The sequence below is a fragment of the Thalassolituus sp. genome (genome assembly GCF_034111725.1).
GTDB lineage: Bacteria > Pseudomonadota > Gammaproteobacteria > Pseudomonadales > Oceanobacteraceae > Thalassolituus.
In genome coordinates, this window is record NZ_JAWUWR010000038.1 from 1 (window position 1) to 57671 (window position 57671).

Annotated in this window: 48 protein-coding genes and 1 pseudogene (1 of these 49 running past the window's edge); 24 read left to right on the forward strand and 25 right to left on the reverse strand. The window is 46.7% G+C overall.

Annotated features, from left to right (window positions below):
* Positions 1 to 412 precede the first annotated feature (412 nt).
* Complete coding sequence (gene tyrS / locus UXZ23_RS05515; RefSeq protein ID WP_320819630.1) at positions 413 to 1714, reverse strand: tyrosine--tRNA ligase; 1302 nt, start codon at positions 1712 to 1714, stop codon at positions 413 to 415.
* A 149-nt stretch (positions 1715 to 1863) separates the two neighbouring features.
* Here tyrS and UXZ23_RS05520 point away from each other — a divergent pair, with 149 nt between their 5' ends.
* Positions 1864 to 3141 carry an OapA family protein gene (locus UXZ23_RS05520; RefSeq protein WP_320819631.1) on the forward strand — a complete coding sequence of 426 codons (1278 nt, stop codon included), beginning with the start codon at positions 1864 to 1866 and terminating at the stop codon, positions 3139 to 3141.
* A complete protein-coding gene (locus UXZ23_RS05525) occupies positions 3141 to 4217 on the forward strand; it encodes an anhydro-N-acetylmuramic acid kinase (protein WP_320819632.1) in 1077 nt (358 codons plus the stop codon). Before UXZ23_RS05520 ends, UXZ23_RS05525 begins: the two co-directional genes overlap by 1 nt.
* Positions 4218 to 4227: 10 nt before the next feature.
* On the opposite strand, the gene UXZ23_RS05530 is transcribed toward UXZ23_RS05525, so the two are convergent.
* From UXZ23_RS05530 to argC, 5 genes are read right to left on the reverse strand one after another with little or no spacing between them, the layout of a single operon-like run.
* Positions 4228 to 4722: a hypothetical protein gene (locus tag UXZ23_RS05530; protein ID WP_320819633.1), complete on the reverse strand. Its 495-nt coding sequence runs from the start codon at positions 4720 to 4722 to the stop codon at positions 4228 to 4230.
* A gap of 25 nt (positions 4723 to 4747) precedes the next feature.
* Positions 4748 to 5095, reverse strand: a complete 348-nt coding sequence (erpA, locus tag UXZ23_RS05535) for an iron-sulfur cluster insertion protein ErpA (protein WP_320819634.1) — start codon at positions 5093 to 5095, stop codon at positions 4748 to 4750.
* A 50-nt stretch (positions 5096 to 5145) separates the two neighbouring features.
* Positions 5146 to 5574 (reverse strand): polymer-forming cytoskeletal protein, encoded by a 429-nt coding sequence (locus tag UXZ23_RS05540; protein ID WP_320819635.1) that lies wholly within the window; start codon positions 5572 to 5574, stop codon positions 5146 to 5148.
* Complete coding sequence (locus UXZ23_RS05545) at positions 5561 to 6316, reverse strand: DUF6776 family protein (RefSeq protein WP_225666371.1); 756 nt, start codon at positions 6314 to 6316, stop codon at positions 5561 to 5563. Before UXZ23_RS05545 ends, UXZ23_RS05540 begins: the two co-directional genes overlap by 14 nt.
* A 35-nt stretch (positions 6317 to 6351) precedes the next feature.
* On the reverse strand, positions 6352 to 7386 hold the full coding sequence (gene argC, locus UXZ23_RS05550; protein WP_320819636.1) for an N-acetyl-gamma-glutamyl-phosphate reductase: 1035 nt from the start codon (positions 7384 to 7386) through the stop codon (positions 6352 to 6354).
* A 111-nt stretch (positions 7387 to 7497) separates the two neighbouring features.
* Between argC and UXZ23_RS05555 the strand changes: the two genes are divergently transcribed.
* From UXZ23_RS05555 to UXZ23_RS05575, 5 genes are all read left to right on the forward strand, one after another.
* Positions 7498 to 9237, forward strand: a complete 1740-nt coding sequence (locus UXZ23_RS05555; protein WP_320819637.1) for a chloride channel protein — start codon at positions 7498 to 7500, stop codon at positions 9235 to 9237.
* 15 nt (positions 9238 to 9252) lie between these two features.
* On the forward strand, positions 9253 to 9678 hold the full coding sequence (hemJ, locus tag UXZ23_RS05560) for a protoporphyrinogen oxidase HemJ (RefSeq protein ID WP_320819638.1): 426 nt from the start codon (positions 9253 to 9255) through the stop codon (positions 9676 to 9678).
* A 22-nt stretch (positions 9679 to 9700) separates the two neighbouring features.
* Entirely contained in the window at positions 9701 to 11008 is a 1308-nt protein-coding gene (gene hemL, locus UXZ23_RS05565; RefSeq protein ID WP_320819639.1) for a glutamate-1-semialdehyde 2,1-aminomutase, read from the forward strand.
* The gene (locus UXZ23_RS05570) at positions 11008 to 11601 is read left to right on the forward strand and encodes a hypothetical protein (protein WP_320819640.1); all 594 of its coding nucleotides are present in this window, start codon (positions 11008 to 11010) and stop codon (positions 11599 to 11601) included. The genes hemL and UXZ23_RS05570 overlap by 1 nt, the downstream gene beginning before the upstream one ends.
* Positions 11602 to 11709: 108 nt before the next feature.
* Positions 11710 to 13200 carry a methyl-accepting chemotaxis protein gene (locus tag UXZ23_RS05575; protein WP_320819641.1) on the forward strand — a complete coding sequence of 497 codons (1491 nt, stop codon included), beginning with the start codon at positions 11710 to 11712 and terminating at the stop codon, positions 13198 to 13200.
* A gap of 57 nt (positions 13201 to 13257) precedes the next feature.
* Here the strand turns inward: UXZ23_RS05575 and UXZ23_RS05580 are convergent, their stop codons facing one another.
* From UXZ23_RS05580 to UXZ23_RS05590, 3 genes are all read right to left on the reverse strand, one after another.
* Positions 13258 to 13662, reverse strand: a complete 405-nt coding sequence (locus tag UXZ23_RS05580) for a tetratricopeptide repeat protein (RefSeq protein ID WP_320819642.1) — start codon at positions 13660 to 13662, stop codon at positions 13258 to 13260.
* Entirely contained in the window at positions 13641 to 16106 is a 2466-nt protein-coding gene (gene mrcB, locus UXZ23_RS05585; RefSeq protein ID WP_320819643.1) for a penicillin-binding protein 1B, read from the reverse strand. Before mrcB ends, UXZ23_RS05580 begins: the two co-directional genes overlap by 22 nt.
* A 130-nt stretch (positions 16107 to 16236) precedes the next feature.
* The gene (locus UXZ23_RS05590) at positions 16237 to 16407 is read right to left on the reverse strand and encodes a hypothetical protein (protein WP_320819644.1); all 171 of its coding nucleotides are present in this window, start codon (positions 16405 to 16407) and stop codon (positions 16237 to 16239) included.
* Here UXZ23_RS05590 and UXZ23_RS05595 point away from each other — a divergent pair.
* From UXZ23_RS05595 to UXZ23_RS05620, 6 genes are all read left to right on the forward strand, one after another.
* Positions 16406 to 17506 (forward strand): extracellular solute-binding protein, encoded by a 1101-nt coding sequence (locus tag UXZ23_RS05595; protein WP_320819645.1) that lies wholly within the window; start codon positions 16406 to 16408, stop codon positions 17504 to 17506. The genes UXZ23_RS05590 and UXZ23_RS05595 overlap by 2 nt on opposite strands.
* A gap of 182 nt (positions 17507 to 17688) precedes the next feature.
* Entirely contained in the window at positions 17689 to 18822 is a 1134-nt protein-coding gene (locus tag UXZ23_RS05600) for an ABC transporter ATP-binding protein (protein WP_320819646.1), read from the forward strand.
* Positions 18819 to 19730, forward strand: a complete 912-nt coding sequence (locus UXZ23_RS05605) for an ABC transporter permease subunit (RefSeq protein ID WP_320819647.1) — start codon at positions 18819 to 18821, stop codon at positions 19728 to 19730. Before UXZ23_RS05600 ends, UXZ23_RS05605 begins: the two co-directional genes overlap by 4 nt.
* Positions 19730 to 20554, forward strand: coding sequence for an ABC transporter permease subunit (locus UXZ23_RS05610; protein WP_025264569.1), 825 nt, complete (start codon positions 19730 to 19732; stop codon positions 20552 to 20554). The genes UXZ23_RS05605 and UXZ23_RS05610 overlap by 1 nt, the downstream gene beginning before the upstream one ends.
* 130 nt (positions 20555 to 20684) lie before the next feature.
* Positions 20685 to 23597 carry a bifunctional [glutamate--ammonia ligase]-adenylyl-L-tyrosine phosphorylase/[glutamate--ammonia-ligase] adenylyltransferase gene (gene glnE / locus UXZ23_RS05615; RefSeq protein WP_320819648.1) on the forward strand — a complete coding sequence of 971 codons (2913 nt, stop codon included), beginning with the start codon at positions 20685 to 20687 and terminating at the stop codon, positions 23595 to 23597.
* Positions 23598 to 23660: 63 nt separating this feature from the next.
* Positions 23661 to 24578: a branched-chain amino acid transaminase gene (locus UXZ23_RS05620; RefSeq protein WP_320819649.1), complete on the forward strand. Its 918-nt coding sequence runs from the start codon at positions 23661 to 23663 to the stop codon at positions 24576 to 24578.
* A 66-nt stretch (positions 24579 to 24644) separates the two neighbouring features.
* On the opposite strand, the gene UXZ23_RS05625 is transcribed toward UXZ23_RS05620, so the two are convergent.
* Positions 24645 to 25481 (reverse strand): hypothetical protein, encoded by an 837-nt coding sequence (locus UXZ23_RS05625; protein WP_320819650.1) that lies wholly within the window; start codon positions 25479 to 25481, stop codon positions 24645 to 24647.
* Between the two features lie 166 nt (positions 25482 to 25647).
* On the opposite strand from UXZ23_RS05625, the pseudogene UXZ23_RS05630 reads away from it, so the two are divergent.
* Both UXZ23_RS05630 and UXZ23_RS15625 read left to right on the forward strand, forming a co-directional pair.
* A pseudogene (locus UXZ23_RS05630) lies at positions 25648 to 25934 on the forward strand (class II glutamine amidotransferase); the annotation flags it as partial.
* A 16-nt stretch (positions 25935 to 25950) separates the two neighbouring features.
* Entirely contained in the window at positions 25951 to 26070 is a 120-nt protein-coding gene (locus UXZ23_RS15625; protein WP_414491460.1) for a class II glutamine amidotransferase, read from the forward strand.
* 8 nt (positions 26071 to 26078) lie between these two features.
* Here the strand turns inward: UXZ23_RS15625 and UXZ23_RS05635 are convergent, their stop codons facing one another.
* The 5 genes from UXZ23_RS05635 to UXZ23_RS05655 form a co-directional block, all read right to left on the reverse strand.
* Positions 26079 to 28103 (reverse strand): DNA topoisomerase III, encoded by a 2025-nt coding sequence (locus tag UXZ23_RS05635; RefSeq protein ID WP_320819651.1) that lies wholly within the window; start codon positions 28101 to 28103, stop codon positions 26079 to 26081.
* Positions 28104 to 28220: 117 nt separating this feature from the next.
* A complete protein-coding gene (locus UXZ23_RS05640) occupies positions 28221 to 28997 on the reverse strand; it encodes a glutathione S-transferase (RefSeq protein ID WP_320819652.1) in 777 nt (258 codons plus the stop codon).
* A gap of 102 nt (positions 28998 to 29099) precedes the next feature.
* Complete coding sequence (locus tag UXZ23_RS05645; RefSeq protein ID WP_320819653.1) at positions 29100 to 31307, reverse strand: transglutaminaseTgpA domain-containing protein; 2208 nt, start codon at positions 31305 to 31307, stop codon at positions 29100 to 29102.
* Entirely contained in the window at positions 31304 to 32533 is a 1230-nt protein-coding gene (locus tag UXZ23_RS05650; protein WP_320819654.1) for a DUF58 domain-containing protein, read from the reverse strand. Before UXZ23_RS05650 ends, UXZ23_RS05645 begins: the two co-directional genes overlap by 4 nt.
* A gap of 11 nt (positions 32534 to 32544) precedes the next feature.
* Positions 32545 to 33534 carry a MoxR family ATPase gene (locus UXZ23_RS05655; protein WP_320819655.1) on the reverse strand — a complete coding sequence of 330 codons (990 nt, stop codon included), beginning with the start codon at positions 33532 to 33534 and terminating at the stop codon, positions 32545 to 32547.
* Positions 33535 to 33741: 207 nt separating this feature from the next.
* Between UXZ23_RS05655 and UXZ23_RS05660 the strand changes: the two genes are divergently transcribed.
* The 4 genes from UXZ23_RS05660 to UXZ23_RS05675 all read left to right on the forward strand — a co-directional run bounded on the left by UXZ23_RS05660 (position 33742) and on the right by UXZ23_RS05675 (position 38655).
* A complete protein-coding gene (locus UXZ23_RS05660; RefSeq protein WP_320819656.1) occupies positions 33742 to 34746 on the forward strand; it encodes a metalloregulator ArsR/SmtB family transcription factor in 1005 nt (334 codons plus the stop codon).
* Positions 34747 to 34770: 24 nt separating this feature from the next.
* Positions 34771 to 35982 (forward strand): methionine adenosyltransferase, encoded by a 1212-nt coding sequence (metK, locus tag UXZ23_RS05665; RefSeq protein ID WP_320819657.1) that lies wholly within the window; start codon positions 34771 to 34773, stop codon positions 35980 to 35982.
* A 61-nt stretch (positions 35983 to 36043) separates the two neighbouring features.
* Positions 36044 to 37426 carry an adenosylhomocysteinase gene (ahcY, locus tag UXZ23_RS05670; protein WP_320819658.1) on the forward strand — a complete coding sequence of 461 codons (1383 nt, stop codon included), beginning with the start codon at positions 36044 to 36046 and terminating at the stop codon, positions 37424 to 37426.
* Between the two features lie 131 nt (positions 37427 to 37557).
* Positions 37558 to 38655, forward strand: a complete 1098-nt coding sequence (locus UXZ23_RS05675) for a polysialyltransferase family glycosyltransferase (RefSeq protein WP_320819659.1) — start codon at positions 37558 to 37560, stop codon at positions 38653 to 38655.
* On the opposite strand, the gene waaC is transcribed toward UXZ23_RS05675, so the two are convergent.
* Positions 38645 to 39670: a lipopolysaccharide heptosyltransferase I gene (waaC, locus tag UXZ23_RS05680; protein ID WP_320819660.1), complete on the reverse strand. Its 1026-nt coding sequence runs from the start codon at positions 39668 to 39670 to the stop codon at positions 38645 to 38647. The genes UXZ23_RS05675 and waaC overlap by 11 nt on opposite strands.
* A 244-nt stretch (positions 39671 to 39914) precedes the next feature.
* Here waaC and UXZ23_RS05685 point away from each other — a divergent pair, with 244 nt between their 5' ends.
* Positions 39915 to 40589 carry a hypothetical protein gene (locus UXZ23_RS05685; protein ID WP_320819661.1) on the forward strand — a complete coding sequence of 225 codons (675 nt, stop codon included), beginning with the start codon at positions 39915 to 39917 and terminating at the stop codon, positions 40587 to 40589.
* 4 nt (positions 40590 to 40593) lie between these two features.
* Positions 40594 to 41832, forward strand: coding sequence for an O-antigen ligase family protein (locus UXZ23_RS05690; RefSeq protein WP_320819662.1), 1239 nt, complete (start codon positions 40594 to 40596; stop codon positions 41830 to 41832).
* Here the strand turns inward: UXZ23_RS05690 and UXZ23_RS05695 are convergent.
* The 9 genes from UXZ23_RS05695 to pilG all read right to left on the reverse strand — a co-directional run bounded on the left by UXZ23_RS05695 (position 41814) and on the right by pilG (position 55132).
* Complete coding sequence (locus UXZ23_RS05695; protein WP_320819663.1) at positions 41814 to 42827, reverse strand: polysialyltransferase family glycosyltransferase; 1014 nt, start codon at positions 42825 to 42827, stop codon at positions 41814 to 41816. The two genes, UXZ23_RS05690 and UXZ23_RS05695, sit on opposite strands and share 19 nt — an antisense overlap.
* Before the next feature lie 88 nt (positions 42828 to 42915).
* Positions 42916 to 43392 carry a chemotaxis protein CheW gene (locus UXZ23_RS05700; protein WP_320819664.1) on the reverse strand — a complete coding sequence of 159 codons (477 nt, stop codon included), beginning with the start codon at positions 43390 to 43392 and terminating at the stop codon, positions 42916 to 42918.
* Positions 43319 to 44419, reverse strand: a complete 1101-nt coding sequence (locus UXZ23_RS05705) for a chemotaxis protein CheB (protein ID WP_320819665.1) — start codon at positions 44417 to 44419, stop codon at positions 43319 to 43321. Before UXZ23_RS05705 ends, UXZ23_RS05700 begins: the two co-directional genes overlap by 74 nt.
* Positions 44420 to 50764, reverse strand: a complete 6345-nt coding sequence (locus UXZ23_RS05710) for an Hpt domain-containing protein (protein ID WP_320819666.1) — start codon at positions 50762 to 50764, stop codon at positions 44420 to 44422.
* Positions 50761 to 51654: a CheR family methyltransferase gene (locus tag UXZ23_RS05715; protein ID WP_320819667.1), complete on the reverse strand. Its 894-nt coding sequence runs from the start codon at positions 51652 to 51654 to the stop codon at positions 50761 to 50763. The genes UXZ23_RS05710 and UXZ23_RS05715 overlap by 4 nt, the downstream gene beginning before the upstream one ends.
* A 27-nt stretch (positions 51655 to 51681) precedes the next feature.
* The gene (locus UXZ23_RS05720; protein WP_320819668.1) at positions 51682 to 53739 is read right to left on the reverse strand and encodes a methyl-accepting chemotaxis protein; all 2058 of its coding nucleotides are present in this window, start codon (positions 53737 to 53739) and stop codon (positions 51682 to 51684) included.
* Positions 53740 to 53819: 80 nt separating this feature from the next.
* On the reverse strand, positions 53820 to 54347 hold the full coding sequence (locus tag UXZ23_RS05725) for a chemotaxis protein CheW (RefSeq protein WP_320819669.1): 528 nt from the start codon (positions 54345 to 54347) through the stop codon (positions 53820 to 53822).
* Positions 54344 to 54715, reverse strand: coding sequence for a twitching motility response regulator PilH (pilH, locus tag UXZ23_RS05730; protein ID WP_015485461.1), 372 nt, complete (start codon positions 54713 to 54715; stop codon positions 54344 to 54346). Before pilH ends, UXZ23_RS05725 begins: the two co-directional genes overlap by 4 nt.
* A 36-nt stretch (positions 54716 to 54751) precedes the next feature.
* Positions 54752 to 55132, reverse strand: coding sequence for a twitching motility response regulator PilG (gene pilG, locus UXZ23_RS05735; RefSeq protein WP_320819670.1), 381 nt, complete (start codon positions 55130 to 55132; stop codon positions 54752 to 54754).
* A gap of 273 nt (positions 55133 to 55405) precedes the next feature.
* On the opposite strand from pilG, the gene gshB reads away from it, so the two are divergent.
* The 3 genes from gshB to UXZ23_RS05750 form a co-directional block, all read left to right on the forward strand.
* Positions 55406 to 56350 (forward strand): glutathione synthase, encoded by a 945-nt coding sequence (gshB, locus tag UXZ23_RS05740; RefSeq protein WP_320819671.1) that lies wholly within the window; start codon positions 55406 to 55408, stop codon positions 56348 to 56350.
* Between the two features lie 130 nt (positions 56351 to 56480).
* Complete coding sequence (locus UXZ23_RS05745; RefSeq protein ID WP_320819672.1) at positions 56481 to 57359, forward strand: energy transducer TonB; 879 nt, start codon at positions 56481 to 56483, stop codon at positions 57357 to 57359.
* A protein-coding gene (locus tag UXZ23_RS05750; RefSeq protein ID WP_320819673.1) for a YqgE/AlgH family protein crosses the window boundary here: on the forward strand, positions 57359 to 57671 show its 5' portion. 245 nt of this gene lie beyond the right edge of the window; 313 of the gene's 558 nt are visible here — the first part of the coding sequence; its start codon is at positions 57359 to 57361; the stop codon falls past the right edge of the window. Before UXZ23_RS05745 ends, UXZ23_RS05750 begins: the two co-directional genes overlap by 1 nt.

A 57671-nucleotide genomic window follows, 5' to 3' on the forward strand; every position in this document is an offset into this window, starting at 1 on the left:
GTTTAAAGTGTTTCGATTGGAGGAATGTCCAATCTTAAATCTTGCTCAAGAATAAAACTGTCTTTGCTTCATAAATGAATTATCGACGAGTTCTTACTTGATGATCTTCTGTCTCCAGAACATCTCAGTAAGCACCCACACATAATTGTCTAAATACTTTGTTAAAGAACGACACTTCGTTTCTATCGAAGCGGGCTGCGCATTTTAAAGAAGTTCTTTTCAATGTCAACCGTTTTTCTTTCTGACCGTCAGACATTGTCTTCTTGTTCAGATCGGGGCGCATTATATGTTGCTAGAACTCAATGTCAACCCTTTGTTTTTCTTAAGTTTTCAAGGGTTTCAACACCGCTTGTCTGTCTCAAGAGGTGCGCATTATAGAGACTTCAAATGCGCCGTCAACAACTGTTTTTAATTATTTTGAAATTTCAAACAGGTGATACTTTTTCTTACCCAAGCGCACAATAAAGAATCGACCATACAGAGCTTTTTCCGCAGTAAAAATGTCTGCGCATTTCATATTGTCGTCAGCACCTTGTGCCCTACCGTTAACGAGAACGGCATTACGGCCAAGAGCATCTTTTACTTCTCGACCAGCTTTTACCATACCGCAATCAGTTAATAGCGTTGTCATCGGAATTGCATCCAGCCCTTCTAAGACCAGATAACCAGAAGGCAAGCCATCTAGTTTGATTTGCTCGAGTTCAACTTCACTAAGCTTAGTAACATCGCCAGAGAATAAAGCTTCAGTTATACGCTTTGCGGAGTTCAGTGCTTCATCACCATGAACTAAACGAGTGACCTCATCAGCCAATATTGGTTGTGCCGTTTTGCGCCCTTGTATTTCAGCATCCGATGCTTCAATTGCTTCGATGTCGGCAATTGGCAAAAAGGTGAAATAACGTAAAAACTTATAAGCGTCAGCATCTGCGGTATTCAGCCAAAACTGATAGAAAGCATATGGTGATGTTTTTGTCGCATCAAGCCAGATAGTACCGCTTTCCGTTTTGCCAAACTTTGTTCCGTCAGATTTAGTCACTAGAGGTAGTGTGATACCAAACGTTTGCTTGCTATACATGCGGCGAGCTAGATCGACACCACCAACAATATTGCCCCACTGGTCAGAACCACCAATTTGAATAGTACAATCGCGGCGCTCGGCCAGCTCAGCAAAGTCGTAAGATTGCAGCAACATGTAGGTAAACTCGGTAAAGGATATACCGGCACCTTCACGATCAATACGCTGCTTCACTGATTCTTTTTGAATCATATTATTTACAGAGAAGTGCTTACCGACATCACGTAGAAAATCGAGCACTGTCATTTGACCAACCCAATCGAGGTTGTTTACTACATCTGCACCTGATGCACTGTCATTAAAATCGATGAAGCGACTCACTTGTGCTTTTAATTTATCAACCCAGTTAGCAACGATGTCCGGCGTATTTAACTTGCGCTCTTGGGCCTTGAAGCTTGGATCACCAATCAAACCAGTAGCACCACCTACTAGTGCGATCGGCTTGTGGCCAGCTTGCTGAAAACGCTTCAGCGCCAATAAAGGTACTAGACTACCAATGTGTAAGCTGTCAGCCGTAGGATCAAAACCGCAATAGAGTGTGCGACAACCAGAATCAAGATGGCTTATTAGTTCCTCGTCCGCTGTCGCCTGATTCAGGAGACCACGGGCTTTGAGATCGGCAATTAATGTTGCAGTCATGGGGAGATTCTCATCGCTTTCGGTTGTCAGAGGGTGCTGAACATACCTGATCACGATTCAAAATCAAGTTCACCGAGTAAATTGCCGACGGATTGTTTACACTTGCCGGCTATATAGAAGAGAAGCTGAATAAGGACACCTGTTTCATCATGGCGTTGCAAGGCCCACTACAGTATTTTCCAGCCAGACATATTTTCGCTGCGGCGCTGGTTGTGTTTTTAGTAATTGTCGTCGCCGCATGGCCGACTCCCGAATCCAATATCACTCAGCAGAACTACGTTATTGAGCTGCCTGAGCCAAGTGAAGAGCCCATGCCGGATACTCCGCGGTTGGACTGGGAGGAGGACAAAGTTAAATCCGGTGATAGCTTGTCGGTGGTTTTTGGGCGACATAATTTAAGTGCTGTCGATGTTATTGATATTGCAGCTGCAGTCCCGCGTGAGGTCATTACTTTACGTCCAGGACAGATTCTTCATTGGGTCCGTACCGCAGATAACCACATCACTCACCTAGAAATAGATATCAGCCCTCTTGCGAAGCACAGTATTACTCGCGATGCAGAAGGCAAACTGCAGTATGAACTACTACAGCGCGATGCTGACTTCATTCCTCGTTTTGCCCATGCAGTAATAGATAATTCACTCTTTCTCGACGGTGGACGCGCTGGCATTCCTGATCAAGTCTTATATCAACTAGCCAACATCTTCGGCTGGGATATCGACTTTGCTTTAGACATTCGCAAAGGCGATACCATTAGTTTGGTCTATGAAGAGGTACAACTAGACGGCAACAAGATCAACGATGGCGATATTTTAATCGCGCGCTTTATAAATCAAGGCCGTGAACTTACCGCTGTTAGATACAAAGATGAAGAAGGCAATACTAACTACTACACACCCGAAGGGCTGAGCATGCGCAAGGCCTTTTTGCGCAACCCTATTGATTTTGCCCGCATAAGCTCTCGCTTCAATCTTAATCGTAAACACCCAGTGCTAAACACCATTCGTGCCCACAAAGGCACTGACTATGCAGCGCCAACGGGAACACCGATTAAAGCGGCTGGTGATGGTAAAGTTATTCACGCTGGGCGTAAGGGTGGATACGGTAACGTTGTGATCATTCAACACGGTCAGCGTTATAAAACCATTTACGCCCATTTAAGTAAGTTTGGCCGTAACGTGCGAGTTGGTCGCTATGTTAAACAAGGTCAAATTATCGGCTATGTTGGTATGACCGGCTTAGCGACCGGCCCTCACCTGCACTATGAATTTTTAGTCGATGGCGTCCACCGGGACTCGTTACGTATTCAGCTGCCAAAAGCAGATTCAATTGCTAATAACGATAAATCAGCCTTTGTAGAGCGATCAAAAACACTAATGGGCTGGCTGGATAATTTCCAAAGTAGTGATAAGAGCGGACCATTCTAATGGCTTTGTGTATTGGCTTAATGTCAGGAACAAGTGCCGATGGCATGGATGCATGCTTGGTAGACATTAGCGATGATAGCATCAAGCTTGTTGATGCCATATGTCTGAACTATCCCTACGACGTTACGCGTCGTTTGCGCGATATCGCGTTATCAGAGCATCTATTAGTTAACGACATCGCAACGCTTGATCAACAACTAGCTAGCTATGCCGTCAGTGCGGTGCAGGCACTGTTAAAAAAAGCCGATATTAAAGCCGAGGATGTCATGGTTATCGGTAGTCACGGCCACACTTTGCGCCATCAAGCTCAGCCAAATGGATTTAGCTGGCAACTAGGAAATCCTTCATACATTGCTGAGCATTGTCGAATTGATTGTGTTGCCGATTTTCGCCGTCGCGATATCGCAGCAGGCGGGCAAGGCGCTCCTCTCGTTCCAGCCTTTCATCAATTCGCATTAAGGCAGCTGGCTCCATGTGCCGTGGTCAATATCGGTGGTATTGCCAATATCACGGTTGTCGATGATGTTCTCATTGGTTTCGACACCGGCCCAGGAAATGCGCTTATGGATGAATGGTGCCTGCAAAACTGGAATACCGTCTGTGATCAAGGTGGCAATAAAGCAGCCAGCGGCCAGATCATTGAAGGTCTCTTAGAGCAATGGTTGGCGCATCCATACTTCTCAGCTCCCGCCCCAAAGAGTACCGGACGCGAGTTATTTAACTTAATGTCGCTTGGCGAACTCAGCAATTACTGCCCTGAAGATATTGCCGCCACGCTAACCGAGTTCACCGCTCGCTCCATTGCTTTAGCAGTCATTCATTTTGCGCAAAACTGCCGTCACGTAATGATTTGCGGTGGTGGGGTTCACAATGCCAACTTGATGCATCGCCTCTCGCTCGCAATGCCAACACACAAAATAGAAAGCACAAGCGAAATCGATATTGATCCTGATTGGATGGAAGCCATGGCATTTGCATGGCTAGGCTGGCGCACGATAAATGGTCTTTCAGGAAATATTCCGAGCGTTACTGGTGCCGCTGGTGAGCGAATTCTAGGAGGGATTTACAAGGCCTAAATTAGGCTTTTTAAAACAGGGCATAACCCGCTTTTTGTAGTCGTTCAACTTCAAACTCACCCGATACTACGCTATCAATGAAAGGCGGAAGGTCGGTCATTTCGATACCGCGGTCTCCAAGCCAACGAGAACAAACTTTGATATCGATGATATTGAAGGCTTCTAAGCGTGCCGCCATATCAACCAAAGACTTGTTATCTCGATAATTTGCTCGTTTGAACAGCTCAATTTCTTCACCGGTCAAAACTAAAGGAATCGGTTCTTGTGTGTTGTATTCGAGTTGGCCGCTAGCGATTTTTTCTGCGCGCTGCAATAAGTCGAACAGCTCTTCTGCATTATGGCGCTGGATAAACGCCTGATAACGCCCGGTTGCAGAAGTAACAGAAACCGCTGGTTCAATGTAAGGCTGCATTGCTTCTGCTTCAGCAATCACTGTTTGTGCAACACCCTCCGCCATTGAATACGAAGCAAGCAGCAAACCTATGGCCATAAAGGGATAACGCATACTTACTCCGTTCACTTAATTTTACTCAAACCGAAAATGATGACCCGCAACCACAAGTTGAGGTAGCACTTGGATTTTCGACGCTGAAACGCGAACCCTCTAAACCCTCTTTGTAGTCTAAAACTGAGCCGACCAAATACCCATAACTAAGAGAATCGATGACTACACGAACGCCTGACTTTGCAATCAAGGTATCGTCTTCAGCTCGATCATCATCAAAGGTAAAACCGTATTGAAAGCCCGAACAGCCGCCACCCGTAACGAATACTCGTAAACACAATTCCTCATCCGCCTCTTCTGCCAACAGATTACGTATTTTATCTTCGGCTGTTACAGTTAATTCGAATGGAATGGCTTGCTGTACGCTGTTCATGAGTCTCTCAACCGTAGGATGAAGAATGATTATCGGCTTTTCCGACTAAACTAGTCAACTTTAGCATCGTTGTCGGGCGCTGTCTTGTGAGCAGGCTGCGACTTAGCTGACGTAGATGCTTTGTCTTGAGAATGATGCAGTTGCCCATTTACTTGAGCTCCTAAGACCATTTCCATTGCTTGATAATACACATCACCTTTTACCCGAGCTTTTTTCGCCAGCTCGATATACTCCGAGGCATGAACATCACCGATCACCTCGCCATTGATAATAATATTTGGCGCTGTAATCTGGCCTTCAACCCGCCCCTTCTCACTCACTCGCACGGTAGCACCCGAGCCAGCTTCAGCAATTAAGTTACCTTTTACCAAGCCATCGATGTGTAATCCGCCGGTTAATATCACGTCACCATGGATCTCGGTCTTTGCTGAGATCAATGTGTCGTAGCGAACATCGCTCTTGTCTTTACTGCTGAACATGGGTTTCTCCTTGCATGAACCACTGCTGCGTTTCTTCGACGCGTTGAGGCTTATTACCACTGGATTGCAGAACTACTTGCATCTGCTCAGGCACAAAGCCATCGGGGAGCGTGAGTTCACCTTTTACTTCTTGGAAATAACGGAAACGGAACTTAATGCCGAGACCATCAATGGTGCTATCAACATCGCGCAATGGCAGTACTGTAGTTTTGCCATCTATTTGGCCAACAATATTGATTGCTGCCTGACCTTCAATGTGAGCGCTGTTGTCGACTACTTGCGTTAGCATAATGGCATAACGAAAACGCTGTGGTGATTCAGCGGCCTGAATATCAATTTTACTAACGCGCAAACCACGATCAGTAGAACCCGGCGCCATAATACCTTTATAGAAACCAACCTCTTGTTCTAACCGAGCAACATCAGCATTGAGTTCGCGGACCGTTTGGCGAAAACTTTCAGCCGCTTTGCGATCAACTTCACCACCCTTCTCTAGGACGCTAACGCGCTGACTAAGATTAAGAATGGTTTCTTCAGCCTGACTGAGATTGTGTTCTAGAAATTGCTTTTGCACCGATAGTTGTTGAATCTGAGAGCGGCTATCGTAATAGCCGCCCAGATATCCACCAGCACTAACAATTGCAATAAGAATTATTAAATACAGAATGCTGCGCAGTCTGTGTCCACGTCGTCGATGATCTATGACTAGATTATCCTGACGGCTGCCCTTTACTACGGACATACTTCTGCTCCTCGGGGTTCAGATCATCGGGAGGATCAGGGCATTAATGCGACCTGACGTAGGCCTGCATCTTCATCCAACCCGAACATAATATTCATGTTTTGTACGGCTTGACCGGAAGCGCCTTTCACTAAGTTATCGATCACCGACAAAATAATCAGTTGACCGGTGTCTTTGTGATAATGAATCGCTAAACGACAGGTATTGCTTCCCTTCACGCTGCGCGTTGCCGGATGGCTACCAGCAGGCATTACATCGACAAATGGTTCATCGGCATAACGAGCCTCGAACAGCGCTTGTAGATCCACTTCCAAGTTTGGAATCCGCGCATACAGTGTAGAATGAATTCCACGAATCATAGGTGTTAGATGTGGCACAAAGGTCAATTCAATGGCTTTGCCACCTGCTGCTCGCGACAACCCCTGCCGAATTTCTGGCAAGTGGCGGTGTCCAGCAACTGCGTAAGCGTTCATCGACTCACTACTTTCGCACAATAATGTTCCTACACTTGCGCCCCGCCCCGCCCCGCGTACCGCAGACTTACAATCGGCGATCAACATTTGAGGCTCTAACAGGCCTTTTTCCAGTAATGGAATAAAACCTAATTGCACCGATGTTGGATAACATCCCGGTACCGCAATTAAACGCGCCGTTTTAATTTGCTCACGATTCACTTCTGGCAGGCCATAAACCGCTTCTGGTAATAATTCACGCGCACCATGAGGCTGCTTGTACCATTTTTCCCATTCATCAGCATCGGCAATCCGGAAGTCAGCCGATAGGTCGATCACACGCGCACCGGCATTTAATACTTCTTCGGCTAAAGCATGAGCAACACCATGCGGAGTGGCGAAAAATACAACATCGCAATCGCCCAGTGTTTTCGCATCCGGCACGCTAAATTTAAGATCGGTATGACCGCGCAAGTTCGGAAACATTTCATCAACGCGCAAGCCATCTTCGCTACGTGAGGTAATCACCTCTAACGACACATCGGGATGGTTTACGAGAATTCTCAGTAACTCGACTCCGGTGTAACCGGTTCCGCCGACGATTCCGACTTTGATCACAAGATCACCTCACACGTTGATATTGGCTACAAATGCAGCAGTATTTTTGAAAGGTGCTTATAATAGCGGTTCTTACCCTCAGTTCACACCTCCACCAGCATAAGGACTCGCGTGAACCGACTACGGCAATATTGGCTGAACCTCATTTCCCTCTCCGATAACCAGATTGGTTTAGCAGGGCTAGCGCTGCTATCTGGGCTATTGAGCGGCGCCGTTATTACTTTGTTTCGCCTCGCGATCGAACTACCGTTAGTGTCATGGTTACCTATGACATCGCCGGAGGCTTACGAAACTTTACCCGTTAATTGGCGTATAGCTCTGCTACTTGGCGGTGGCGTATTACTGATCGCCCTCTTTTATTGTGTCAAACCGAATAAGCGGGGTGTTGGCGTCACACACGTTTTACAACACATGGAACGCCATCAAGGCTACTTACCCAGAAGCAATTTAATTCTGCAATGGGTGGCTGCGGTCATTGCCATTGTTAGCGGTCACAGCGTTGGCCGTGAAGGCCCCGCCATTCACATGGGCGCAGGTACGGCGAGTTTAATTGGTCAACGAGCGGGATTAGCTCACCACAGATTACGTATTCTAGCGGGCTGCGGTGTCGCGAGTGCCATTTCAGCTTCATTTAACACACCGATGGCTGGCGTAATTTTCGCCATGGAAGTAGTGTTGTTGGAGTACAGCATTCGCGGCTTTATTCCGATTATTTTGGCTTCGGTTACCGGTGCTATCGTTAGTCGCGCTGTTTTCGGCCATGAAACCGCGTTCAATGTTCCTGCACTCAATCTGCATTCTCTATGGGAAATTCCCTACATTCTGTTATTGGGACTGGCAGCTGGATTAGTGTCTACCGGTTTTATTTACGGTGTGAAGATTTTTCAGAAATTAAGCAACCTGCCGCTTTGGTTACGCTGGGGGAGTCTGACTCTGGCGACTGCCGGAATTAGTATTTATTTACCGGAAGTTTTAGGTATCGGTTATGACACAGTAAACGCGACCTTAGCTGGCGAGGTCGTAATCTCCACCGTACTACTTTTATTAGCTGCAAAATTACTTCTAGCCGCATGGGCTGCTGGTGTGGCATTTCCCGCAGGGATTATTGGCCCGACGCTATTTATCGGCGCGGCACTTGGCGGTCTAATGGGGCAATTATCAGCGTGGTGGTTCCCTGAATATCCAATTTCTGTTGGTTTCTATGCCATGCTCGGCATGGGAGCATTAATGGGAGCCGTACTTCGTGCGCCATTAGCGGCTTTGGTTGCCTTGCTCGAGCTTACCGCCAACCCAAATATCATCATGCCCGGTATGCTGGCGATCGTTATTGCTAGTTTAGTCGTTAATGAAGTTTTTCGTTTGCCATCAGTTTTTCATGTACAACTCGGCGGTAATCGTTTGTATCGAGCACCCGATCCTGTACAGCAAATGCTGCGTAACACTTGGGTAGTTGAAGCTATGCAGCAATCTGTGGTTAAGGTTGAACGTAAACTAGGCCGCGAAGCCGCTGGGTTTGTGCTGCAGCGAGACCCTGACTGGTTATTGCTGGCGGAAGAAGAATTATTGGTTCCACCAGCCGCTTTGGTCGAAGCCTTAACTGCGGATCCTGAGGCTGAATCCATTGATCTCGTCACTATTCCCGCAAAACGCCAAGCGGTAGGTCGGATTTCTTTAAAGGCGAATTTACAGGATGCCTTAGACCTAATGCAGTCAAGTCAATTACAATGGCTCGCGGTTTATCGCGATGAACGCTTCGGGCACTGCAGTGGCGTAGTATCGCGCGAAGACATCGACAATTATTACCACTACCGCCCAAAGCCAGCAGACGATGCGGCGAAGGCACCTATATAAGGCAGCAAATCACACATGCTCTGGGTTAAAGCCTTTCATATTATTGCGGTCATTACATGGTTTGCGGCGATTTTCTATTTGCCGCGCTTGTTTGTTTATCATGCAGCCGCTGAAGATACCATCTCGCGCGAGCGTTTCAAAATTATGGAGCGAAAGCTGTATCGCGGCATTATGACGCCGTCGATGATTGTTGTTTTAGCGTTGGGCGCTTGGCTCATCAGCTACAGCCCACGTTACTATTTTATCGAAAGTCATTGGATGCATGCCAAGCTCGCTTTGGTCGCCCTATTAATTGTGTATCATTTTTATTGCGGCCATCTGCTCACCATATTCCGTGATGATAAAAACCAACGCAGCCATGTGTTCTACCGTTGGTTCAACGAAATCCCCGTATTTATGCTGATTGCCATTGTTATTTTGGTCGTCGTTAAGCCGTTCTGAATTTACTGAAAAAGAGAGTGTTATGAGTTATTCCATCACCCAGTCAGAAGCCCTATTCGCCCAAGCACAGAAACATATTCCTGGCGGCGTTAACTCTCCAGTACGTGCCTTTAAAGGCGTAGGTGGCACACCTATCTTCTTCGATCACGCGAAAGGCGCTTATGTATTTGATGCTGACGGTAACCGCTACATTGATTATGTTGGCAGCTGGGGACCGATGATCTTGGGCCATAGCGCTGATGAAATTTTAGATGCCGTACGTGCACGCATGGACAAAGGCCTCAGCTTTGGTGCACCGACGGCTATCGAAATTGAGATGGCAGAAGAAGTCTGCAAATTGCTACCATCGATGGATATGGTACGCATGGTCAACTCAGGTACGGAAGCCACCATGAGTGCGATTCGTTTGGCACGTGGTTTTACTGGGCGCGACAAGTTGGTGAAATTTGAAGGTTGCTACCATGGCCACGCCGACTCACTGCTGGTAAAAGCCGGTTCAGGTATGCTGACGCTAGGCGTTCCCACTTCGCCGGGGGTTCCTGCGGCGGTGGCTGCCAATACCATCACTCTGGATTACAACAATCTCGATAGCGTCAAAGAATGCTTCGCGCAAATGGCGGATGAAATTGCCTGCGTGATTATCGAACCTGTCGCCGGCAACATGAATTGTATTCCACCAAGTAAGTCTTTTTTACAGGGCTTACGTGAGTTGTGCACGGTGCACGGCATCGTGCTGATTTTTGACGAAGTGATGAGTGGCTTCCGCGTTGCCTTAGGTGGCGCCCAATCCTACTACGACATCATTCCCGATATGACTTGCCTCGGCAAAGTGATCGGTGGCGGCTTACCGGTTGGTGCTTTTGGCGGCAAGCGTGAAATTATGGAATACCTAGCGCCACTTGGCCCGGTTTATCAGGCGGGTACGCTGTCCGGTAACCCATTGGCAATGGCAGCAGGTTTGGCCATGTTGCGCGCCATCCAAAAACCGGGCTTCTACGATCAGCTCACTGCGCGCGTGCAACAAATGCTGAATGGTTTTAAAGCGGTTGCCGATAAGCACGGCATTCCTTTTACTCATAACAGTGCGGGTTCTATGTTTGGTTTGTTCTTTACTGAACTCAATGAGGTGAACACCTTTAGAGACGTGGCCGATCACTGCGATGGCGCGCGCTTTAATGCCTTTTTCCATGGCATGTTAAAAGAAGGGGTGTACCTAGCCCCCTCATCATTTGAGGCAGGCTTTATGTCGATTGCTCACACCGAACAAGACATCGACGATACGATTGCCGCTGCGGATCGTGTAATGGCACAGCTTGTCGCTCATTCTTGATGAGCGCTGTTGTACTTCTGATTGCTAGCCTCGCACTTGCTTGGCTAGCTCGACCTCGCACAGGATGGAGCGGCGAACAGGCCGCTTTGTTTTGCTCAGCGCTTGTTGGCTCGTGCGCAAGCACTTGGGAGCTACTCACACTGGCAGTACCCGCGTTTAGCTCGACTGAAGCCACTTATTTATTAGCTTCGCTCTGCCAATACGCCGCATTTCCATTATTACTACTGGTCGCTGCGGTGCAAGGATTACAAAACACAAGCTATGTCGATGCCGAGTTACTGCGCTGGGATAGAGTGATTTGGGGGCGGATTTTACTCGTCATCTGCGTCATCTATGTCTTAATGCAACGTTCGCATAATTTAGTACTACTGGATAATGCCCTTCTTTTATTGGGGTGTTTCGCAGCCATTGCTTGGCTTATTGCAGCGTCGAAAGGCAACGCAAAACGAATCAATGTCGTGCCTGCACTAGTATGGATTGGTTTAATGGCTTTCTATTTCGCCAAAGTAATCCCCATGCAATGGCTTATTCCCCTAGGCTTTGCCAATACCTGCGTTATGATTTATTCAGGTTCCATATCATTACGTAAATAACTAGCACCTCTTTACTATTATCTCTAATGTAAATATCTATGAATGTTCTGCAGAGTAGAAATACGGAGCTAAACTCAAGTAAACGACTCCAACTTTTGTAGGTTCTTCATGAATGATCTTCGCCGCGACTTCTATATTGAGGCGGACGCTTTTTTTACAAAGCTAACCGCAGGCCTCTTACTTGTTTCAGTGCTACTCGCTAACTGGCATAACACTTGGATAGAAGTGTTTGTGGTTGGCTTACCGGCGTTCATCATTCCGTTAATCATTAGCAAGGCCATGCCAGGGCAGCGCATCAGCCGTGTTAGCTACGCCATTTCACTGATGATATTTTCGGCGTTGCAGATACATCAAGGCCATGGGCTAATAGAAATGCATTTCAGTATTTTTGCTTTACTCGCAGCGCTACTTTACTACCGCGATGTCATAGCAATATTAGCAGGCGCACTCACCATTGCGGTCCACCATTTACTGTTTAACTATTTACAAGAGAATGGCTCTCCTGTGTATGTTTTTGAATATCACACAGGGATCAATATCGTCTTGCTACACGCCGCATTCGTGGTAGTCGAGAGTGGTATTCTTATGTACCTTGCTCACAAAAGCTGGCATGAATTCGTACAAAATATGGAACTTGCTGGCTTAGGAGCGCATATATCACGTGATGATGTGGTTGATCTGGCTTACAAAATCGACAATCCTCAAAGCCAATTCGGTAAGGTATTTAACGTCTTCTTCGAAAATCTCCATACATTAGTACAAGAAGCCAATCGACTATCATTGCAAATTAGCGACGTTGGTAAGGATTTCAATGTATCGACTAAAACGATGGAAGAAGGCGCACGCCGCCAAAGTCATGAAACCGATATGATTGCCACAGCAACCACTCAAATGACTGCCTCAATGCGTGATATTAATACCCACTCAGGAGTCGCGGCAGAAGCCGCAGAAGAAGCCAACTCTGTGGCTGAAAAAAGCAGCATCGACATTCGTAAAGCTCGCGGCACGGTTGAACAATTGGCCAGTAATATTCAGAGGGCCAACGAAGTTATTCAAAATCTTGATAGTGAAAGTAACAATATTGGTTCGGTACTATCGGTTATTCAAGGCATTGCCGAGCAAACCAACTTATTGGCGTTGAACGCAGCGATTGAAGCAGCGCGCGCTGGTGAACAAGGTCGAGGCTTCGCTGTGGTAGCCGATGAAGTAAGAACACTGGCATCACGCACGCATGAGAGTACTGAAGAAATTCAACGCATGATTGAGCGCCTACAAAAAGGCTCAAAAGAAGCCGTTAATGCAATGGAAACCAGTCAAACTGGCGTTGAAAGCAGTGTTAGTCAAATCACTCAAATTGATGAACACATTACGGCGATGAAGGTATCGGTGGGCAATATGCACGGTATGAATGAACAAATCGCTCAAGCTATCAATGAACAGCACACTGCGGTTAGCGAAGTAAACTCAAACCTAGTTGTCATCCGCGAAGTCAGCGATGAAGCATTAACCCAAGCAACAGGATGCATGACTAAATCCGGCAAGCTATTGGCTATGTCTAATGATTTACGCGGCTTACTGTCACGCTTCCGCTTAGATTGATTGCGCAGTTGATTGCAAAGTAACACCACATAAAAATGGGCGCTGATGCGCCCATTTTTATTCGACTAACAACGCATCAATACGCTGCAAGAAGTTTGAATCGCCAGCAGCAAACACCTTTGCACGCTGCAATAACTGTTGTGCTCGGCGAGCATCGCCTACCTGTAAACACACCCAGGCTTGACGATAAAGCACGGCAGGATTGCGCGGCTGAATTTGCCGCGCTTGATCTAAATAGGTGAGTGCCGCAGACCACTGACCGAGCTGACGCGCTTGTTCTGCTTTTTGAAACAGCGATTCCACCGCCGGATGATTCTCACCCTCGGCTAATGAACCCAAGCGACCATTATCCCAAGTCGGCAATGAAGATACTGTCATTGGCATCTGCTCAGGCTTAACCATAGCACTACTGCAACCAGCTAATGCTGCCATCATTACCATTAAAATAACCAGTCGAGCCATGAGCGTTTTCCTTTTGATTCTTGCGCAGCAGCTTCACAGGGCTTGGCCGTGCTGTCCAGTCGTTCTGGCAAAAATGGATAAATTGAGCCGCGGCAGTTATCACCTAATAACACCCCGCGCTCATCCACTGCAGCATTCACGAGCCCTGACGCAGGCAATAATGGCTCAACGCCGACACGCTTAAACGTATCGCGCCAAATAGGTAATGCGGCACTACTGCCAGTAAAAGGCATTGGCTTATTATCATCACGGCCAACCCAGATCACACCTAAATGACGATTATCAAAACCCGCAAGCCAAGCATCTCGCTGATCATCACTCGTGCCAGTTTTAGCGGCTAAACGAATACCAAAACTCTCACCTAATGCCTTAGCGGTACCCCGTTCAGCAACTTGCTCTAGGCCATAACGCAACCATTGAATCATGTTCGGGTCATACGCTTGCTCTCCCTGAATTGCATAGGAAGACAGCGTCTCACCACTGGCAGTGGTAACAGCTTCGATAGTACGCAGCGGCATGACAAAACCTTGAGAGGCAATAGTTTGATACATGTGCGCTACCTCTAAAGGCGACATGGATATTGCACCCAACAAAAGCGATGGATACGGCGGCAGCGGTTGCTCTACACCAAGTTTTGCAAATTCTGCTACCACGTTTTGTAAGCCGACCTGCATGCCCAAACGCGCTGTCGCTTGGTTGTATGAGCGCGCCAGTGCATCAATCATAGGCACTTCGCCATGACTTTGATGATCGTAATTTTTCGGCTGCCATAACTGCTCACTAGGACCAGCCACCGTCACAGGACCATCGTCGAGCAAGGATCCCCAGTGATAACGACCCGACTCTAATGCCGCCAAGTACACCGCTGGCTTTGCTAACGAGCCAATGCTTCGTTGCGCAGCGATAGCACGATTGAAACCAAAAAACTCAGCCTTACGTGAACCCAGCAAAGCTCGAATTTCACCACCATCAACACTGGTAATCACGGCAGCAGTCTCTAATTGATCGCGCAGCTCTGGCTGGCGGCGTTCTAGTAGCGATAACTGATTAGCGGCAGCATCTTCTACTGCATGTTGAACCCAAGGATCTAAGGTGGTGAAGATATGCAAACCTTCGCTTTGCAAATCAGCCAACCGGTAATTGCGCTGCAACTGATCTTTCGCTAGTTCCAAAAATGCCGGATATTCCCGCTGACCCGCACGACGTGGCGAGGCAGTCTCTAAAGACTGACCTTGAGCCCGAATTCGTTCGGCGGTCGATATGATGCCATTTTCTTCCATTAGCCCTAGCACGAGATCTCTGCGCTCTTTCGCTCGTTCTGGATTACGACGCGGATTATAAAAAGAAGCCCCCTTTACTAGACCTACCAGCATGGCAATTTCGCTGGTTTGCAATTCATTTAACGGCTTACCAAAATAGAAACGCGACGCTAAACCAAAGCCGTGAATAGCACGACGACCCGCCTGGCCGAGATAAACTTCGTTAAGGTACGCCTGTAAAATTTCTTCTTTGCTGTAATGACGCTCCAATAATAGAGCCATCAGGGCTTCCTGAATTTTACGTTGCAAACTACGCTCGCTGGTTAAGAAAAAATTCTTAACCAATTGCTGCGTTAGGGTAGAGCCGCCCTGCACCATGCCGCCAGCCCGCATATTCGCCATCATCGCCCGCGCAATGCCGCGCGCAGATACGCCCCAATGATCAAAGTAGGCTTTATCTTCCGTAACAACCAAAGCGGCAACTAATTGCGCCGGAGCCTCACTTAACTTTATTAGCTCTCGATCTTCGTTGTGCGCAGGAAAGATGCCACCAATATACTGTGGCTCTAAACGAACCAAGGCAACGTCACCCTGCCCGTCTGTTAATTCTGTGATATGGCCATCATGAATACGAACAGTGAGACGGCGTGTTACTTCAGCGCCATCCCAAAATGGAAATGCTCTGCGGTAAATAAACCAACGTTCGCCACGCTCGTCATAACTACCGACCCGACTAGCACCACTTGAACGGATATAATCAGCCCACTGTAATTCCGCCCGCAATTGCTCCGCAGAAAGTGATTTACCCGGATAGAGCGTCAGCGGACGAGCATAAACCTTGGCCGGCAATGCCCATTTTTTACCATCAAACTCCGCTCGTACTTTGGCATCCAAATACACCAGCCAAATTCCAAACAGCAAAACCGCCGCGAGACTGCCCAAGACAAACAAGCGTCGCCAATGAGTGCTTTTCTTTGTTGGAGGAGGTGGTGGTGGCGTCCCCTGTGACTTTTTAGCCGTTGGCGCTGCAGCTTTTGTCGTCTTAGGCGCACTTTTACGCGTCACCGTGGCGGATTTCTTACCGTTAGAAGCAGACGCAGCTGCAGACTTTTGTGCCGTTGGCGAGCGACGTTTGGGTGCTTTTTTATCACTATCGGCACCACTATTGTTGTTTGGGGAGCTCATAAATTCAGGCGTTCAGCATTCACAAAAAGAGGGCGGAATCATAGCAAGTCCGGCAGGTAGGTTCTAATAACCATTGCGCTCAGCCACCAGCATTGTTTATCGTGACGATTAAATCAATTATCTGTATTTTTTATACGATATTGCGATCATCGCCACTAAAATGAGTAAAGCCGAGGTTAGTGACCTCGATTGCCTTTGGCATAAACACAAATTGCAGCTTGGATAGCTCGTAATCAACTAACAGAACTCGGATGTCCGAACGAAATCGGTCTCGAACCTTCTTTAACTGGAGTATACGCATGCTTAAGAACCTGTTTATCCGTGGACTGCTATCGGCAGCTGTTGTGACCGCGACTTCTGCGGTAAGTGCCGAAGAATCTCTCCATATTTATAACTGGTCTGACTATATTGCCGAAGACACAATCGCCAACTTCCAAGCAGCGACTGGAATTCAGGTGACATACGATGTTTATGACTCCAACGAAGTATTAGAAGCCAAGCTGTTAGCTGGACGCAGCGGCTACGATTTAGTATTTCCAACCGCACGTCCTTTTGCTGATCGTGCGATTCAAGCCAAGTTGTATCAACCAATCGATAAAGCTGCCCTGACTAACTATGGCAATCTCGATTCTGTGATTGTGAAATCATTAAGTGACATTGATGCTGGCAATCAATACCTAGTACCTTACATGTGGGGCACAACCGGTATCGCTTACAACGAGCCAAAAGTGAAAGCGATCCTTGGCGACGACATGCCATTGGATACATGGGCACTGGTGTTTGATCCAGCTATTGTTAGCAAATTATCAAGCTGTGGCGTTGCTCTTATGGACGACGCAACCGAAATCTTTGCAGCCGCCAACGCCTATATGGGGACGCCAACCGACGACTACAGCAAAAAAGCGATCGATGCCGCTGCTGCAACTGTCGCGGCTGTGCGTCCTAGTATCCGTTACTTCCACAGCTCACAAACTATCAACGATCTTGCTAACGGTGATATCTGTGTAGCACATGGTTACTCTGGCGATATGCTGCAAGCGCGTGATCGTGCAGCCGAAGCTGACAACGGTGTTGTCGTGCAATACATCGTACCAAAAGAAGGTGCCGTGGTATGGACGGACGTAATGGCTATTCCTGCGGATGCGCCAAACCCAGCAGCCGCCAACAAGTTCATCAATTACTTGTTAACACCTGAAGTGATTGCTCCGATCACTAACTACGTTGCTTACGCCAATGCGAACAAAGCAGCCACGCCGTTGGTTGATGAAGAAGTGCGTAACAACCCTGGTGTTTACCCTTCAGCAGCGACTCAAGAAAAGCTGCTAGTGCTGAAAACACCAAGTGACAAAGAAGCACGAAACATGACCCGCACTTGGACTCGTGTTAAAACCGGCAAATAAAACAGCCGAACGTGCTAACCGCTAGTGATTGAATCAATCACTAGCGGTTTAAAATTCATTCTGTCTATCCAAAGCCTCTCACTCCGAATGGATTGTGGAGGCTTTATTGCTATATGCGATAGATACAGTACGTTGTATTTTCAGACGTCTGCCACTGACGCGTCATTTAGAGCTTGAATCTCATGAATCAAACACGACCGACTTCATCTCAGCCTTGGGCCGCCCCAGAAGAGGAGCCGATTGTACGCATAGAAAAATTAACGAAAAAATTCGACGACACCTATGCAGTCGATGAGATCAGCTTGGATATTCACCGCGGTGAATTTTTCTCTCTATTGGGCGCATCGGGCTGCGGTAAAACTACCTTGCTGCGCATGCTGGCAGGATTTGAAACGCCGACCAGTGGCCGAATTATTATTGACGGCCAAGATATGACCAATGTGCCGCCCTATAAACGCCCGGTGAATATGATGTTCCAAAGTTATGCGTTATTTCCGCATATGAATATCGCGCAAAATATTGCCTACGGATTAAAACAAGAAGCCATCTCTTCTGCTGAGCGCCGTGAACGCGTCGCTGAAATGATGGCCTTAGTGCAAATTGAAAAACTCGCGACACGTAAACCGCACCAGCTTTCCGGTGGTCAGCGTCAGCGTGTTGCGCTTGCTCGCGCATTAGCCAAGCAGCCGAAGATTTTGTTACTCGACGAACCATTGGGCGCACTCGATAAAAAGCTACGCGAGCGCACTCAGTTTGAATTAGTAAACTTACAAGAACGCCTCGGTATTACTTTTATTATCGTAACCCACGATCAAGAAGAAGCCATGACGATGTCTTCGCGTATCGCGCTTTTGCATGATGGTCGCGTTGAGCAAGTTGATAATCCGCGTCGCATTTACGAATTCCCGGCTACTCGTTATGCCGCCAACTTCATTGGTTCGGTGAATTTATTTAACGGCCATGTGGTTGAACACGAAAATGATATGGTGGTAATTCACAGTGAAGAAGCCGGTGGTGATTTACGCGTTCATCATAGTCAGCCTCTGTCGATTGGTATGGCCGTCACCGTTGCTGTGCGCCCTGAAAAAGTGGCGGTAACTAACGAATACGAAAATGCGCCTAATAATATCCGCGGCATTATTCAAGAAATTGCCTACCTAGGTGACGTATCGATTTACCACGTTGATTTACCCAGTGGTAAACGCATTCAATTTACTCAGCCTAATGTGATGGCACTAGCGGAACAGCCTTTAACTTGGGGACAAGAAGTCTCGCTAAAATGGCATACCCATAGCTGTGGAGTGTTAACGCAATGATGATGTCGCTGCAACGCTGGCTTGGAGCCAATGGCCAGCGCTTAATTGTCGGTATTCCTTGGTTTTGGCTGGCGCTATTTTTTGTGCTGCCCTTTTTGTTTATTTTGAAAATCAGTTTATCCGAACCACAACTAGCGCAGCCACCTTATCAAGATTGGATTCGCGAATTTGAAGATGGCTTGCTGACGATCACTCTGAATTTCGGCAACTACCTACTATTGCTAGAAGACGATCTCTATTTTTCGGCGTTGATGGGGTCACTATCCATTGCCGCCGTATCAACCGTTATTTGTTTATTAATCGGTTACCCGATGGCCTATGCCATTGCGCTTTCTCCAAAACATTGGCGCATGCCACTGTTAATGCTAATTATTCTTCCCTTTTGGACGTCTTTTTTAATTCGGGTTTATGCGTGGATCGGCATCCTCAAAGATAATGGTTTATTAAATCAATTATTAATCGGGATCGGCCTAATTGATGAGCCGTTACACATGCTACACACCCCCATCGCAGTTTATGTTGGCGTGGTATATAGCTATCTACCCTTTTTGGTCTTACCTCTTTACGCCACATTAGTGCGCTTAGACAACACCTTACTAGAAGCTGCTGCCGACCTCGGCGCTCGCCCTTGGCGTCAGTTTTTAACCATTACCTTGCCGCAATCTATACCTGGGGTGATGGCGGGTTCTATGCTGGTATTTATTCCGGTGATGGGAGAGTTCGTCATTCCAGATTTACTCGGCGGCCCAGATACTTTAATGATCGGTAAACTCATGTGGACCGAGTTTTTTAGCAATAAAGACTGGCCGGTTGCCTCCTCGCTAGCGGCCATTCTGCTGTTAGTATTAATCATTCCATTTGTGGTGATGCGTCATTACGAACAAAGAGCGAACGAGGAGCAAGGCTGATGCGCGCATTATTCTCTCGTTACCCGCTGCTCATTATTTTATTGCTGTGCGGCTATGCTTTTTTGTATCTGCCAATTTTCAGCCTGATTATTTATTCGTTTAACGAAAGTCGACTGGTCACCGTATGGGGCGGGTTTAGCACTAAGTGGTATGGGGAGTTAGTTAACAACGCGCCCCTACTTAATGCTGCATGGTTGAGTATTAAAATAGCCGCGCTTAATGCCACCTTAGCCATAGTACTAGGGACATTTGCCGCACTTGCTATTGTGCGTATGCGCGGTACTCGAGGCCATAAGAGTTTAGGCATTATGGTAACGGCACCATTAGTAATGCCTGAAATTATTATCGGCTTATCCTTACTGCTACTGTTTGTCGCCTTGGAAGATCTAACGGGCTGGCCCGAAGGCCGTGGGCAGGTCACCATTTTAATTGCCCACGTCACTTTCTCGATGGCGTATGTCACTGTCATCGTACAAAGTCGACTGGCACATATGGATAGATCCATTGAAGAAGCCGCGATGGATTTAGGCGCACGCCCGTTAAAAGTATTTTTTACCATTACGCTGCCGATGATTGCCCCTGCTCTTGCTGCAGGCTGGCTGTTAGCGTTCACCCTGTCGATGGATGACTTAGTGATCGCCAGCTTTGTTTCTGGCCCTGGCGCAACCACTCTGCCAATGGTGGTGTACTCCAGCGTGCGCTTAGGTGTTAGCCCGCAGATTAATGCGTTAGCGACCATTATGATCGCCGTGGTAAGCCTTGCAGTATTGATTGCTGCCGTCATTATGTATCGACAAGAAGCCGCGGATCAAAAGCGTAAGTAATCCCGCTATCGCGTAGTGGTGGCTATCACATGTTAGCCACCACCTAAATTATTCAAACTTGGTATTCCACATTCCAAGATAGCGCCCCAGCAGCTAAAGTAATGGTCTAATCGTTTAAGGTAAGAAGACTATGCTGCCCGGCCCAATATCCGCCCATTGGCAACACATTCAAGCCACCATTGTCGATACTTACGCCCATCTTGGTTTTGATTGGCTCAATCTTTGGCAAAGCCTTGAACACGAACAACAGCAGCGCCTGCAAAAAGTCTTGTGTTTGAGCGACTATGTTGTCGATGCACTGCCCCATCAAGGTGAATACTTCGCTAACGCATTGCGTACCGATTCCCTGTCACAACCGTTGGGGCGAGGCGATATTCACCAGTGGCTAAATGAATTTTCCCAAGATGCAAAAACCGATGACGACTGGCATGCCGCGCTACGCCATCTGCGTCGCCGCGCTATGGTGCATATTATTTGGCGCGACCTACTGCGCTTAGGAAATACCTTAGATACCACCCGTGTACTATCTGAATTAGCCGATGAATGCGTCTGCCGCAGCCTCGATTTCTTAGCGACCGATTTGATTGCGCGTCATGGCAAGCCTTTGAGTAAAGAAAGCGGTGAAGAGCAACATTTGCTGGTGTTGGGTATGGGTAAGCTTGGTGCTTACGAATTAAATTTAAGCTCTGATATCGACCTTATTTTTACTTACCCCGACAGCGGCGATACCTCTGGCCCTAAGGTTATTAGTAACCAAGAATACTTCGTTAAGCTTGGACAAAAATTAATACAGGCGTTAGATAAACAGACAGTGGATGGCTTCGTCTTCCGCACCGACATGCGCCTACGCCCCTATGGGCAAAGCGGCCCACTTGTGATGAATTTCTCTTCGCTGGAAAATTACTACGAAAGCCAAGGTCGAGACTGGGAACGCTACGCCATGGTCAAAGCGCGCGTAATGAATGGCGAAACCAGCCCTGCGGCGAAAGAATTGCTCGGCATTCTGCGTCCATTTACTTATCGAGTATATGTTGATTACAGCGCGTTTGCGTCTTTGCGTTCGATGAAAGATATGATCAATGCGGAAGTGCGCCGCCGCGGCTTAGAAGATAACGTTAAGCTTGGCTCTGGTGGTATTCGCGAAGTCGAATTCATTGTGCAAGCCTTCCAATTAATTCGTGGAGGCCAAGACCGACTGCTGCAAACACGCGAATTATGCCACGTGCTCGATATCCTTGCCGCAGAAGGTTATCTCCCTATTGAAGCCTGTGAACAATTACGCAGTGCCTATTTATTTTTGCGTGACAGTGAGCACGCCATTCAGGCATTGGCTGACGAACAAACCCAACAGCTGCCACAAAATGAACTTGATCAGGCGCGTATTGCTTGGGGCATGAACTGCGACGATTGGCCAACCTACTTACAACAGCTATCGACACATCGACAAAATGTTAGCCATCACTTTGCGCAAATTGTCGCTAATGATGAGAATAATGGGCAAGACTCGTCGGCGCTCAATCATGCATGGCTAGATTTATGGCACGGTGAATTAACAGGCGCGGCTGCGGACACGTTTTTAGCCGAGCATCCCTGTGACAATGCTAAAGAAGTACAAGATAAGCTTTCGACCTTTCGTGAATCCCGTGCCGTACTCAATATGCAGCAAGTTGGGCGCGAGCGTTTAGAAGAATTAATGCCCCTACTGCTGCAGAAGTTATGGCTTCAAACGGCACCACTAACAACACTAGAGCGGTTAATTCCTTTATTGGAAGCGGTGCTACGTCGTACCGCTTATTTAGTGTTATTAAAAGAAAACCCACAGGCACTGAAGCAACTTGTGCGCTTATGTAATGCATCGAGCTGGGTAGCCGAATACATCACTCAAACCCCGCTGTTGTTAGATGAGTTACTCGACGTTACTAGCTTATATCGCTTGCCATCCGCGGCTGAACTACGCGAAGAACTCCACCTTCGCCTGTTGCGCATCGACCCTGATGATTTAGAACAGCAAATGGAGCAGCTCAGGCAATTTGTGCGCGCCCATAAATTACGTGCCGCCGCCTGCGAGGTAATGGAAGCGCTAACACTAATGCAGGTGAGTGATTATCTGACGTGGCTGGCCGAAGTCACGCTGACCACGGTTATGAATCTAGCGTGGCAACAAATGGTCGATAAATATGGCTACCCGACCGATGCCAATAATGACGCTGTTGCTGAACCTGAATTTCTTATCCTTGGCTACGGCAAGGTAGGTGGTCTCGAGATCAGTTATAGCTCCGATCTGGATTTAGTGTTTATTCACAATGGTATTGCTGGCAAAGCGACTAACGGCGAGCGCAGCTTAGATAACGGCGTATTTTATACCCGTATGGGCCAACGCATGGTGCACATTCTCACCGCGCAAACCCGCTCCGGCGATTTGTATGAAGTTGATCTAAGGCTACGTCCGTCGGGTAACTCCGGCATGATAGTAACGTCGCTTAAAGCCTTCAGCGAATACCAAGAAAAGCACGCATGGACATGGGAGCATCAAGCCTTAGTGCGAGCCCGAGTATTGTGCGGGCAAGCCGCGCTCGCAACAGCAACTAAAGCCGTGCGCGAAGGCATTTTATCAAGACCGCGTAATATCCCTGCCCTGCGCGAAGAAGTGCGAGCCATGCGACAAAAAATGAGGGATAATCTTGGCTCCAAAGATACGAGCGGCCAGCAATTTCACCTCAAACAAGACGCGGGGGGTATTGTTGACATCGAGTTTCTGGTTCAATACGGAGTACTGGCGTGGTCACACCAACACCCAGCGCTGTTGACTGTTACAGACAACATGCGTTTGTTGGATGCCTTCGCGCAAGTTGGCCTGATGAATCCAAAAGATCGTCAGACCCTGCAGGAAACCTACCTGTCCTACCGAGCCGAAACTCACCGGCGTGCATTACAGAAGCAATCCCTGTTACTGGACTATGACACCCAATCCAGACTGGGCTTTGATGTACGACGCAGCGATGTAATCCGACTGTGGAAACTCTGGTTAGAGGCTGATATCTAAAATCTGAGTCAGCTGGCCAACAACATTTTACGAATTTTGAGTGAGGTCCTTATGCTACCTTCCATGTCTGACCGCGATGGTCTGATCTGGCTAGACGGAGAGATGGTTGACTGGCGCGAAGCGAAAGTCCACGTATTAACTCATACCTTGCATTACGGCATGGGCGTTTTTGAAGGTGTGCGGGCATACGAGACGGCACAGGGTGCGGCAATTTTCCGTTTGCAGGAACACACCCAGCGCCTGTTTAACTCGGCCCATATCCTGAATATGAAGCTGCCGTATAGCAAAGAAGAAATTAACGAAGCGCATCGTGCTGCTGTGCGTGAAAACAACCTGAACAGTGCTTATATCCGCCCAATGGCGTTTTATGGTTCTGAAGGTATGGGCTTACGTGCTGAAAATCTAAAAGTACATGTCATGGTTGCGGCTTGGGAATGGCCGGCCTACATGGGTGAAGACGCAAAAACCAAAGGTATTAAAATTCGTACCTCTAGTTACACGCGTCACCATGTCAACATCACTATGTGTAAAGCAAAAGCGAACGGCAACTACATGAACTCCATGTTAGCCCTACGTGAAGCATTAGATAGCGGCTGCGAAGAAGCACTATTACTGGATAACGAAGGCTACGTGGCTGAAGGGTCTGGTGAAAACTTCTTTATGATGAGTAATGGCGTTATGTACACGCCAGAACTGACATCATGTTTAGACGGTATTACCCGTCGTACCATTATGGAAATGGCACGCTCAATGGGTATTGAAGTACGTGAAAAACGCATCACGCGCGATGAAGTGTATATCGCAGATGAAGCATTCTTTACCGGTACTGCCGCAGAAGTATTGCCGATTCAATCATTGGACGGTCGTGTGATCGGCGCTGGTAGCCGTGGCCCAGTTACTGAGAAGTTACAGAATATGTACTTCGATACGGTAACGGGTAAAGCACCGTTTAAAGCGGAATGGCTGACGCTGGTTAAGTAAAATTTATTTACTTAATAAGTAGGCAATAAAAAGCCGCAATTAACTGAGTTAATTGCGGCTTTTTATTTACAGGATGATTAGCCCCGTCATATCAATAGATAAACGACATTCGAGACTATCACCAGCATAAGCGTAGGCTTTCTCACTAAATTCGGTGCCCGAAATCAATCCGGTTTCAGTATCAAGCGTTAACTCTAATTTATAGTTATTGACGGTATTGAGACCGAGAATTGTATCATTGCTATTTTCTTCGATAACAAAGGTGGTGCCACTTACTGAGCTAAAATTCACGCGCTCATTTTCATTAATTATGTAACCGTTTCTCCAGTTAATAACTAAGCTCTCTCTACTTTTAAGGGTGTAATCTAACCCAACGCAGTCAGTGTCATTACTGGTTGTGAATTTTACAAAATATTCATTTTCTGCAAGCCCTAACGTTTCGCGATTAGCCGCTGCAAACCTAACTTGGAAGTTATCAGAGCCACCCTCAGACTTAACTCGAACCCGGTAGGTAAAACCACTGGTTGCAGTAAACACTAAGCTTTCATCCGATGTGTCGCCTTTACTCGAAGCTAACGTATTCAGACCAGTAAAATCTGATACCACTAAATCAAGATTTTCAGCAGCGCTAGAGAGCACAACCGCCACATCCCCAGTGATCGCCGCCGTGTAATAAACGTCGACCCAGCTGTCTTCGACGACATAACCGGTCAATAAGGTATTCAAAGCAACGGCTTGGTAATTTTCAACCGCTGTTGAAGTTAAATCTGGTTCGCTTACGCGACCTTTTAAATCTTCTGAAATAGTTACATTGATCGCAGGAGATGAGCTACCACCAGAATCACCGCCACATGCAACAAACATTGGAGTTAGCGCCGCTAGAAAGAGTGCTCGAAAGCTCATAATGCGTATCCTTCGGTTTTTTTATTATTGATCGCTGGTCTTATCATATGTGAACAGCAATTGAAGTAAAACGACTAAAACCAGCGTATACAGTAAAATAACATAACGAAAAATACAGACGATCCTTAAACTGCGTGTATCCAATCACTTGACGAAAGACAATGCTATGTGTGAACTTCTCGGTATGAGCGCCAACACGCCAACGGACCTTTGCTTTAGTTTTACTGGATTGACCCAGCGCGGTGGTGCTACAGGCCCACACAAAGATGGCTGGGGGTTACCTTTTTTGAAGGTAAAGGCATTCGTTCATTTCACGACCCAGACCCTAGTTCTTCATCCAAGATAGCTGAGCTAGTGCAGCACCATCCGATCAAAAGTAAAACCGCAATTTGCCATATTCGTCAGGACAACATCGGTGATATTTGCTTAGCAAATACGCATCCATTCAGCCGAAACGACACCAACGGATGTGGTCAGCATTATCGCTACCGAACCATTAACACATGATGAAGAGTGGGATATTTATCAACCCGGTGAGTGGCGCTTGTGGCAATTAGGCGAAGTGGTTGCTCAAGGGATTAACAATTAGTAGCTTAATTAAGAAGCTTTAGGTTTGCGCTTTAATTTAATCGAACTCGTTGTTTTAACCGACCTAGTTGATTTATCTGGGCTAGCTGACTTGCGCGGTGCAGTCGACTTTCTTACTGCAGAGCCGCCTCTTCTTGGTTTAAACGCAGGCATGGAAATATCACCAAAACGTCCGATATCTAGCTGCTTGGCTTGGCTAATTAATGCGTCTAATTGAAGAGCAAGAGGTTGCATAAACTGATCGTAGTTTAATAGCTTTTGGGTGATGTCATTTAATTGCTTTTCCCACTGAGCGGTCATATCCGGCAAGGTACAGGCTTCGGGTAGGGCAGCAACCAGTGCTTTACCTAAATCCGTGGCGCGAATACTTTTCCCTTCGCGCTGTAGAAATCGGCGTTTAAATAACAGTTCAATGATTCCGGCGCGAGTTGCCTCGGTGCCTAGACCATCCGTCTCTTTTAATATTTTTTTCAATTCAGAGTCTTTAACAAAACGCGCTATTCCTGTCATGGCTGCAAGTAAGGTGGCATCGGTAAAGTAAGCGGGAGGCTGCGTATTTTTTTCTTGCACATCCGGTTCGCCACTCCACAAGACTTGTCCCTTTTCTAATTTAGGTAAAGATGGACGACTTGGATCTTGATCTGCGTTTTGATCCGAGTGTTTACGAGCCGGAAGTAGTTGTTTCCAACCGAGTTTTATCGTTTCTCGCTCGGTAGCAACAAACACACCACCGGCAATATCTAATTCAATGCGCATGTCGGCATATTCAAACGCAGGGTAAAACTGCATCACATATTGGCGTGCAATCAGTTGGTAAACTTTCTGTTCATACTTTGATAAACGCTGAATATCCAACGATTTTTCGGTAGGAATTATCGCATGATGCGCTTCCACCTTTTTATCGTCCCACGCTTTACTGCGATATTGCGTGTCAGCTTGTGCTACTCCACTAACCAGTTCATGAGCACTATTAGCAATGGCGGATAATACTGCACTGCGACGCGCATAATGTTCTGTCGGTAAATAGCGACAATCAGAACGCGGATAGGTAATCAGCTGATGTTTTTCGTATAACGATTGGCAGGTATCTAATACTTGCTGCGCACTTAAGCCAAAGGCTTTTGCCGCATCAATTTGCAGCGACGATAAATTATACGGCAAGGGCGCTGCTTGTTTTTTTAATTTTCGCTCAACACTGGTCACGCTTGCCGCTTGCTGGCGAATACGTTGAGCTACATTATGTGCAAGCTTAGGATTCAGTACCCGGCCCTCGTCGTCTTGGTGCGCTTGGCAAGATTCGCTGGGTTGCCACTTGGCATAAAAACTCAGCGGCTGTTCGGCATTTAAATGCAGCGCGGCGAACACTTCATAAAATGGCTTGCTAATAAAGTCGGCAATTTCATTATCTCGACGCACAATTAACCCTAGAATTGGTGTCTGCACGCGACCGACTGACAACACCGCTTTCAAACCGCCCTGTTGGCCTTTTAACGTATAAGCTCGGGTTAAATTAATTCCGTATAACCAATCGGCACGAGAGCGCGCCAAAGCCGACACCGACAGCGGAATAAAATCCTTATTAGGACGTAGCTGTTGCAAGGCGCGGATAACGGCTTGAGGATTTAAATCACTCACCAATAAACGCTGCATGGATGAGCGTTTTGTCGCAGGCACTTTTAAAAAAGCAATAACCTCGTCTACTAATAGTTGCCCCTCACGATCTGGGTCTCCCGCGTGCACTATGCTATCCGCTTCTTTAACCAGTTTACGCAATACGCTTAATTGCTTGCGAGTTTGCGCCTTAGCTTCAAGCTGCCATTCATCAGGAACAATCGGTAAGTGATCTAACCGCCACTGTTTATATATGGGGTTATAGGCTTCTGGCTGAGCTTGCTCTAACAGATGGCCTATACACCAGCTCACCACATCGCCGTTGGCAGCGCGCACAAAGCCTTCGCCTTTGCTATGAGGCTGAGGAAGCACCGCTGCAATTGCGCGGCCTAAGCTTGGTTTCTCGGCAATAATCAGGCGCATAAAATGCTACTGTAGATAATATGTATATCCGTACAGTATATAGCGCTAACCTAAGGATTCAATGGGCAAAATTAGCCTTGCCCATAAAGAGTCGACCGTGAGTTGAAATGACAGCATTTATGCTGCGTTGGGCATAACCTGCCAAATTTGACCACGATGGGCAGCATAGATATCGCGAACCCATTGTAATGCTGGGCTGCCGGCCCACAATTTAGCGACACCAGCCATTTTTTCGCGGAATTCACTCGTGCCGTAAATCGGATGTTCTTCTGGGCAGGCCAACGGTGCAAGTAAAGAAGCAGCTGTAATATCAGCAACGGTTAAGCTATTACCCACCAAATAACGACCTTGTTTTATGCGTGCTTCCAACCACTTAATTTCAGCATCAATACGCTGTTCAGCAATTGCGACATGTTTCGTATTAATTTTAAGCTTTAGCTTAAACATAGGCTTAATAATCGGATAACCAGCACGTACAATGCGGCTCTCCCAAGGTGTTGAAAACTGCGTCCAAATATCTAAAATTAGTGCTTTATGAGCAAATCCTGGCAAATATAAATAACGCGCAACACCCTTGCCGACGGCATCAAAGCGTCGCTGAATTGCGATGATTTCAGCAAGAGATTCTGCCGGTAAAGATTTTAATGGCCCATATTCTTGCGCCAACCAATCGACAATTCGCGGACTATCTTGAACGCGCATACTCCCACGCTGAATCAGCGGTACGGTTGTCTGACCTCGACCACCTTTTAACAGCATCGGTAAGGTATGAATAGCAGGCGTGAGCGCCTGTTCAACATAAGGAATATCTTCGTAATCTAGCAACCAACGAATTTTCTCGCTGTAATGCGACATATTGATGGTGTAGAGGGTCAGCGCGTTGGTATTAGACATAAAAACGTCCTCGGCAATATAAAACGTGCGCTACTCTACCCCATGGAAACCAGAGAGGTAAGAGCGCGATTAAGACAAGTTACCACGTGGCAGAATAAGAAATCAGCTCTTCAATTCTTCGACTGCTGCCAACGCCGCTTGTTGAATTTGTTCTAAATCTGAATATTCACCAAGATAAAAAGTATTATGGACACAATCGGCTAAGGTACGCATGGCCGACAAGTGACCATATTGGTTTTCAACGACCGAGAGCCAATCTTCGATCTCAACCGACGACTGACGTTTTGGTGTGTGTTTTTGCGCCATACGTTGCAGGTGATAGATATAGAAATAAAGGGCGTCAGGCGCATTGTTAGGCGTGTAAGCCTGTATTTTACGTGCGCTTATATAAGCATGCAGATACGGCAGCCAATAAGTTTGGAACCTCCAACCAGCAAATAGAATCATGCACATCAGCAGCAGTAGAGGCCAAGCATTAAATAAAAATAGTTTAATGTAGGCCGCAATAATGACGACGCCTGTGTATAGCGCTAGCCACAACGCACTAAGAAAAGCTCCAAGATTAAACTCTTGGCTTTCCCCGACTTGGCTACGCTGCACCACTTGCTGAGCGTATTGACTTATCTGCTCTGCGGCAAAAACACTTTCTTGTGAGCTAGGAATTTGATAATACGCCGTAGGTTCAAACGTTACCCAGCGTCCGTCAATCCATGCCTCCGTCCAAGCATGACCATCAATTGCGCGGATTTCAAAATACCCTGTCAGTGGATTTTTATTGTTCACCGAGAAACCCGTCACTAAGCGCGCGGGGATACCTAAGCTGCGCAGCATGATCGTCATCGCGCTAGCAAAATATTCACAGTGACCTTGCTTGTCGACAAACAGAAATTTGCTCAGTGGCGTACGACCTTGTGATTGTGTAATCGAAGCAAAACTGTACTGATATTCGCTGCGTAAATGTGTTTCTAGGGCGATGGCTTTGGCATAACTGCCTGAATGTTTGCGTGTCACTTCACGCGCTAACTTGCGTATACGCCCGTCAAAGTTTTTGGAGAGTTGTAGGTCTTCGCTTTCTGGCGGCGGCGCTCTCGATATTGGGCGGTTATCCACCAGCTCTAATGCCGACTTAACGGTATAGCGCGTATTAGGTCGTAGTACTCCCGGCAATAAAGGCTGATTAAATTGATCAAGTGCAATCACACTCGCGGGCACCCATATAGAAACCGGATCAGCGGCGGCAGGAAGCCATGCAGGCATGTTCTTTTCGATGGTAATAACTTGCTGGAAATTTCCTTTGCGAGTGACGTCTAAGTCTACTTTACCTATAAAGTTGGTATTTACTTTGCGACTGATATTTTCGTTGGTAGATGACCAACTCTCGCCATCAAAGTAATTAAAGGTACGAACTTTTAAGTAGCTGCCGTGCGGCGCTTTCATGCGCGCGACAATAGCATTTAAATCAATACCAGCCTTGCTTGCCATGGTTTCACGAATATCAAACTGGCTATTAAAGCCGTCATATTCATAGTCACTGCCGTCATCGCCGTAAGAAGAAAGATCTGTAATTTCATTAAAGTTATCTAAGCGTGAACGCTGATCTTCTACCTCGTTACTTGCCGATTTTTTCGGTGGTGGAGGTACATTGTCGTCAGCATGTTTCTGCCAGTCATCATCATGATAGAAGTCACCAGACGAGGATTCTTGCCCGCCGAAGTTTAGCGCCGGAGGACGCGGAATGATGAGATAAAATAGGAAAGCCAACACTAAAATCACTGAGGTGACAAGAACCCTATGCTGGCTTGCAGAGACAAGGACGACATTATTTTGTTCGTAATGCTCGATTTGTTCTCCCTGATCTAACCAAGCTTCCCCTAAGCTAAACGCAGCAAAAAGACTATAGGCTGTTATTGCCAATAAATAGTATCCAGATGTCGCCTCGGCTGCGCCCACCAATACAAAAATAAAACTCATCACCTGAGCAAAATAAAATCGTCGATAAGTATGTAGCTGAACATTCAAAGCTAAAGCAGCAACAAATAATAAGGCGCCCAATGCAACCAGCAAATTAAGTTTAAATAATAAAAAGAGGAAGATCCCTAATCCAAGTACGGCTATTCCATCAGCAATAGGTTTATTTTTTTCAGGCTCTTGTCGTTTTTTCCAACCTAGCTGCAAAGTAAACCAGACCAACAGCAGCAATAGCGGAAATAGCAATGCAGCGTAAGGAGAGACCATAACCGCAGCACATCCCGTCGCGGCAGATGTCATCTGCAAACTAAACCAATTGATAACCGGTACACGCCGAATCATTGCGAAAATACTCGTGTTAAATCACTCAGCTGATGAATATCTAAGCGTAACTGATTCTGGCTGACGGTAGTCCAACCTTCTTTGTATTGCGCCATAGGAAAGCGATAGCTCTCCTCAGAAATCACTATATCAATGTGGCCTGCAGGAGAGTGTAATTGCAATTCTTGGCTGCTAACGCGCACGGTAATTAATACTGCCTGCTGTCCTTGTTCTTGCTGCGCGGCGCGAATGGCTTCACTGTAATTACGCGTGCCATCGGCAGCGACCCACGCAAGATCTTGTAAATGTTCCGCTATCGACTGCTGACCAGGCTGCACTTTAAATTGCCGCGATTGTGCACCTTCAATAGACAGTGTTAACCCTTTCTGCTGTTGTTGAGCAAATTGTAAAAGAGAAGCAGCGATTCTAACCCCTAACTCGAAACTACTATTCACCCCGCTACTTACTTCAGTACCGACATTATTAGTTGAGTTGCCATCAATAACGACCAACCAGCGCGGGCAGTCTAGACCGTGAAACTCACGTACAACCAAGTTTTGCTGACGCGCAGATGCGCCCCAATGCACGGATTTTAAAGAATCGCCCGGCCGATAATTGCGTACACCAGAGAAATCACTATTCCCACTAAAAATCTGCTGCGATTCTTGTCCATCAACTGTTTGAGCATCCTGAATAGGCGCAGGTAAACGACGAATAACGGCAGGTTTTGGTGCCACAATAATCTGACAATCTTCGCTGACTAAGGTTAAGCGTCGCTGGATAAAACCAAACGGCCAGCCGCAACTGACTTCAGGCTTAGGTAGAGTGAATATGCCACGCTGCGCACACAAATAATTTAACGCCACAGGCGTATTTGCATCGGCATAGGCAATAAAATGGGTTTGTAGTTCGGGGATATTCGGTAATTGCTCGGCGACGGATAAATACCAAGCGGGCTTACCGGCAAAACGATAGCGAAGTTGGAGTTCGCTTCCCACTTCGGCTAGCCCCACTTGCGATCGGCTAAGCCGCAATTGGCGCAGCATCCACCAAGGCATAACCCAAGAAACCAGCAACAAGGCGAGAATGATAGCGCAAATACCATACAGCAAATCAATGCCACGATTCCATGCCATTAAAAAGCACACAACCATCATCAAAACTAAAAAGCGCGGCGCGTTGATATGTTTGCTAAGCCAGCGCGCTAGCAGCTTAAGCGACTCCCCAACACTCACAGAGGAATTCATAGTATCGCCGCTTAAACCAAGTCGTCAGTTGGATAATCAGGCACTGGGACCTGAGCAATAAGGGCATCCCAAAACGCTTTACGCTTTTCTGGCTGCATTAAACTCGAATCCCGAAACACCAAGCGATGGCTCAATATCGGCTCCAACAGGGACTTAACGATATCCACAGTAACCGCTTTCTTTCCATCCAGCGCGGCTATCGCCCGAGCGGCTCGCATTAAAGCTAAAGAACCACGGGGACTGGCGCCAAGACGAACCGATGCATGCTCGCGCGTGGCGCGCACTAATTCACTGATATAGCGCGCGGTCGGTTCGCTAATAACCACTTTCTCAATCTGCGCCATCAAAGCCAGTAATAAGCTCTCACTCAGTACAGGCTTTAATTCATCTAACGGATGTCCAGACATCTGCGCCATCATCATCGCCAGTTCTTGTTCAGCATCGGGATAACCTAGGCTCAGGCGCATAAAGAAGCGATCTAGCTGGGCTTCGGGTAACGGAAAGGTACCACTAAACTCCACCGGATTTTGAGTGGCAATAACGATAAAAGGATTCGGTAGAGGATAGGTCTTGCGATCGCAGGTAACCGTGCCCTCCGCCATCGCCTCTAGTAAAGCCGATTGGGTACGTGGCGTCGCACGGTTGATTTCATCGGCTAATAATATATTGGTAAATACAGGGCCGGGCATGAATTGGAATTTATGTTCGGGAGCATTATAGATGCTGATGCCAGTCACATCCGATGGCATTAAATCCGGCGTGCACTGCAAGCGCTTCATACACAATGCCAGCGCTTGGCTCAATGCTCGAGCTAAAGTGGTTTTACCGACGCCCGGAGCATCTTCAAGCAAGAGATGCCCGCGACACAACAAACAAGCCACCAGTAACTTCAAATGCTTTGGATCTGTTTTTACAACCCCAGCTAAGGCATCCATCAATGGAGTTATCGCCTGTTGCAACTTAGTAGGCGCTTTCTTTTCGCTCGCATAAATATCTGTCATTACGGTTCCTTTGCCATGCTCATGCTTATCGACGTTATTCTTATTTTATCCATCTAACGCCAGTGGCCGTTTACGCCAGTTAAATGATCATACCCAGTTTTATACCAGATCCGAACCTTGTAGCTTAAGAAAACAGTACCTCGGCCTGGCCAAAATCTATATCGAAAAAAATTGATATACGATATCTTGCTGGTTATACTTGCCCGCATGCCTGCTAACAACGAAAGCTCCTTGAATATTGTGTACCTTGCTCAAGCCAGTAAAGCGGCCGGTGATTCCCTACGGATGAACATCTTAAAGCTGCTTGGACGTGGAGCTTTCGGAGTGTTGGAGCTGTGTCAGATATTTGATATCAAGCAATCGAGCATGAGCCATCACTTAAAGGTATTGGCACAAGCGGGATTGGTGAGCACTCAACGCGAAGGCAATAGTATTTTTTATCGTCGCCCGCTCATTACCGCGACAGATAGCTGGAGCCAGTGGCTGCGAGCAACCTTTATTGCGATTGATGCCGCGAGCAGTGATGAAGAAGTCGACATGGCCGTAGAGCAAGTGCTTGCCGAACGTGCGGAGGCCTGCGCAGAGTTTTTCTCTCGTCACGCCAATGACTTTAAAGACCAACAAGATTTAATCGCATCATTCGACCAATACGGTGATGCACTAGCGACCATTCTCGACTCGTTAACTGCAAGAGCTCGAAATAGTGAACAAGCTGGCTACGCTTTGGAGATTGGTCCTGGCGAAGGGGCATTTTTACCTTTGCTGGCGCGGTATTTTAGCCAAGTGACTGCCCTCGATGTGTCGCCAGACATGCTGGCTCGCACCGAGACAACGTTAGCGGCAAACGCAATTACGAATGTCGATTGTGTACTCGGTGATACGGCCCACTTGCTGGCAAGTAAATTGGCAGCGAAATATCAATTTGCCGTGGCCAATATGGTGTTGCATCACGTACCGGCACCGAAAACGATTTTTAACGAAGTAGCTGAGTTACTTCAACCCGAGGGAACATTACTGATCACGGATTTATGTCGTCATGATCAGGCATGGGCAAAAGATTCTTGCGGTGATCTATGGCTAGGCTTCGACCCTGCCGATTTAACGGCATGGGCAACAGAAGCAGGCCTGATCGAAGGTCAGAGTCAATTTTTAGGTTTAAGGAATGGGTTTCAAATCCAGTTCCGGTTATTTCATCGCTCACCTGAGCGTTAGTAATATTTTTGATAGGAGTCAGCCATGAGCGAATATTCCATTTTTACATCTGAGTCGGTGTCCGAAGGTCATCCAGATAAAGTCGCCGATCAGATTTCTGATGCGGTATTAGATGCCATCATCGCCCGTGATCCATACGCTCGTGTTGCGGTGGAAACCTTAGTAAAAACCGGTATGGCTGTCGTCGCTGGTGAAGTCACTACCTCTTGTTACGTTGATCTTGAAGAGATCGTTCGTGATGTTATTACCGGCATTGGTTACAACAGCTCGGAAGTTGGTTTCGACGGTGCGACCTGTGCCGTCTTAAATGGCATTGGTAAGCAATCGGTTGATATCAACCAAGGCGTTGACCGCGCTAAGCCGGAAGATCAAGGCGCTGGCGACCAAGGTTTAATGTTTGGTTACGCCACTAACGAAACTCCGAGCTTAATGCCTGCACCGGTTTACTACGCGCATTTGTTAGTTCAGCGTCAGTCGGAATTACGTCGCAACGGCACTCTGCCTTGGTTGCGCCCCGATGCGAAATCTCAGGTAACGATTAACTGGGAAAGCGGCTCACCAAAAGTCGATGCCGTGGTGCTATCAACTCAACACTCACCGAGCATCTCCTTAGAAGAACTGCGCGCTGAAGTGTTAGAGCACATCATCAAGCCTGTTATACCAGCCGAATGGTTGCATGAAGGTACCTTGTATCACATCAACCCAACCGGCAACTTCGTAATTGGTGGCCCAGTAGGCGATGCCGGTTTAACCGGCCGTAAGATCATTGTTGATACCTACGGCGGTATGGCACGTCACGGTGGCGGTGCTTTCTCTGGTAAAGATCCATCAAAAGTGGATCGCTCTGCAGCCTACATGGGTCGTTACGTAGCGAAAAACATCGTTGCTGCGGGCTTGGCTGATCGTTGCGAGATTCAGGTGTCGTATGCCATTGGTGTTGCACAGCCGACTTCTATTTCAGTTAACACCTTTGGTACCGGCAAGATCACAGATATCCAGTTAGCGAAAGTGATTCGCGAAGTATTCGACCTGCGTCCATACGCGATTCAAAACCAGCTAGAGTTGTTGAATCCTATGTACCAGATCACCGCAGCGTATGGTCACTTTGGTCGCGAGCCATTTGAAACCAGCTATACCTATGTCGATCAAGGTGTGAGTAAAACGAAGACGTTTACCGCCTTTACTTGGGAACGTACCGACAAGATTGATGCCCTGAAAGCGGCCGCGGGCCTCTAAGCTTATTACAATTTTTTAGGTCGTCGGCATACATCGATGACCCATTTTAAGGACGGTTATTATGACAACCTTTACTGACTATAAAGTTGCCGACATGGCACTGGCCGATTGGGGCCGTAAAGAAATTAAAATCGCTGAGAGCGAAATGCCAGCCCTGATGGCGTTGCGTCGCAAATATAGCGAAAGCAAGCCTTTGGCCAATGCCAAAATCATGGGCTGCATTCACATGACGATTCAAACCGCTGTGTTGATTGAAACACTGGTTGAGTTAGGTGCAGAAGTGCGTTGGTCTTCATGTAATATTTTCTCTACTCAGGATCACGCCGCTGCCGCTATTGCTGCAGCCAATATTCCAGTGTTCGCTTGGAAAGGCGAAACCGAAGAAGAGTTTTTATGGTGCATTGAACAAACGATTATGTCTGAAAAAGATGGCAAGACCCCTTGGGCTGCCAACATGATTCTAGACGACGGCGGCGACCTAACTGAAATGGTTCACGCTAAATACCCAGCTATGCTAGATAGCATTCACGGTATTTCCGAAGAAACCACCACAGGTGTGCATCGCTTGTTAGAAATGATGGCTAAAGGCGAATTGAAAGTGCCAGCGATCAACGTGAATGATGCCGTGACTAAAGCGAAAAACGACAATAAGTACGGCTGTCGTCACTCGTTAAACGACGCGATCAAGCGTGGTACTGACCACTTGCTAAGCGGTAAAAAAGCCCTAGTAATTGGTTATGGTGACGTGGGTAAAGGTTCTGCTGCTTCATTACGCCAAGAAGGCATGATCGTAAAAGTCACTGAAATCGATCCTATCTGCGCCATGCAAGCGTGTATGGATGGTTACGAAGTGGTTTCGCCTTACATTGATGGTATCAACACCGGCACAATGGACAGCATCGACACTAACCTGCTGGGCAAAACCGACCTATTGGTAACCACGACGGGTAACATCAACGTATGTGACCAATTCATGCTGCAAGCCCTCAAGAATGCCGCAGTAGTATGTAACATCGGTCACTTCGATAACGAAATCGACACTGCGTTTATGCGTAAAAACTGGGAATGGGAAGAGATCAAACCACAGGTTCACAAAGTGTACCGTGATAAAGCCTCTGACGATCACCTGTTACTGCTATCAGAAGGCCGCTTAGTAAACCTAGGCAACGCTACTGGTCACCCTTCACGTATTATGGATGGCTCGTTTGCTAACCAAGTATTGGCGCAAATCTATCTGTACGAGCGTAAGTTTGCCGACATGATGGAGGCTGAAAAAGCAGAAAGCATCTATGTGAAAGTGCTACCGAAGAAGCTAGATGAAGAAGTAGCAAAAGACATGGTCGAAGGTTTTGGTGGCGTGATCACTAAGCTAACGCCAAAGCAGGCGGAATACATCAACGTTAAAGTTGACGGCCCGTACAAGCCAGAAGCGTATAAGTACTAAAACGACAATATCTCGTTAGTTACTTCAGATTAGAGGAATGCATAGTAAACTATGCATTCCTCTTTCTATTTATACGCTAGAGCAATAATTGCAAGTCATAAAAATTCGATTTTTCATCAAGAGTCAAATACATGTCTACAGAACTCTACCTCTGCTCAACGCCGCTGCATATCCTTAATGCGGTTGCCATTGCCAGCACCAGGCAAGAGTATGAACATCATATTTGGTTGATTGATCAACCCATCGCCGATAACAACCCTTACTTCGACATCTTAAATAATTGGGACGGCTCGCCCTTTAAACGTGTGAACATATCAGCTGGGCAAATTAAAGGGACAAAAAAGAAATTAGCTAACAGAAAGCTTATTTTTAGTCAGCTAAAATCCTATATTGAAGAAATACACCCTAGTCGCATCTACACTGGTAATGATCGCCGTATTGAATTTCAGTATGCTATGCATTGCTGCGCAAAGGCCAAGCAGCCAGCCTCTGGAATATACATGGATGAAGGTACTTTCACCTATGTGGGTCGCGCAGCATCCTCTAGTTTTTCAGATCAATACGTTGATAATCTACTAAAGAAACTAACCTATGGGTTTTGGTGGAAGAATCCATCAACCATCGGTGGTTCTAAATGGATAACGGAAGTCTATGCAGCATTTCCGCATTTAGTGCATGAGAAATTAAAAGCAAAAAAAATAATCTCACTGCAAGAATATTTTGTAGACAATAATAGATTGGAAGATTTTTGCGGAAAATTAGTTGAATATTTTGGTGCTAGTCGAGAAAACATTGCCACGCTAACTGCAATCATTACGCTGCCACATGAATCGATTATTAATCGTCAATCTGGCTATAGTAAATCCATGTCAGACACGCTAGAAATACTAACAAAAGACAACTTCAGAATCGGCGTAAAATATCATCCACGAAATACTAACCCCGACATACTGAACGCTAGCGAAAATAGCAGTGCTTACGTAATACCACACAAAATACCGTTTGAGGCAATTCTACCTTTACTTCCCAACGGTATAATCATAGGCGACATATCCTCGACACTGATTAATGCTAAATGGTTAAAACCAAAGGCAAATCTCGTATCTATAGCAAACCCCGAAGCGCCAATGATGGCAGAATTCAAATACTTTTTTTCGAAAATAGGTGTCGAAACGATATCTGCAAATGAAGTTTCTGATTACTTGTCAAAGCATCATACTATTGATTAACTGCGACTAACTTCTCCAACTCTGAATAAACGGTTTCAGGAGTAATCGTCTCATAACATGGTGGGGTGGTTGCGTTAATAGGACACACTTTCAACATACAAGGTGCGCATTCAATAGCCGCAGAAAGATTCTTCGCTAGAGCACCTTTAACACCCGTTAATACCGAATTTGTACTTCCAAAAATACCCACTACAGGTATCCCTATTGCGCCCGCAACATGGGATAAACCAGTATCTAAGCCTACAGCGCCTTTACACTTGGAGATAACTCCAGCCAGATCCCATAAACTTAATCTGGGTAAAATAGTTCCCCAAGCAGCGGACTCGACTAACCGCTCTGCTCTTGCCTTCTCAGCTTCGCTCGACCATGGAAGAAGCACCTCCTCTCCTGCTTCTTTAGCTATCGCTAGAAGATCTATCCACTGACTTTCTGGCCAGTGTTTAGACTCCCATGTCGTCCCATGAAAGAAGATCAGATTGTTAGACCCAGATAGTGATGCCTCAGGCCACTGGTGTTTGGTAATGCCAAACTGAGGTAACCCGCTATGTTTATAACCTAGAGCCTGTGCGAACAACTGTCGATAAGATTCGATCGCACCCTGAGAGATATCAACGCGAAATGATCGCTTATACATAAACCGAGTTTCTTTATCGGTAGCCGTATGAGCACTGGGTCCCACTAAGGTACCCCGACATAGAAGTCCTAATCGCGCCGACTTAATACGGCTTTGAGCATCAATAATAAGATCGTAGTGCTCAGAACGTAATTTTCTTATAAGGCCTATACGTTCTTTAATATTTTTACCGTTCAAACCTTCTTTTTTCCAGCGTACTCGACCACTAACGATGACATTACGTACCGCTGGATGTAAGCGCGCAATATCAGCAAACGGTTCTTCACATAGCCAATCGACAATCAAACCTGGCTCAGCCGCAACCGCATCACTAATTGCAGGCAATGTATGCAGAAGATCACCTAATGAAGACATTTTGATAACAAGAATTCGTCTGGACATGGCTAGTGACTTTAAGAAATTAAACTGACGGCAGCTTAACATATAGCGACAGATCAGGTAACGACCTTTAAAGTTTACAAATCAGTTACGACATTAGAATACCTTCAAATGTACAAGATTACTGCCAACTGCTATTATTGGCCGATTACACATCCTAGATTCAATCGACATAATGATGAAATCAATTGAACCATCGTACAACATCGTTTGCCTAAAATGGGGAACAAAGTACCCTGCCGACTTCGTGAACCGTTTATATAGAATGGTTAAAAGAAATACTTCGCTACCTATTCAGTTTTATTGTATTTCCGATGATCCAAAAGATCTCGATAGCGGCATTAATTTTCGCCAAATAGAAGATATCGGATTAAAAGGCTGGTGGTATAAACTAATGCTTTTCAAATCAGAGTTATACGACATCAAAGGCACAACCATATTTCTTGATCTTGATGTTGTTATTACTGAGAATATTGACGAACTATTCACTTACAACCCTGGTGAATTTCAAATCATCAAAGATTTGAAGTCTGGGTTTAATAGTTCAGTATTCCGTCTTGAAATCGGCACCTTACCCGAAGTTTGGAACAATTTCTGGGAGGAAAAAGAATCTATAATAGAACGACTGCATGGCGATCAAGACTGGATTGCAGAAGCCATTCCCCAACATATGAATACTTGGCCATCAAAATGGGTTGTATCCTATAAAAAGCAATGCAACTCGCGCGCTAAACGATCTTATGGAAGACTAGGTGAATACCTAAGAAAAATCGGCTTGATGAAACCGCCAAGTGGCTACGCGGTTATTCCTGAAGATGCAAAAATAGTTATTTTTCATGGCAAGCCAGATCCGGTCGATGTTATGAATGGACCTTGGGATATGTGGAAAGAAGCGCCATGGATAAGAGAGTACTGGAATTAAAATTGTGAATATAGCAACACCAACCGATTTGTCATATATTTGGCACAGAATACAGCCTTGGCTAGCAACCGTTCTATTCGCTGGATTCTTAGCATCGCAACCGATTAAGCGAAGCATGACAACAGATTTTACTATAGCCTTTTGGTTGCTTGGACTTTTTTTTGTTTTCACGAACACAGATATTATTGATGTAATTAAAAAATACAAAAAAACACTCATTGTCGGATGTTTGTTTTTCACATGGTGCCTAATATCAACTATCGTCTCTAAGCTGTCTCCACCACTGATAAATTTGGAGTCAGAAATTCGTTTCTTACTACTGCCTTTAATAATTATATTTGCTGTAAAAAGTCGGCTAACCGCTAAACATCTTACTCTTTCCTTGTTAGCTGGTGCGATCAGCTACAGCATTATTAGTTACATAGAACAAGCCTCATCCCCAGGCTTTCAGCGCATAGGCGGTGATGAAAACGCCGTGACCTTCGGAAATGGCGCATTGCTGCTGGCCGCCGTCTCCATAAGTATGTGGTTCCAACTTAGAAAACACTTAAATTATCAAGTTCTCTCTATACTATCCTTCCTATGTTATTTGTACGCAGCCTATCAATCTGAAACTCGAGGAAATGTATTATCTTTAATTGCAATCGTTATATTTTTCTCAATCTACAGCAGAAATTATAAGACATTTTTAATTTCGATTTTACTAACTGGACTGGCAGTACTGGCCTTATACAATACTGACTTTGGCGGTAGAGTTATAACGGGAGCCAAGAATATTTTATCAACATCAGAATCGGCAAAATCAAGCTCGAGCGGGCAGCGTATTGAAATGTGGAAAGCTTCCACTTGCATTGCCTTAGATCACCCTATATTCGGCAGCGGCACTCACACATTTAAGCAAGCAACAGAGGCCACATCGAATAATTGTTTCTTGAATCCCCAGAATAACCGTGGAGCATTCAGCCAAGCTCATAGCTTGTACTTCAATACACTTGCAACAACAGGATTTCCAGGGCTAATACTGCTATCACTCTTTATATCTTCACTGATATTTGAATCACTAAAATACAAACCCTATAACCTTCCTTTACTTGTTGGGATGGTAACAATAACTGGTTATTCTATAACCGTAGACTTCTTATTTATGAAGTATCTAGCAGATAAGCATATAACGTTATTGGGAATCCTAATGGGCTTCAGCATATATAGCTATCAACAAAAAAATCAAAGCGACACAACGTGAACATTTAATTGAGAAAAAACGCTTAGCAATTGCTCTCTCTGACGCTCATCGGAGAATGGAAAATCTAACACACCAACCGATATTGCTTCAATACGCTCCTCTGCAATTAGCTTCGCATTAATCAAGGCAGAACTATAACAAGACAAAACATGTGTGTATCCACGCTGAACAATGAGTTGCTCTACACAAAGAGCATCACTAACGACGTCTTGACTATTTTCAATTTTGAATTCATTCAAAAAAGAGCGAGGGTGCTTAGCGTAATCAACAACAATTGGATCAAGATCACGAATCACATCTGCAATCTTTCTTTCGACAGACAATACATAATCTGTTGAAGCTAAGTTATAACGCTGTATATTTTGACCAACAATAAGTACTTTAGCTTCAGTATTAATAGCCTTTTTAAATTCATCCCCGTATGGAAATGATATGCGACGAATTTTACTTTCAGGGTACTTCATAGCGACATTACCAAAACAGTAAATATTACTCGCCAGATCCCCTCCTAACTCATCCCCTTCGAAAACTAAAGCTTTCATTTTCAAAAAGGGTAAAACTGAAAAGAGCATATTCCATTTTTTTAACAATGATTTTTTCTCTTGCGACAAATCTACGCTGAAAAAACTGATAGCACCGTCCGGAATCAAACATAGCTCAACATTGAAGCGTGAAGTAAGGCCGGCAAAAATAAAGTTATTATATAAACTATCAATTCGTGGAGTGAAAAGCTTTAGCGTTTCTCCATAAGCAAGAGTTTTCAATATTTCCGCTTCAACTTTAACGTAACATTTACGCAAAAATCGAACCTTCCCTATCCATCCGCCTTTATGGCTCCGATCAATTAACGATACATTCCGATGACCGATAGACAATAGATATTCTAGAAGAACTTGGCTTGTTACAAAAGCAAGTGTATTAGTTTCATTTTCTATTTTAGAAATCGCAACATAAGATATTAACTGCAATTCTGTTTCAATAATAAATACGTTCAACTCAGCAACCTGAGACAATCAAAATCAACATTATTAAATTCTGCTTAAATCCCATAATTGGAAGTATTTCTCACATTAGTCGCAATCATCAAATTGCATCGAGAAGAGTAATCTCAACCCTCTCAAGGTCGGGGATCATAGCATTATCGCCATCCACCGTAACCGCCATACCGTCAAATGACCCCATATTCATTGCATCCACTTGCTGAATTTCGTCTTTATGAACGTGCATTAGCTTCGGGATACCTTGTACAAGGAGAGCGTAAAACGGCATATCCGCATGAGCACCAACGCCATTAACGATAATAAAGCGAGCATTTGGGTTAGGTGCTGGAGCGCTTTGGTTATTAAGCATTTCGTAACAGATCGCTGGCACTAAAGTGCCTCGCCAATCTATTCGCCCCAACACCCAGTCGGCGCTTGAGTTAGTCGTTAGCAAATGCGAGAACGGAATAACTTCCGCAACACTGACGTTCGGTAACAGTAAGTGTTTATCTTTGAGTGGAACCAGTAGGCAGTCTACTTGGATGTTCTTTTCCACTGTGGTTGTTACGACTTGTGTCATGAGTTTCTACCCAATGTTGTTTTACGCTCTGAACCAACTGCAATGCAAGCTGGTAAGGCGTTCCTATAAATGTCACTCGTCCGGTGCCTATTGCACTTTCAGGCATGGAGCCACTGGCACAATTTTCTGGGGTCTGTACCCATATATTTTCACAGCCACTTAAACCTAATACCGCTTCAGAACCGTCACTGCCCATTCCACTAAATAAAATACAATTAAATCTGTGCTGATAATGAGCATGGAGGTTAATCAATACCTGATCGATAGAAGGGCCATAAGGGCCTGGCCAAGCTTTGCCTAGTGTCTGGCATATGCCAGACGCTAGTATTTGAAATTCGTCTTCTATGGGTGCGACAAGTACATCACCAATCTGCAATTGCAGGCCGTTTTCAAAGTTACGCACATTGTACTGCCCATGACGACCGACAGCTGAACACAACGCATGCTCAAAACGAGGGTCAATATGCTGAGCATAAACAAATGCAATCGGCAGTCCGCTAGGCAAAGCATCTAAAAATTGCTTCACTGCCTCGGGGCCACCAATAGATGCACCCAATACCCATATTTGCAAAGGCTCCTGCGAGTCTGTGCGGGTTAGTACGTCTGGCAGTGGGATCGCTGGCAAAGCAGAATTAACGTTGTTTATGTCTTTCGCTGGCGCTCGATCCATCAAGATATCATCGGCACTTGCACCCAACGCTGGAGCGTGTGTAAGTTCACGCAGCTTGCAGAGCAGTCGCTTTTCCCAGCGCAGAAAGGTCGGGCAGCTTTTTTGCGGCGCTCGTTCCATTCCTATTAACACTGGGATATGACCATCTAACAGATGTTCGAGCCAATCGAGTGAATCGCCGTCTTCATAAATATCAACAAGCCATACATCGGTTTCTACCGTATGCAGTTGTAAATCACCGATGCGGTTGGGTTGCAGGTTAAATACCACCTTAAACCCCAATCGCACCAGCGTGTCGTTAAGCAGGTGCTGCTGCAGCCGGTCATCGGCTATTATGGCAACCCGCGACAATGACATTTAAGCGTCCTCGTTCCCCAAGAATGAATTAATACACGCTAACAAACGGTCTTCTTGGAACGGCTTACCTAGATATTCATTCACACCAATACTCATGGCCCGCTCGCGGTGTTTATCACCAGTACGAGAGGTAATCATAATAATCGGAATGTCTTTTAATCGAGCATCGTGGCGTACGAGAGACGCAACCTCGAAACCATCCATGCGCGGCATTTCGATATCCAGCAACATCACGTCTGGACGATGATCTTGCAATGTTTCCATCGCATGGACACCGTCTTTAGCCGTGAACACTTCCATTCCATGACGTTCAAGTAAGCGAGTCGTTACCTTACGTACAGTCACCGAGTCATCGACAACCAAGACGCGTGGTAAACGACGCTCTTGTTCGTGGCGACGTTCAGCTTCTTGCATATCGAGTGCTTTAGCGCGTTGATATTCCAAACTTGATTGAGTACGAATCATGGCTGGCAAATCAAGAATGATAACAACGCTACCATCCCCCAGAATGGTGCCGCCCGAAATACCCATCACGCTAGCAAACTGCGGACCTAAGCTCTTTACAACAATTTCACGCGAACCCAGCAGTGAATCGACTTGTAAGGCAAAAGGCACTGAGCCGCGGATTAACAACAGTGGTAGCGGTAAATGCTGAGCCGTTACTTTCGGTTGAGCTTCAACATCGAGCATCGCACCCAAATAATCCAAACGATAGTCGTTGCCAGCGTATTCAAAACGGCGCTCGCTAACGGGCTGTTCGTACAAGCTTTGCAGCTCTGCCACAGAAGCGCGCACGATACCTTGGATGTTGTTTAACGGTACGGCATATAAGTCATCACCAACGCGAACCATCAAGGCGCGATTTACCGATACGGTAAATGGCAGGCGAACTTCAAACTCGGTACCAATACCTGGATTGGAGCGAATCTCAACGCTACCACCCATTTGTTTAATTTCACTGCTGACGACGTCCATACCAACACCGCGACCAGAAATCTGAGTCACGACTTCTGCCGTTGAGAAGCCTGGCTGCAAAATAAATTGCATCACTTCTTCTTCGGTCAAACGGGCATCCGGCGTGGTCATTCCACGCTCAATAGCTTTACGACGAACGGCTTCTAAGTTGATACCTTTACCGTCATCACGCATGGTAAGAACGACATCACCGCCATCGCGGCGAATGTCGAGTTCAATGCTACCTTGTGCATCTTTACCGGATTGAAGGCGCTGTTCTGTGTGCTCAATACCATGATCGACGGCGTTACGAACCATATGTTCCAAAGGCGAGATCATGCGCTCAAGAATAGTGCGGTCCATTTCGCCTTCAGCGTTATAAACACGCAAATCAACCTGTTTGTTCAGCTCTAGGCTTACCTGACGCACGATACGACGTAGACGTGGCACCAAGCGCTGGAACGGCACCATGCGCGTTTTCATCAAGCCTTCTTGTAGCTCGGTATTCACACGGCTTTGTTGCAACAATAAGGTTTCAGCGTCGCGAGTTTTATGTGTGAGTGTGTCTTTCAGGTCGATCAAATCCGACGCCGATTCCATTAGCGCTCGCGACAACTGCTGCATCGACGAGTAGCGGTCCATTTCTAACGGATCGAAATCATCATAGTTAGGACCTTGACGCTCTTGACGGAATAGCACTTGCGCTTCGGTTTCTTGATCAAGACGACGTAACTGGTCGCGTAAACGCTCCAACGTCATATCCATATCGCCAAGCGTATGGGAAAAGTCGCTAACTTGCTGTTCCAAACGTCCACGACCAATCGCGGTTTCACCGGCAAGGTTAACCAAGTTATCAAGTAGATCTGCGGAGACTTTAACTAATTCAGTTGGTGCTTTACGTTGACTGTTCGCAGGGCTAGCAACCGCTTGAGCGGGTACTTTTGGCTGCTCACGACGTAATGGCAATACGTTGGAAGGCTTACTTTCAACCAGCGGTACTAAAGACTGCTCGCCAGTATCAACGTCACCATCGACAACTGCGGTATCGATAATATCGTCAGAGGTATTCTCTTCCACTTCGGCTACTGGCATTTCGTCAGCAACTTCAATTAAACGATCACCAGAGTCATGTGCAAGTGCGCCTTCGCCATTCAACATGGCAGCCAAAGCTTCAATGCGCACCACGATGGCGTCATGACGCTGGTAAGCGTGTTTAAAGAAAGCGTCATCACAACGGGCGTTGCGGTCTAACGCTTTCTGAATATCGGACTCGAAATCATGCGCAAGATCGCCGATATCCTTTAACCCAGATAGACGCGCGCCACCTTTGAGAGTGTGAAGTACACGTTGCGCTTCATCGGCTCCCGCACGGGAATCCGGTTCTTGTTCCCAATGATGCAAGGCGCGGTCAAGTGCTTCTTGTAGCTCACCCGCTTCTTCTAGAAAAATCTCAAGGATTTCACGATCAGCGTCATCGGCAGATTCAGAATGCACTGCGTCTTTCGCCATCGATTGAGGTACATACTCTGCAAAAGCTTCGGGCGTAGATACCGTCAAATAGCTATGAACTTCGGCGATCAACGCCGCTGCATCATCGGGTAAATCCCCACGACGCACTGCTTGCAACTGCTCAGCAAGGGTATCGTGAGCGCGCTGCAATAATGGGAATGTTGCTTCGTCGCGTTCAAGAACACCGTCATTCAAACGTTCGTACAGCGTTTCTAATTCATGACACAGAGCCGCTATTTCTGGCAGCTCCGCCATGCGCGCACCACCTTTCATGGTATGCAATTCACGCTGCAATTGCGCGACAGGTAGCAAGTTATCCGGCGACTGCTGCCAATTCTGTAAAACAGACTCTATGGTTTCTGATATTTCATCAGCTTCTTCCAAGAAGATATCGAGAATAAGATCGTCTTCTTCTTCCTCACGATCAACCTGCTCTTCCGAGCTAGTAACTTCAGGGAGCCACTCAACTTCTGCTGACTCAGGTTCTAGCGCGGCAATGTCGTCTTCTAATGAGTCAATCGCATCATTAACAGGTAACACCTCAATGACGGCTTCAGATTCATCTTCACCATCGGTCTCATCGAACTCAAAATCACCAGATGGAACAAAAGAGGGAGTCGTGATGACATTTAGCGGCCATTCATGCAAGCGACTCAGTGTTTCGGTTGCTGCTGGAATATCTTGACCAGCGGCCAAGCAATCCATCATACCCAACAATTCCTCATGGGCATTGGTAGCAAAATCAATCAACTCTTCAGACGGAGGGACGTCCTGTTCGCGAATGTTGATATAAAATTCTTCTAGGCCTTCTGTTAACGCCTGAACCATAGGCAATTCAGCTTCTTGAGCGCCTTGCGCTACAGAACCTAGATCATCAATCATTGCCGATAAGATCGAAGCATCGGCCGTGATTTGCCAACGCTGCAACAGGTCTTCCGCTTCTAGTAACGAATCCATACCACCGGATAAAAAACGCGCAATCGCTTCAGGATTAGGTGTCTGTGGATTTTGTTCATCCTGCAATGGTTTAAGCAGAGTCTGCTCTAGCTTACGTAAATGCTTTTGCAGCTTTTTAGAGCCATCAATGCTAGTTAGTGTTGCCAACTGCCCAGGTGATAACACACTGCGTAAAACCGCTTCACCTTGCTCTAAGACATCAATTAACGCGGTACAATTCTTCGCCTGATAAGCACGTAATTCTTTAACCAACCGCTCCATTGGCGACGCTATGTCTGCAAATGCTGTTAAGCCCGCCATGTGAGCACTGCCCTTCAAGGTATGAAGAGCACGCTGGAGATCATCGCTGATAGGATTTAAAAAATCGTTATCCCACGAGTCACGAATAAAGGCATTTACAGTCGCCAGATGAACTTCTGCTTCACCAATAAATATATCGATAAGCGCTAAATCATCTTCGTCTAACTCTCGAGCAGACGTATCAAACTCTTCGAATTCGTCGCCGCCTTCTTCTGCTACTTCCGCCAATGCAATTGCGCCGACAATCGGCAAGTCACTAGCGTCTTCGCCTTTGGCGATTGCGAAAGCGAAATCCATCAAAGGTTGCGGATCGATAGAGGGCGCTTGCTGCAAACGGAAATCTTCAACTAATCCTGGAAGCAAAGTAATGACATGATCAACCAAGGCTAACAGCGGAGCGGATATTTCGATCGTTTCGTCCAATACACGATTGAACATATTTTCAATCGACCAAGACAGCTCGCCAATATCCATCGCGCGGACCATACGACCACTGCCCTTTAGGGTATGGAAAGCGCGACGTACTGTACTTAGCGCTTCCTGATCATCATTTTGGGCGCTAAAAGTAGGCCAGCTGTCATTTAAGGTTTCGATAACCTCGGCGGCTTCTTCCAAAAAGACTTCGATGATCTCTTCATCGATTAAATCATCGTCTTCGTCACTTTGAGTCACGACCGAAGTAGCACCCAAAGGTGTCTCGGCATTCGCTTCAACAACCTCGATCTCTTCTACGTCATCGCTATCTGTAAGTTCAAGGACCGGCGCTAAATCTTCTAATTCAATCGTTTCTTCGTCGTTATCGGCATCTAAGCCAAATGCATCGTTATCATTCTCTGCCTCGTCTTCGGCATCCAATGCATCGTTAAATGAAGTCACCTCAATGCTGTCATCAACGCTATTAGCGCTGGTAAAAACATCATTTAATAATTCACTACCCGCATCCTCAGTCGAATCGCCGTCACGAACTAAATCGGCTGACAACATCAAATGGCCCAACGCATTTTCAACGCGAGTCAGCAACTGATCATCCGTGCCTTCTGCAACATCGGCATAACGTTCAAGATAGTATTCGGTTCCACTTAGTACTTCGGCCAGCAAATCCATCAACTGCCAATCTTGCTTCGGCGAAGCAACCAGCAGCGCTTGCTCTACAAACGTTGCCAACTCCGCCAATACCGCTGCAACTCGAGGCAGAGGTATCATATTTATTGAACCTTCAGTGCTATGCAGCAAGCTCGGCACTGCAGATAACTCTGCAGGCGACCATTGATGCGCGATAAAGGCAACAATCGCATCCTTAATCTGTTCAATAACGTTGCGAGCTTCACGTAGAACGGCTTTTTGCGCGTCCGACATAGCACTATCGCTTGGCGTGCTATTTAAATCACCAGCACGTTGCATACCACTCAGCGTTGCTTCGACGTAGAGCAAGGCTCCCGCAACATCCAATAATGCATCATCGCTTGCATCGTCGTTTTCAAGAAGGACTAAGATAGCTTGCTCTTGTTCCTGCATCACCTTACGCGGCATCCCCAAACCAAGCATACCCATAGTGTCGGCAATCTGCTTGATACTCACGCGAACATCGTTAAGTACTGGCACACGCTCTTGCGAACCGCGCACCAATAAATCTAAGCGTTCTTTAATGGCATTAATTTCATCAATTAAAGCAGTAAGCGCGCTACCAATCGCATCTGAACCAGGGCCAGCGAACGCATCACGTTCGTGCTGTAGCTCGTCTTCAGTCGGTAAGGAATCGTGTAATTCAAAGCGCTTCTGAACCAAACGAATAGCATCGCCGCGAGTATCTGTGCGTGCCACATAAAACAATAAATTCTTTAGTAAATCGTCAGCAGGTGGTCGATTAAGTGCAGACGCCCCTTCATCGACGGCCTGCTTCAATACTTGATCCAACTGGCGCAACAGAACTTTGGCACTTTTTGGTAAACTATCCTGACGCATCAGCCATTCACTAAACGCCAAAGCGGGTAACCAGATAACACCTTGCGGCGTTCCGCCTAACGCTTTATTCAAACGCGCAAATAGCTTATTCAGATAATGACGAGCGAGATCGGGTTCGCGATTTTGCAACAGCTGCAAAGTTGCAGCCTGCATCATTTGGCGGGTCTTACGCAGCCATTGCGAAAAATTGCCGGCATCAAATGCGGCTAACTGCTCAGCCGATAAAATAGGATTGTGAGCAATAACGGGGGTAAACAATGAGGTTTCAGACAGAAAGTTTTCACCGCGAGTGGAGCGCAGTTCATTCAAAATTGGTAACAAGACAACCGGTAAATCACGTCGACCAATCTTAACGTGCTCAAGGTAATGCGGCAGCTGGATAATAGCCTGCATCAATACCTCTAAGCCGTCTTGTTCATGACTGAGTGCGCCAGACGCTAGATCACTTGCTACCGCTTCCATTTCTTCGGCCAGCAATGCAGCGCCATAGAATTCAACCATCTGCAGCGTGCCGTGCACTTGGTGCAGGTAGCTTAAACAGAAACTCAAACGGCTCTTGTCTTGGGGCTGCTCTACATACAATTCTAACGCTTGCTGCGCCTGTTGCAGAGTTTCTTTGATTTCCCCTTTTACCCATTCCAGGGCGATGTAGTCCTGACTCATCGCCTTGCGCTCTCCCATGACGAGTTCGATTGCTTACGCACAAAGGCCGATACGCGGCTGCTGTGTACCTGTTCTAATAACGGATGTTGCCAGTCCACCATTTCCCCCAGACCGATGACCAATAAGCCACCGGGAGCAAGGCGCTGAGCCAGCGCATCAAGAATTTCTCGGCGCCGCCAGCGACGAAAGTAAATCAGCACGTTTTGACAGTAGATAATGTGCTGAGATTGCAGCGGACAGCTCTTGAGATTAAGAATATTGACCTGACTGAAACAGCAGCGCGAGCGCAACCGTTCAGCGATCTGAAATTTTTTCGCATTTTGACCTGCAATCACATGATCGCGGTATAGTTCTGGAATTCGCTCTAACGCACGAATTGAATAAACGCCAGCTCGTGCCTTACGCAAAACTATGGTCGATATGTCTGTGCCAGTAACCGCATAGCACCCACCAAAAGGTTCTAATAAACGCTCAGCTAGCATCGACAAACTGTAAGCCTCTTCCCCAGAAGAACAGCCAACACTCCACAATCCCACGGTCTGACCGGATTGTTGCAAGCTAGGTGCATGAGCTTGTAAGTACTCCTCAACCAAAGCAAAAGCATCTGGATCACGGAAAAAACGTGTTTCTTGCACGGTTAAACGATCAACCAAAACACTCCATTCCATGACGCCGGCTGGACCATCAAGCAGCATCTGATAGTACGCATCGTAATCTCGACAACCGACTTCGAGCATGCGCAAACCTAGACTTGTCTGCAAAAATGAGCGGCGCTGAATTGGCATGCACATACCCGTTCGTTCTTCTAGCAATGCTTGCCAGCGAACGAACTGCTGGTCATCCAGTTCAGGGACAGTACTCAAACCTATCGTGCGTAACGGCTGATTCATAGGCGTTCATCCGCCGCTAGAAGCGCGTTACAGCGCTTCTCGCTCGCCCAAGTCAAAGTCGGAAGCCTCTGGCAGCTTAAAGCCTGCCACTGATTCACGTAGCATGTTCGCCATTTCAGCAAGGTTACCAATCGAACGTGCCGTTGCAGTGGTACCGGCAGACGTTTGCGAGGTAATTTCTTGAATAACATTCATCGTATTCGAAATATGACCCGCAGACGAAGCCTGCTGACGCGCGGCGTTAGAGATGTTTTGAATCAATTCCGCAAGGTTCTTCGATACGGTTTCAATTTCTTCAAGAGCAACACCCGCATCTTGCGCTAGGCGTGCACCACGCACCACTTCCGTCGTGGTTTGTTCCATCGAGATAACGGCTTCGTTGGTATCGTTCTGAATCGTCTTAACCAGAGCTTCAATCTGCTTGGTTGCCGCAGCTGAACGTTCTGCTAGACGCTGAACTTCGTCCGCAACTACCGCGAAGCCTCGACCCGCATCACCAGCCATCGAAGCCTGAATAGCGGCGTTCAACGACAGAATGTTGGTTTGGTCAGCAATATCAGTAATCAAAGAGATGATGTCACCAATCTCCTGTGACGATTCACCCAGACGTTTAATACGTTTAGACGTTTCTTGAATCTGCTCACGGATGTTATCCATGCCGTTGATGGTCGCTTGTACCACTTCAGCACCTTTATTCGCGATCGCAACCGACCGCTCCGCAACCGCAGACGATTCAGAGGCGTTCGCCGATACTTGGTCAATCGACACCGCCATTTCGTTAATCGCAGCAGAAGCACCGGCAATCTCTTGCGCTTGGTGTTCAGATGCTTCAGCCAAATGCATTGCCGTTGCCTGTGTTTCTTGTGCCGCTGACGATACCTGTACCGCGGTTTCGTTGATCGCAGATACCAACGAGCGCATCTGATCGATGGCGTAGTTGATCGCGTCAGCAATCGCACCCGTGAAATCTTCGGTTACCGTTGCAGAAGCCGCCAAATCACCATCTGCAAGATCGGCAATTTCATCGAGAAGACGTAAAATCGCGACTTGGTTTTGGTCACTCTGACGTTGCGTATCTTCTTGATTACGGCGCGTTTCACGAATAGACACAGCACCCATGCCCACTAAAGACATCAAGGCTAAGAAAGCGGCTAAGTAACCGATCAACTGCAAACGTCCGCGCTGTTCAGCATTACTTTGAATGGTTTCAGTCAAAGTCGATGTTTGCTCTAACAGAGTCTGAGAATCACGGAAGATGCTATCCGATGCTTCACGCACCTGAAATAATTCTGGCGAAGTTTCCAAAATCTCATCCACCGAACCCGATACAAATTCAAACAACTCAGCAACTTCGGCTAAAGCGTAGATAGCTTCTTCGTTGGTGACTTGTGAAATGTTCATGGCAATATTGCCTTGAATCATACCGTTTAATACCCGACCGAATAACGACGCATCTCGACCGAAAGCATCCGCAGCCATTACCGCATCTTCACCACCAGTAAGTACTTTGTTGACCGAACGTACAATACGCTCAGCTAACCAAGACTGACGCTGAGCAACTGCAACCTGCTCGGCCGGAGCACCACTATCGAGGAGTAGCTCTACAATCTCGTCATACTCAACCTGCAACTGCGGAATTGTTTCTGCCAGTGTTGCCGCAACTTCGTGCAACGACAGAATAATTTCTTGTGATCGAATAATTTGGTCAGCGTTACCTTGTACAGTTTCCCATACACCTTGCACGCCGGTCATAGTGGCTACTTCTGCTGCCGGTAAATTATTCGCCGTATCACCCTTGGTTAAATAAACCCAACGAGTCGCAAACTTATCACGCGCTTCACGTAATTGACCGAAGGCGTCTTCTTTACCGCCCGCTGCTTCCACCGCGTTTTTAGCCAATTCCTGAGACAGTACTCGCAATTCACCTGCGTGTTCGATGTACTGTTCATCACGATCCGCCAGAATGTTTACCCAGACGGTGATACCAACGAACACCCCCAGAAAAACCACCAGCAGGGCCGCCAGAATACTATTTGCCCGGTTACTGAACGCTGTTGAATTAGCGCTACTTGTATTTCCGCTCATGCCGTCCTCTCCAACTCACTGCATGCATTTCATTTATATCTGCCTTAAAGAAGGCAGGTTTATTCTTGTTTTAACCGAATTTATACGGCGATGTGCAGGAATTCCGGCGATTGAGTTATTCCACTCAATTGAAGTACCGGCCAAACTCGACCATCTCGGCCAAATCCTCTTTCCACAAATCTCACCAATGACTCTGGCAAATCTGTGACAGGCACTTCCCGGTCAACCGGAAAGGTCTGCATCCCCAATACAGCATCCACTAACAAACCAACTAAATGATCGTTCTGCTCGATCACCAATACACGCTGACTCCGCCATCCAGTTTTCACCGGCAGATTAAGTAATCCTGCCAGATCCATTACTGAGACCATGCGTCCGCGAACATTGGCAATACCCATCACCCAATTTTTAACACCGGGCACCCGAGTTACGCGCGGTGGCTGCAGAATTTCTACAACCTCCGCCATATTCGCAACATAGGATTGCCCAGCGAGCATAAAACCAATACCACGCCATGTTGCAACGCTTTCTACCTGCTGCGGCAATGCCGACGCATTGAAACGGCTCTGCTGTTCAATGTTTTGCAGGTATTCAAACGGGTGCATCATTCATCAACCGCCCGAACAGCTTCAATTTCAGACAAGAGTCGAGCCTCCGTCACAGGCTTAACCAGATAGCCAGAAGCTCCCTGACGCTTGCCCCAGACGCGATCCGTTTCTTGATCTTTGGTGGTCACGATAATGACGGGAATGTGTTTCGTCTCCGGATTGCGGGTTAACTGACGCGTCGCCTGAAAGCCATTAAGGCCGGGCATAACGATATCCATCAATACCACATCCGGTTTCTCTTGACGGGCGACAGCCACACCATCAGCACCGTTTTCTGCATTCAGCACCTCATGGCCATGCTTCTCCAGCACGGAACGGAAAGCTTCCGTCTCTGTTGGAGAATCATCCACTACTAAAATGCGAGCCATGCCTGCTACCCCTTACCTAATTCTATCGATGTCGTGTTACTTAACGTACTGGCGAATAGAGCCAAGCAGTTCTTCTTTACTGAACGGCTTAGTCAAATATTCATCAGAACCTACGATACGTCCCTTGGACTTATCGAACAGACCATCTTTACTTGAAAGCATTATGACTGGTGTAGATTTAAATTTAGAATTATTTTTAATCAACGCACACGTCTGATAACCATCCAAACGCGGCATCATAATATCGACGAAAATAATATCTGGATTGGTGTCGGCAATTTTTGCCAATGCATCAAAACCATCTGTCGCTGTAAATACTTCACAGCCGACTTTTTTTAGCAAGGTCTCCGCCGTGCGGCGAATCGTCTTACTGTCGTCGATCACCATGACCTTAATATCTTGAAAATTCTCGTCCATAGGGAGGCCTTCAACCATCCAATTCTTTGTTTTTTTAGTAGGTGCCCTAGGGCTAGAACAAGTCTTGCCATAAGGTAATTTCATTTGGCCGATTAACACGAAGCGCCGCTAAAAATTACCATCCCCAAAGCCGCATAGACATTGCTGTGCACTTTTGTACCATACATTAAGAGGGCAGGCTAGCGGCGGCGGTCGCAAATCTCGGCTACATAAGGGCTGAGCATGCGGTACACTGGGACACGCATCACAAAATAGAACTCTTTCGGAGCCCATATGAGTATCAAGCTTGGCATCGTCATGGACCCTATCGGTCAAATCAACTTCAAAAAAGATACCTCCCTGGCACTATTAAATGCAGCGCAAGAACGCGGCTGCGAATTGTTTTATATGGAACAGGCCGATTTATCCATCCAAGCGGGCCGAGCATACGGACGCATGGCACCGATAAAAGTCGCGATGAACCCAGATCACTGGTTTGATCTGGGTGAATACCAAGACCGCTTACTTGCCGATCTCGACATTATTTTAATGCGCAAAGACCCTCCGTTCGATGGTGAATTCATTTACAGCACCTACATTCTTGAACGCGCAGAACAAGAAGGCGTACTGGTTGCAAATAAGCCGCAAAGCCTGCGCGACTGTAACGAGAAGGTTTTTGCTACCGCCTTCGCAGATTTGATGTCGCCAACCATAGTGACTCGCCGTTCGGACCTACTAAAACAGTTTCACCGCGAGCACGGCGACGTTATTTTCAAACCGCTTGATGGTATGGGTGGCTCGTCCATTTTCCGTCTAAGACAAGACGACCCTAATGTCAGCGTCATCATAGAAACACTGACTAACCATGGTCAGCAGCAAATCATGGCACAGCGCTTTATTCCTGATATTACCGCTGGTGATAAGCGTATTTTGATGATTGATGGTGAACCGGTTCCCTACTGTTTAGCTCGCATCCCAGCCGATGGCGAAACCCGTGGTAATTTAGCGGCCGGTGGCCGCGGCGTCACTCAGCCGTTGTCTGATAGCGACCGCGCAATTGCCGAGAAGATAGGTCCAGAACTGAAGGCGCGCGGATTGTACTTTGTAGGCTTAGATATCATCGGCAACTACGTCACTGAAATTAACGTCACAAGCCCTACCTGTGTGCGCGAAATCAGTCGTGATAGCGGCATTGATGTCGCCACTCAATTGATTGACGCTTTATTAGCTAAACGTTAACGCAAAAACGCCGCGCAATCACGCGCGGCGTAGCCTGTCTGATGGTGTGCCTCGGTGGACAAAACTGCCCAATAAGCGCAGACTTGCAGCAGATTTTTCCACTGTGATAAGAACGGGTAAACCTGCACGCATGGCTGAAACCACCGTGACCAGTACAGACAGACTCACCTTTGCGCTATTTCTCGCGATATTAGTGCACGCCATGGTAGTTCTGGGCATCAGCTTTCAAGCCAGCGACCGCAGCAGCATAGCGTCAACGCTAGAGATCACGCTCGCCGCTTATAGAAGTGATAAAGCGCCGGAAAAAGCTGACTTCCTCGCCCAAGAGAATCAAGAAGGCAGCGGCACCCTCGATGAAGCCAAAATGCTCACCACCGACGTCGAGGCTGTTTTCCACGCCAATGAAATTCGTGACAACGTTGCCAAAGAGCAAATCCCGACCGCTCCGAAGCAAAATGACGTCACACGCCAACAAATAGTCACTGCGACCAAAAGCGTTACCAAACAAGAAACCAGTCGCCCGGACGAAACGGTAACCCCAAGCGATCTACCTGAAGGTCCGCAAAAAAGTTTATTGCAGCGCAGCTTAGAAATGGCCAGTTTAGAGGCCAAGCTTGATAGCTTGCGTCAAACCTACGCTAAACAGCCGCGAGTTCAGCGCTTAACAGCCGCATCGACCATGAAAGCCAGTGACGCTTACTACGTAAATAGCTGGCGTCATAAAGTCGAACAGATGGGCGCCATTAATTATCCGCGCGAAGCCGAGAACTGTTACAACGACTGTCGCTTGCGGATTCTAGTTGCCATCAATCCCAACGGCACTATTAACGAATTGCGAATATTAGAGTCTTCGGGGCGCAAAATTCTTGATGATGCGGCTCTGCGAATCGTGCGTCTCGCTGCTCCCTTTGCTCCTTTTTCAGAGGAAATGCGCAGCGATATGGATTTACTCGAAATCATTCGAACTTGGCAGTTCAAAGGCAACCGCTACCTTTCGGGCACTGAGTAATGAAAGAAATCAAAAGCCTGCGCAATCATCTCTTAATAGCCATGCCGCAACTCGAAGACACTTGGTTTGCGGGTACCGTCACTTATATGTGTGAACACAACCAAGACGGCGCCATGGGCGTGGTACTCAATCGCCCTTTGGATTTCGATTTTGCTGAAGTCTGCGACCAACTCGAAATCCCTCGCTTGCCATCCGTAAATGCAGAAATATTGTGTGGTGGCCCCGTCAGCCAAGAAAATGGTTTTATCCTGCATCGTGAACAAGGCAATTGGGAATCCACGCTCAATGTTACCGAGCAATCACATCTAACAT

Bases quoted from the DNA above. Each gene is read 5' to 3' on its own strand.
- tyrS (WP_320819630.1), bottom strand. From the start codon at position 1,714: ATGACTGCAACATTAATTGCCGATCTCAAAGCCCGTGGTCTCCTGAAT.
- UXZ23_RS05520 (WP_320819631.1), top strand. From the start codon at position 1,864: ATGGCGTTGCAAGGCCCACTACAGTATTTTCCAGCCAGACATATTTTC.
- UXZ23_RS05525 (WP_320819632.1), top strand. From the start codon at position 3,141: ATGGCTTTGTGTATTGGCTTAATGTCAGGAACAAGTGCCGATGGCATG.
- UXZ23_RS05530 (WP_320819633.1), bottom strand. From the start codon at position 4,722: ATGCGTTATCCCTTTATGGCCATAGGTTTGCTGCTTGCTTCGTATTCA.
- erpA (WP_320819634.1), bottom strand. From the start codon at position 5,095: ATGAACAGCGTACAGCAAGCCATTCCATTCGAATTAACTGTAACAGCC.
- UXZ23_RS05540 (WP_320819635.1), bottom strand. From the start codon at position 5,574: ATGTTCAGCAGTAAAGACAAGAGCGATGTTCGCTACGACACATTGATC.
- UXZ23_RS05545 (WP_225666371.1), bottom strand. From the start codon at position 6,316: ATGTCCGTAGTAAAGGGCAGCCGTCAGGATAATCTAGTCATAGATCAT.
- hemJ (WP_320819638.1), top strand. From the start codon at position 9,253: ATGCTCTGGGTTAAAGCCTTTCATATTATTGCGGTCATTACATGGTTT.
- hemL (WP_320819639.1), top strand. From the start codon at position 9,701: ATGAGTTATTCCATCACCCAGTCAGAAGCCCTATTCGCCCAAGCACAG.
- UXZ23_RS05570 (WP_320819640.1), top strand. From the start codon at position 11,008: ATGAGCGCTGTTGTACTTCTGATTGCTAGCCTCGCACTTGCTTGGCTA.
- UXZ23_RS05575 (WP_320819641.1), top strand. From the start codon at position 11,710: ATGAATGATCTTCGCCGCGACTTCTATATTGAGGCGGACGCTTTTTTT.
- UXZ23_RS05580 (WP_320819642.1), bottom strand. From the start codon at position 13,662: ATGGCTCGACTGGTTATTTTAATGGTAATGATGGCAGCATTAGCTGGT.
- mrcB (WP_320819643.1), bottom strand. From the start codon at position 16,106: ATGAGCTCCCCAAACAACAATAGTGGTGCCGATAGTGATAAAAAAGCA.
- UXZ23_RS05595 (WP_320819645.1), top strand. From the start codon at position 16,406: ATGCTTAAGAACCTGTTTATCCGTGGACTGCTATCGGCAGCTGTTGTG.
- UXZ23_RS05590 (WP_320819644.1), bottom strand. From the start codon at position 16,407: ATGCGTATACTCCAGTTAAAGAAGGTTCGAGACCGATTTCGTTCGGAC.
- UXZ23_RS05600 (WP_320819646.1), top strand. From the start codon at position 17,689: ATGAATCAAACACGACCGACTTCATCTCAGCCTTGGGCCGCCCCAGAA.
- UXZ23_RS05605 (WP_320819647.1), top strand. From the start codon at position 18,819: ATGATGATGTCGCTGCAACGCTGGCTTGGAGCCAATGGCCAGCGCTTA.
- UXZ23_RS05610 (WP_025264569.1), top strand. From the start codon at position 19,730: ATGCGCGCATTATTCTCTCGTTACCCGCTGCTCATTATTTTATTGCTG.
- glnE (WP_320819648.1), top strand. From the start codon at position 20,685: ATGCTGCCCGGCCCAATATCCGCCCATTGGCAACACATTCAAGCCACC.
- UXZ23_RS05620 (WP_320819649.1), top strand. From the start codon at position 23,661: ATGTCTGACCGCGATGGTCTGATCTGGCTAGACGGAGAGATGGTTGAC.
- UXZ23_RS05625 (WP_320819650.1), bottom strand. From the start codon at position 25,481: ATGAGCTTTCGAGCACTCTTTCTAGCGGCGCTAACTCCAATGTTTGTT.
- UXZ23_RS05635 (WP_320819651.1), bottom strand. From the start codon at position 28,103: ATGCGCCTGATTATTGCCGAGAAACCAAGCTTAGGCCGCGCAATTGCA.
- UXZ23_RS05640 (WP_320819652.1), bottom strand. From the start codon at position 28,997: ATGTCTAATACCAACGCGCTGACCCTCTACACCATCAATATGTCGCAT.
- UXZ23_RS05645 (WP_320819653.1), bottom strand. From the start codon at position 31,307: ATGATTCGGCGTGTACCGGTTATCAATTGGTTTAGTTTGCAGATGACA.
- UXZ23_RS05650 (WP_320819654.1), bottom strand. From the start codon at position 32,533: ATGAATTCCTCTGTGAGTGTTGGGGAGTCGCTTAAGCTGCTAGCGCGC.
- UXZ23_RS05655 (WP_320819655.1), bottom strand. From the start codon at position 33,534: ATGACAGATATTTATGCGAGCGAAAAGAAAGCGCCTACTAAGTTGCAA.
- UXZ23_RS05660 (WP_320819656.1), top strand. From the start codon at position 33,742: ATGCCTGCTAACAACGAAAGCTCCTTGAATATTGTGTACCTTGCTCAA.
- metK (WP_320819657.1), top strand. From the start codon at position 34,771: ATGAGCGAATATTCCATTTTTACATCTGAGTCGGTGTCCGAAGGTCAT.
- ahcY (WP_320819658.1), top strand. From the start codon at position 36,044: ATGACAACCTTTACTGACTATAAAGTTGCCGACATGGCACTGGCCGAT.
- UXZ23_RS05675 (WP_320819659.1), top strand. From the start codon at position 37,558: ATGTCTACAGAACTCTACCTCTGCTCAACGCCGCTGCATATCCTTAAT.
- waaC (WP_320819660.1), bottom strand. From the start codon at position 39,670: ATGTCCAGACGAATTCTTGTTATCAAAATGTCTTCATTAGGTGATCTT.
- UXZ23_RS05700 (WP_320819664.1), bottom strand. From the start codon at position 43,392: ATGACACAAGTCGTAACAACCACAGTGGAAAAGAACATCCAAGTAGAC.
- UXZ23_RS05705 (WP_320819665.1), bottom strand. From the start codon at position 44,419: ATGTCATTGTCGCGGGTTGCCATAATAGCCGATGACCGGCTGCAGCAG.
- UXZ23_RS05710 (WP_320819666.1), bottom strand. From the start codon at position 50,764: ATGAGTCAGGACTACATCGCCCTGGAATGGGTAAAAGGGGAAATCAAA.
- UXZ23_RS05715 (WP_320819667.1), bottom strand. From the start codon at position 51,654: ATGAATCAGCCGTTACGCACGATAGGTTTGAGTACTGTCCCTGAACTG.
- UXZ23_RS05720 (WP_320819668.1), bottom strand. From the start codon at position 53,739: ATGAGCGGAAATACAAGTAGCGCTAATTCAACAGCGTTCAGTAACCGG.
- UXZ23_RS05725 (WP_320819669.1), bottom strand. From the start codon at position 54,347: ATGATGCACCCGTTTGAATACCTGCAAAACATTGAACAGCAGAGCCGT.
- pilH (WP_015485461.1), bottom strand. From the start codon at position 54,715: ATGGCTCGCATTTTAGTAGTGGATGATTCTCCAACAGAGACGGAAGCT.
- pilG (WP_320819670.1), bottom strand. From the start codon at position 55,132: ATGGACGAGAATTTTCAAGATATTAAGGTCATGGTGATCGACGACAGT.
- gshB (WP_320819671.1), top strand. From the start codon at position 55,406: ATGAGTATCAAGCTTGGCATCGTCATGGACCCTATCGGTCAAATCAAC.
- UXZ23_RS05745 (WP_320819672.1), top strand. From the start codon at position 56,481: ATGGCTGAAACCACCGTGACCAGTACAGACAGACTCACCTTTGCGCTA.